Raw genomic sequence first — 57671 nt, 5'->3', positions numbered from 1 at the left:
TTTCCCAGTCTCCTTTGGCTTGGACATCGATATCAATCAGCCCGTGGGAGGCAATTTGATGCAACATGTGATTCAAAAACGGAATGCCTGTTGCTGCTGTGCATTTTCCTGTCCCATCCAGGTTGATTGTAACTTGCACATTAGTTTCACCAGTGGTGCGGTGAACAGTGGCAATCCGAGGGATTTCGGTTAAGCGATCGTAGTTTGAATTAACTTGGCGATTGGTTGTTTGCATGGGGAGTGGAAAGAGTTAAAAGTTAGGAGTTATGAGTTAGGAATTAAAAACTATGAGTTATGAGTTTTTTTAACTCTTAACTCCTCACTTCTAACTCCTAACTTTCTCACTCCTAACTTTATCGCGTCACATTCCCATAATTTCATATCCTGCATCTACATATAGAATTTGTCCGGTAATCCCACTGGACAAATCACTACATAAGAAAGCCGCAGCGTTGCCCACTTCTAGCTGAGTGACGGTGCGTCGTAGGGGAGCTACTTCTTCTACATGATGAATCATATCCAAAATTCCACCGACTGCTGAAGATGCCAAAGTGCGGATGGGGCCTGCGGAGATGGCATTGACGCGGATATTTTGCGGCCCTAGTTCAGCAGCCAGGTAACGCACACTCATTTCTAACCCCGCCTTGGCAATTCCCATAACGTTGTAGTTGGGGATTGCTCTGACACCACCTAAATACGTCAAGGTGACGATACTACCTCCCTCTGTCATCAAGGGTTTCGCTGCACCACTTAACTGCACTAGTGAGTAGGTACTGATTTCTAAGGCGGTGTTGAAGCCAGAACGAGAGGTTTGGCTAAAATCTCCAGTTAAATCGTCTTTGCTGGCAAAGGCTAGACAATGGATGAGGATATCTAGCTTTCCCCACTTTTCGCGGATTGTCTCAAAGGTAGATTTAATTTGTTCGTCATCTTGGACATTACAGGGAAGAAATAAGCTGGGGTTGAGGGGTTCTACCAACTCCGCGACTTTTTTCTCCATCTTGCCGCGTTCATCCGGCAGGTAGGTAATACCCAGGTTTGCTCCGGCTTTGTGCAGCTGTTGGGCGATGCCCCAAGCGATCGAGCGGTTATTGGCAATACCTGTAACAAGGGCATTTTTTCCGGTCAAATTTAGCATAAAAATTGTTAATGCGATCGATCATTAGGAGCATACTAGAATCTGAGGCACGTTTTGTCTTTGTTTTATACAGGATTTACAAAAATGAATATTGATAAGGGTGTTTTCTGTGAGAAAAATCTTGATTTTTTATAAAGATATTCTCAAGATATCTTTATTTGTTCTTCAAAAAACCTTTTGAATACAGCTATTGGAACTACTTATCAACAATTAGTAGCTGAAAGGATCAACAATTATGTATCATTATAAACAAAGAGTTATGAAGAGATTAGTTGGAGTATAGGAAAGTACAGAAAGGTTGACGGTGCTTTATTCATTTTTCAGGTGTATTCTTAGGTAATCAGTTTTTGTTTTTCCGGCATTGGGTAGGGGAAGGGAGATGATCGTGACACAAGATAAAGCCCTAGCAAATGTATTTCGTCAGATGGCGACCGGGGCGTTTCCGCCAGTTGTGGAAACGTTTGAACGCAATAAAACGATCTTTTTTCCTGGCGATCCTGCCGAACGAGTTTATTTTCTTTTGAAAGGTGCTGTTAAACTTTCCAGGGTGTACGAGGCAGGAGAGGAAATAACGGTAGCGTTGCTGCGGGAAAATAGTGTTTTTGGTGTATTGTCATTGCTGACAGGAAATAAGTCGGATCGGTTTTACCATGCGGTTGCATTTACTCCTGTGGAATTACTGTCGGCACCAATTGAACAAGTGGAGCTAGCACTCAAGGAAAATCCCGAATTATCAATGTTAATGCTGCGAGGTCTGTCTTCGCGCATTTTACAGACAGAGATGATGATTGAAACTCTTGCTCACCGAGATATGGGTTCTAGATTGGTGAGTTTTTTGTTAATTCTTTGTCGAGATTTTGGTGTTCCTTGTGCAGATGGGATCACAATTGATCTGAAGTTATCTCATCAAGCGATCGCAGAAGCAATTGGTTCAACTCGTGTTACTGTTACTAGGCTACTAGGAGATTTGCGTGAGAAAAAGATGATTTCTATCCACAAAAAGAAGATTACTGTGCATAAACCTGTTACCTTAAGTAGGCAATTCACATAAAAACAATTGGAGAAAGGGGAATCGGCGCGTGTTGTATTTTGAAAAATGACACTAATAGCTAGAGGTAAATCTAAAATTGCATAATTTCAGCTATTGCCAATTTCCACTTCTTTCCAGACAATGCTTAAAAGTAGTAGGCTGTATCTGGAAGGATTTCGGTAGCTAAAAATGACCACCGGATACATCCTCATCGCAGCAATTTTGATTCTGGGAGGCGTAATTGCCACCGTGGGCGATCGCATCGGCACACGAGTTGGCAAAGCCCGCCTCTCACTTTTTAAGCTCCGTCCGAAAAATACTGCTGTACTAGTAACAATTTTTACTGGTGGTTTAATTTCAGCATCAACTTTAGGGATTTTATTCGCTGCCGACGAAGGCTTGCGAAAAGGAGTCTTTGAGTTAGAAGATATTCAAACAGACCTCAGACAGAAGCGGGAACAGCTAAAAACCGCAGAAACTCAGAAAAGTCAGGTAGAGGGTGAGCTAAACCAAGCAAAAATTGCCCAAGCAAAAGCACAACAAGACTTGCAGGCAATTAATAAATCATTGCAAGCGGCAAATGCCAAACAGAGGGAAACCCAAGCCCAGCTAAACCGCACAATTAGTCAACAAGCCCAAACCCAAACTCAACTCCAACGCACTCAAGGTCAGCTAGGACAAGTTGTAACTCAGTACCAAAAAGCCATAGCTGAGTTGCAAAGCGTTTCTAATCAGAGAAAGGAGCTACAGGCGGCAGTTGAACTACTGAAGACAGAACGTCAAAGACTATATGCAGAAGCGAAAAAAGCCATTGACGAAGCCAAAACAGCAATTGAAAAACGCGATCGCGAACTTGCTAACCGTCAAGAAGCCATAGAACAACGCGATCAAAAGATTTCCCAGCTGGATCAACTAATTCAAAAGCGTAATGTAGAAATTACAGCGCGAGAGCAAGTAATTGCCACACGGGAATCGCGCCTCAAAGAATTGGAAGCACAGCAGGAGGAACTAGAACAGGAAGTTGCCAGACTGGAAAAATATTATCAGTCCTACCGCGACCTGCGTTTGGGTAAGCTGGCCTTAGTTCGCGGTCAAGTTCTATCTGCTGCTGTGATTCGTGTTACTCAACCTGCTGCTGCTCGTCAGGCAGTGGTACAACTTTTACAAGAAGCCAATCGCAACGCCAACCTCGGATTAAGCGAGCCTGGTGCAAATCCGGCAAATGTAGAGCTACTGCGCGTGACCCAGGATAGGATCGATCAACTAAGCAAGCAGATTGGCGATGGTCAAGAATACGTTATGCGAATTTTCTCGGCTGGTAATTACGTTAGGGGAGAAAAGCAGATAGAATTTTTCGCCGATACAGCCCGGAATCAACTGGTTTTTTCGGGAGGCGCAGTGCTAGCCACGACTACTGCTGATTCAAAAATCATGACATCTTATCAGTTACAGCAGCGCCTAGAAATACTGATTTCTGCTTCCCAATTTCGGGCCCGTAACGCCGGAATTGTCGAAGATGTGCAAGTAGAGGGGACTTTTCTGCGCTTTGTCAGCCAACTAAGACAGTATAATCAACCCTTGGAGATCAAAGCGATCGCAGCAGAGGACACTTATACAGCCGGGCCCTTGAGAGTAAAATTAGTGGCAATAGTCAACGGAAAAATTATTTTTAGTACTTAAAAAATTATTTGCACACTGTTATTAGTAAGATTTAAACATATTGAACAACAGCCAAAATATTTGCTGTAGTTGCATTTTTATCTAACAAATGCTAAGAGAACATTGTTAATTTTTAATTTTTAATTTATTATGAATTTCCGTGAATTTTCACCAACGCAACCAGTCATTTTGGGATTTGATCCAGGTCGAGATAAGTGTGGTTTAGCGGTGATGGGACTGGATCGGCAACTGTATTATCATCAAGTCTTGCTAGCAAAAGAGGCGATCGCTACCATTGAGACACTGCGTCAAAGGTTTCCGATCTCTTTGATGGTCATGGGCGACCAAACTACAGCCAAAGAGTGGAGACAGAAATTATATCAAGAATTGACAGAACCCCTGAGTATTATTTTAGTGGATGAGCGCTATACAACCTTAGAGGCACGCGATCGCTATTGGCAAATGTATCCCCCAAAAGGGCTAATCAAGCTATTGCCACACGGTCTACGACAGCCACCAAGACCCATAGATGACATTGTTGCCATCCTTTTAATCGAAAGATACTTAAACCGCCTCACAGAATCAACACTAAGCAGTCAGGAGTGAGGACTTAGATCGTTAACTCCTGTACAGACGCGATTAATCGCGTCTCTCCTAACTTTTAAAGTTCCGCTCGAATCGTAAAATCATAGTCTCCTCCAGGCTCTAGCTGGTAATCTTGTTGCTCCAAGAATCGACCCAGGGGTTCTTTGATTAAAGCGCGACCTTGGGAAGGCTTGACGGCAAGTTCTCCCCGGCGAAAATGCCACTGGAAATGCCACTCAAACTCACCCGCACTCACTTCGCCCTCAAGGAAGCCATGTTGCCAGGATTGGCGGGTAATTCTGACATGGGCAATGGTTTCTGGCAGACGTTTTGCACTCACAATGCTTTATGTCAAGTGTGGAATAACAGCCGATGATGTAGGCTACTTATTTTATTTACCAAACATATCTTAATTAGACAAACTGACAAAGTGGGTATTTGTATTTGACTAGTACAGCACGGCGGAAATAAGCCACCCCTATGGCAAAGTAACCTACGCCTAGCGATCGCACTTCCACTAATGGCATATTTCAGCAATCGTTCCCATTGGCAATGTGAAGCAGTCTCTATCATCAATACCCAAATTAGCAGCGTCCAACACTCCTTTCATAATTGTGTCACTGAAGGTCTTTGTTGCGAAGCTCACAGTATATCTATGCCGCAAGATAGCTGTTTTTTAGATTTATATGTACTCTAAAAGTTGAGTAAAACAGCTTAAGTATACAATAAATTAAAAACTACAGATAAAAAGGTTTCGTGACTTACGCATAGACGCTTGTACCATCGGGTAGTGCTGCGAGAACAACTATATCAAACAGCAATTGTCTTGTGGAGTCTTCAGAATAAACTAAAAAGCGGCTTTTTATAGGTTAGTAGTACTAAGTGTATTTTCAGAAATCACTTTATATATTTTGGATATTTTGGCATTTTGTTCTGTTTTACTTGCTAAAGAATTTGTCAATAATGATTTAGGTATACCTATTATTGATTACTATTTCTGTCAGACTAAATTCCCTAACTAGAGTAAGATGTGCGCTCACTCTTAAACTCGATATTATATTTATTAAATGTAAATTCCAGTTTACTTAATGAGGTAAGTAATGGCGATTAAATTGAAAGTTCCGAATATTAAAGGTGATGATTGCGCCAAGAAAATCACTAAATCTATTCAGACTATGGAATCTGATGCCAAAGTAGATGTGAACGTTGATACTAAAACTGTAACTGTAGAATCTGCGGCTTCTGAAGAGTCAATTAAACAGATAGTTCAATCTGCTGGTTATACCATAGAGGGCTATTAATTAAATTTCTAAATTTTCTAATAAATTTAGAGCAAATAATTTAGCCAACGCAATTAATTAATTAATGATATCTATGTCCGTTTTAAGGGCGTAAATGTCATTAATTAATAATGACTTTTATTAAATCATCATGGTTATCCTCAAGCAACATATTAAAGCACAAGTATCAAGCAACAAATCCATTATTCTTCTATACCAAATTCAGAAATAATGTCATTTGAGGTTTTATGAAAATTATCTGATATTTCTACCTTTCCTTTCCAAATACCTAAAGGTCTTTGAGATTTTTGAGTAGAAGCAATTTCTTCTTTCAACGATTGTAACTCTGAAAAAGTTAACGAAGATAGTGTGGATGATATTAAACGTACTCGATCGCTAATAGGCATAATTTTAGTAAATGTATAATTAACTACAGTTAACAGCGAAAGACTAAATTTTTATTTCACCACTATTTTAATCTATAGCAATTTTAAATGAGTTGTGAAAATCGAGAGACTAAGATCCCCGACTTCTCAAAGAAGTCGGGGATCTTAAAGAATTACATTCAATTATCCTCAAGTCTAAGTACTAGGGAGGATTTATCATGAATAACTAACTGATAGATAATTGGGGCAGAAAGCTACAGCTAGAATCATGGAAACCAAACAGCTAGGAAAAACTGGTATCTTTGTGAGTGCGATCGGTTTGGGTGGTATGCCCATGTCAATTTATAATCGCCCTCCTGAATCGCAATCAATCGAAGTTATTCATCGGGCTTTGGATTTGGGTATTACATTTATTGACACTGCCGATGCTTACTGCAAAGATGAGTCAGATAAGCACCATAATGAGCGGCTAATTCACAAGGGACTTAGTAGTTATAAAGGCGATATTAGCCAGGTAATTGTAGCAACCAAGGGCGGGTTGATGCGTCCCGATGGCAACTGGACAAGCAACGGCAACCCAGAACATTTGCGCGAAACAATTCGAGTCAGTTTTGAGGCGTTGGGCGGTACTAAACCTATCGATGTTTGGCAATACCATTCTCCCGATACTAATTACACCATTGAAGAATCCCTGACACCAGTTAAAGAAGCAGTGGAGGCTGGTTTGATTCGGTTTGTGGGAGTTTCTAATTTTTCCGTTGAACAAATTAAGCGATCGCGGGATGTGGTAGATATTATCTCGGTGCAGAATCAATACAGCCCTTGGCAACGACAGCCAGAAAATGACGGCGTATTGAAGTATTGCGAACAGCAAGGATTGACTTTTTTACCTTGGAGTCCCTTTGGTGGTAGGCGTCGCCATCAGGACTTGCAAGATATTTCTGCGATCGCTCAGTTAGCTAAAGAAAAAGGCGTGTCGGTGTATAATATCGTCTTGGCGTGGTTGCGTTCCAAGTCACCTGCTATTTTACCAATTCCCGGTGCTAGCAAGGTTTCCAGCATTGAAGATTCGGTACGTGCTATCAATGTGAAACTATCTGATGAAGAAGTGCAAAAAATTGATCGGGCAACTTAAACATTTCACTAGCTAACGTAGATGTGGTAGAAGTTGCCTAAGATTTTCGTGGCTTGTTTGGCTGCATAAACTGTTTGATTGTCTGCACTAAGCGCATAAATAAAAAACATGATCTTAGAAACACACCGCTTGCTAATGCGTGACTTTATAGAGGCAGACTGGCAAGCGGTTTTTACCTATCAATCTGATCCTTTGTATTTGTGTTATAACTACTGGACGCACCGCACAGAGAAGGATGTTTGCGAGTTTATCCAGATGTTTATTAATCAGCAAAAAGAGCAACCACGGACAAAATTTCAGTTAGCTATTATCCTCAAAGAAGAAAATCAGCTTATTGGCAATTGTGGTATCCGTGTAAATGACCCGGAAATGCGGGAAGCAAATATCGGCTATGAACTAAACACTCAGTATTGGGGACAAGGTTATGCAACAGAAGCAGCACAGGCCATTTTAAAGTTTGGCTTTGCAGAACTGGGAATGCATCGTATCTGGTCTTGGTGTGTTGCGGAGAATCTTGCTTCTGTAAGGGTATTAGAAAAAATTGGTATGCGTTGTGAAGGTCATCTGCGGGAGAAAGAGTTAATTAAAGGTAGATGGTACGACAACTTTCTCTACGCTATCCTTGACCACCAGTAGAAAGCATACCTCTACATCCCAAAATTTAGGGCGGGTTAACTGTAGACAAAGTGTAGGCGGACTGTAGACAGACAATAGTGCTTGAATAATTGCACGGTTATCCGGTTATAATCCACCTTCTTACCCACGATGAAGCTCCTTCTTAATGAAGGCAGCAGTTATCTCAACTAATATCTCAACTAATATCTCAACTAATATCTCAACTAATATCTCAACTAATATATTGCAGTTATATCAACTAAGATATTGTAGTTACATCAAGTAAGATGTTTCGTTTATCTAGCTTTCAGGCATTTTCTCTTATGTTTTGGTGATGATAAAAACCAATCATGAAGAAATTGTAAAATGAGTATATCACAAAATAAAAAGAAAATACCTTTTCTTTATATAGATACTCATAACATCTGCTAAATTACCCTTATGTCTTCAACAAAATTATCAACCCCTGCCTTTTTTTAGCAGGGATTAAAGGATTGGCTTAGTGATTGTATTAGATCGACTGGTATCAGCTAATACTGCATAGCGTTAGTTTATTGTTGACCTTGCCTGCGGTTTTGGAACTTTTTTGCAGGCAGGCTTGGAACCTTGATTCGTATTGCTTTCAAGGCTTTCGCTTTTTGAACGATGACCTAAAAAGCTTAATAGCTGGCGATGCTCAGATAGTGACCTTGAATGTTACCCATACTAGTAAATCTCACAAGGAAAACTAATGTTGGAGCTAAAACCCAAAATTACAAAGTGTGGGAATAACACCAGTGAATAACAAGATTAAGGGGTAAAGCAAAAAATGTTACGAGTAAAAGTTACACGTGAGGACTTCGAGGAGTCTGCCTCTGAGGGCTGGGTTGACGGTCAAGTTCAAGGAAGGTCAGGGATATGGGTATATATAGAGTTGGGGAAAGAAGTTGAATATAGCCTACGTCCAAGCGATGACCCGAAAACAGACTACAAATGCTTTAAAGCGTGTGGTGTTTTTTACGGTAAAAGCCAAGAAATGCTAGAAGAAGAGGAATGGCTGTTTACTGATGAGAACGTCACAGTCATTATCTATTGCTGAACTGTAACGTTCTCAACCTCAGCCAACTTCCTTCTAAGCTTTCCCCGGCGCTTGACGTGCTGAACTACTATGTTTTCTTCATTCTCTTGAATGAACTGCTCTAAGTCTTCTAGGGCGACTTGGACACTCTCACCATTTTTTAAAAGTGCAGTAGGCATAGAATTAATCTCTGTTCACTGGCTGTAATAGGATCTTACTCCAGTTTATTGCGGGAATGTTTCTATCTGCTTAACTTTTACTCACGATGAAGCTCCTTAATAAAGTTCCGAAAAATAACTAGAGTGAATATGTAGTTTTCATTTTGAGAATTTTGGCATTATATTGCGAAGGCTGGACGATGATGAATCCAAGGGTTAGCCGCTTCTAATTGTGCTGCTAGGCTGATCAGGGTAGCTTCAGCCGCAGGTTTACCAATTAGCTGCACACTCATGGGTAAACCCTTACTATCAAAACCTACAGGAATTGCGATCGCAGGTTGTCCAGTTGCATTGGCCGGTGGACAAGGAGCAACCCACTCAATAATATTTTGAAATGTCTCTTCTGGACTGAGCGAAGCCCATTCCCCAACGCGGATGGGTGAGTGTAAATAAACTGGCAATATCAGCACATCCACGGTATCGAAAAACGCCACAATCTGCCGTGCCACTATCTGCATTTGAGAAACTGCTTGCAGGTATTCTCCGACAGAACCAGTACGTGCAAATAGCCAGCGATTCATCGGTTGTAAAGCTTCAACAGGAAGTCCCGCCGCCGCAATTCCAGCTTGCCAAACGCTTTGAAATGGTTTAATTAAACCGCTAAAATCTGGGGATTTTTGTTCAACGTGGTGGCCGAGTTGTTCTAATAACTGGACTGTTTGGCGGACACCTTGCTGACAGCTAGCGTCAGCTTCTCCCATAGGAGAAATGCTAGTGTCAAAGGCAATTCGCAAAGCACCGAGTTTTGTTTGAGTGGCAGCGAGAAATGATGGTTCGGGATCTGGCAACCAGTAAGGATCGCCTGTAATATACCCAGAGATGGCATCCAAAAGGGCAGCAGCATCAGCAACAGTCCGGGCGATGGGGCCGTTGGCGGCAATTCCGGCGAGGCGTTCGCCAACGGGTGCTTTACTAACTCTGCCTCTGGATGGTTTGAGTCCCACCAAACCACAACAAGCCGCAGGCCCCCGAATGGAACCACCGCCATCAGAACCTTGAGCGATCGCACACAATCCCGCCGCTACCGCCGCCGCCGCGCCACCACTGGAACCGCCAGGGGTATATTCTAAATTCCACGGATTTCTGGCTGGGGGAAAACCCGCAGGTTCGCTGTATGGAAATGAACCTAATTCGGAAGTGGCTGTTTTACCAAGAATTGTAAATCCAGCTTGCTTAATCCGGGTAACAACACCATCATCATAGTTAGGGACATTGTTCAGTAATGCCGGATTTCCATAAGTACAGGTAACACCGGCTACAACATTGAGGTCTTTAATGGAAATTGGTACGCCAAAAAATGGCGGTAGTTCTGAGGTAGTTGTCAATAATTCGGTTTTGGCTTTGGCATCTGCGATCGCTAATTCTGCCGTCACCGTAAAATAACTTCCTAATTGGGGATTTAATTGCCCAATCCGTTCTAAATATATTTCTACCAACTCTAGTGGTGATATTTCGCGGCGACGAATTAATTGCGCTAAATCGAGTGCTGGGGTAAATGCTAAATCAACTTCATTCATGGGTTAGTGAATGGGTAACTTTGTCTTTCTCTGGGATTGTGAAACTAAAATTGTTACTTTAGCCGGATTTATGGGAATTATACATTTTATAGCTACCTGAAATTTGTGATTTATTTAGGATGCTCAGATGCCACAGACGTGGTTATATTCTTACGCAAGCCATTTTAATTGTTTTGCATAAACTTTCGACAAATCCCTAAAGGGTATTTATGGCTAACCTAGAAATACTTGTTAGTGAATTGCCAACACTGATTCAGAGTCTAAAGCTGACTATTGGCGATTCTAATGAAATCATCGAACAAATGATCCCGATCAATAATGCTCAGGAAAAACTACGGAATATTAAAAAATTAATCGCTCAGGAATTGAGATTTGAGAGCGTCAAAAATTCTGCGATCGTTACACTTCCGCGATTAATTACAGAAGCTACTTTATTTATACCTAATCTAGGATTGGTAGATCCAGCGATCGCAGGAAAATTTGGCAACTCAGAAACTAAAATTTCCTTGACTGATTTACAATTAAAAATTGATGATTGGATTGAATGGGGTTATTTTTTGCAAGCAATAGTGGCTGATATTCTCAGTGATATTCAATTAGTAAATCAACTAAATTCTGATATTACTCATCTCAGTATATCCAATGAATTTACAACACTTAATGAAAGTTTAAAAATTAAATTAGACTTTGGTAAATCTCATATTTTACAACATCAAATTCAGATAATTGACGATTGTAAAAAACAATTACTCCAGCTAAAACAAAAAATAAACTATGTTTTTAATACTATTAAAAGTAGTTGCAATTTATTAAACATTTTATTAGGTGTATCAGCTTTTTATGGTAAATCTGGTTTCGCTTTAGAGTGGTTAGATGATGACCACGAACTAATCATATCAAGTGAGGGAAAATTTCAAGAGTTAACAGATATTCTCAATGATTGTGATTTTTTTCAAGAACAAATTGCTACTTTAATCATTGAGAGTGACACTTTAAGTCAACAGGCAGAACAATCCCTGAAAAAGATTGAACAGGAAAGTAGTCAAGAAGCAATTAGTAGCCAGAAAGTAGAAAGAGTACCAAAGTTTTCAACACCCAAAATAGTATATTCAGCTTTGATTATCGCCTCAAGTTTATTAATCTTAACTTTTGGTGGCTGGAAACTTAGAGAACACAGTCTAAGTTTAACTCAAAAAGGAAGTGCGATCGCCGTAGATGATAGTGGAGCGATCGCTAAGTTAAAATCTGCTCAAAAACTTGCTATGGAAGCTGCTTCTCTAGTTCAAAAGCCACCGCATCCCCTAAAAGTCTGGGAACAAGCAGAGACTAAATGGTATCAGGCAATAATTTTGTTAGATAGCATTCCTAATCAAACATCAGTTTATCAACTGGCAAAGAATAAATTAGCTTACTATCAAATTAACTATAAATCTATCAGTCAAAGAGTGCTAATTGAAAAGAAAGCCTTAGCAAACTTAGAATCAGCCCACAAGCTAGCAACAGAAGCTAATTTATTTATCCAAAGTTCGCCTCATTCACTACTAATTAGGCAGCAAGCACAAGATAAATTACAGCAAGCAATTAACTTATTAGAAGCTATTCCAGAGAGTACATCTGTCTCTATACAAGCTAAAGAGATGCTTCCTATTTATAAAAATAACTATGCAGATAATAATAAAATATAGCAGTCCAAAACCATTTGTGAAAAATTAAATAAGATTGCTATATAGCGGTTATCTATAGCAATCCTAAATAAGTCGTGAAAATCTCTAATTCCTCTCTCTGCGTTCTCTGCGCCTCTGCGGTTAATTTATTTTCCAAATGATTTAAGACTACTATAATATTCTACGGATAACTTATTGCATCATTGCTTTCTTTGCTATAGCAATCTATATATTGAGAATTAATCCACCCCTCCCTTCCGACAATTCTGTTGTTTGAACTATTAGTAACACGCACGTTAACCCAAGGTGTTGGGCGACCTTGAAGTGATACAACGTCAGGCTTAAGTAATGTGATATTGTTGCCATTGTCTAAACCTGCTGTTGGCTTTCCGCCAGCTGTGGCACGCAAAGCTAATTGCCCTGATTGCAATCCAGTTACTTCGCAGAGTGCGGGTTTAACCTGAGCTACATTGCTACTACATTTTAGGCTGCTACTACGCATCCAACCTTCTAAGCCTTTTTGTTTAGGACTATTTGCATCAATAACGCTAATGTAAATCCAGTTTTCAATACCTTTCGCTAGTACTTTTAACTTTGCGTCTTCGTATATATTAATTGCACCTCCATCTTCAAATTCTCCTTGCGGTTTTCTTAGATATAACAGAAGTGCTTCATCATATCCTAGTTTCTTGGCTTGACAAGTTACTTGTTTCTTAGCACTTTTGGGAGTTGCAGCGCTTGCTATTGGTAACAAATTCAGAGTACAAACCCATAGATAAAATATAGCAAAAGAAATGTGAGGTATAGGTTCAAAAAAACTTGTCATTTTTGAATAAATACGAATGTTTTTCCTACCTTATCCGTAATAAATTTCATCGTCTAGGATAATTTTACTTACCTTTACAAACCTATACGTTAAAAAATAAAGAGGTAAATCGTCATCTTTGGACGCTTCACCTCTCAACAACAGATAATTACAACTAACAATTACAACTTAGAACGGTCAGTCAAAATCTCATAACCAGTTTCCGTTACCAAAACTGTATGCTCAAATTGAGCCGACAAAGAATTATCCATAGTGACTGCTGTCCAACGGTCAGATAATGTCCGCGTGTGTCTAGAACCCGCATTTAAAATTGGCTCAATTGCCAGCGTCATTCCCGCCCGGAGTTTAACATTTGGCATCTCACGAGTACGATAGTTGAATACTGAAGGTTCTTCATGCAGGTTACGACCGACACCGTGTCCAGTGAATTCTTCGACTATACTAAAACCGTTAGATTTCACATGATCTTCAATTGCTCCAGCTAAGTCAAGAAGATATACACCAGCCTTAACTTGTTCAATGCCTTTATATAAAGCTTCTTCTGCTATGCGAATTAATTTAGCAGCTTCTTGCGTCACTTCTCCAACAGCAATTGAAATGCAAGAATCACCATGAAAACCTTGGTAATAAGCGCCCGTATCTACTTTTAATACATCCCCAACGCGAATCACTTTCTTGGGGCTAGGAATGCCATGTACTGCTTCATTATTAATGCTGGAGCAAATAGAACCTGGAAAACCGTGATATCCTTTAAAACTTGGTGTTGCACCCATTTCGCGGATACGTTTTTCTGCATAAGTATCCAAATCAGCCGTGGTCATTCCTGGCTTTACTAACTCGGCAATTTCTTTTAAGACAGTTGCGACAATTGCCGATGATTGCCGCATAATTTCAATTTCACGCAGCGATTTAATTTCAATTCCTCGGCGCTGTTTTTTCGCTGGTGCTGGTTGAGTAGCTTGAGAAAGTAAGTTACTGAAAATGTTCATGGGAAATTAATAATTACTGGTGGCTTTGACGCTGAAGTATGAATGCTTTCTCTAGATTAATTGAGAAATAATATCTATAATTTAACACTATGGGAGTTAGTACAGTTTGGTCTAAAATTGTGATGAATTGAGGGTTGAAATTTAAACGCATAGGTACGCAGAGAATTTAATTTTTGATGGCAATCTCTCCAGTCATACCTGCTTCTGTATGTCCCGGTATTGTACAACGTAAGCCATAAGTACCAGATTTCAGGGGGACAAATACCCATTCGGCTTCACCACCGGGTTTGAGTTCCAGTTCGTGAATGGCTCCTTTGATTTCTACTTTCTCTACTTGGACTTTTTGTGTCCAGATGCCATCGGTAAAATCTTTAGCGGTAAAATAGTGCTTCAGTTGGCTGGGATTATTAAGCTGTAGTTGATAGCGTTTACCAACCTCAAATTCCAAATGATTTGGCTCAAACTTGAGTTCGTTAGCTGAATTACCCAAGCTAATTGTAATTTCTATAGCTGGTTGCTTGAGCAAATCACCAGACAAATTCGCCGCCATTGCTGGAGTAGCAGCGATGAAATTTAGAGCTAGGAGTAACGTTAATATCACGTAGTTACGCCGTAATATTTGTAGCCAAGCAGGTATTGGGAAAGTAAGGGATTTAATTACAATTTCGTAAAAACAGTTATAAATTTTCATCACTAATTCTCAAAAGGCAATGCTGATGAGCAGGAATAATTGATAGGTTGCGGGAAAAACCACTTTACCTATTCTTTATATTATCCATGCCAGTGGCTTATCTCTACCTAATACTTTTCTGCTATATAAATACTAGACAAGTCTAGACATTTACTTCTTACTTCAATGGGAGCATGGGAGCGGTTATCCCTCGGTAAGCTTTCACGCTTTAGCCAAACGTGATAAATTAATCGCGGCATTTAAATCTCTATCCATCGAGTGACCGCAATTTTTACAATTGTAGGTTCTTTCTTTAAGTGGCATATCTTGAACATGACCACAATTTGAACAGGTTTTGCTTGACGGGAACCAACGACTAGCAATGATTATTTCACAACCAAACTTTTTAGCTTTATATTCCAACTGCCTTTTGAACTCATGAAAACTGCAATCAGCAATTACTTGTGCTAATTTATGATTGGACAACAGCCCAGAAACGTTTAAATCTTCTACTACTATTTTTGCGTGGTTTTTGCATAAGAAAGTAGTGATTTGATTGATCGTATCCTTCCTGAGATTAGCTACCCTAGCATAGGCATATTGAGTTATTTTCTGACAAATACCAGTTTCTTTAATCCATGTAAACTCAGGTTTGACGTGGTTGTTAAAGAACTTTTTAAGGATGTATTTGTTAGGCTTTAATCCATCTTTATAAAGATTATTCCAAGTCGCTAAACCCCAGTTATAAGTAAACCTCGCAATACCTGCGTGTTTACTCATCATTGTTTCTTGTTTTCTACTTAGTTTTAACTTTGTCTTAATGGATAAAAGCATTGTTCGACCTCAACACTCTGGTAACACAGATGGGCCAGCAGTAACAACTACGATTTTATCTGGGTGGAGTAACTCACGAGCCGCTTGATTAACTTGGCTAAGGGTGACTTGCTGGATTTTATCAGTGAACGAGTGCAATTCTCTTTTATCTAGTCCGTACACCTGATTCATCAGAATTCTATCTGTTAATTCCTCTGGGTTTGCTAGGGAAACGTTGTAGTTGCTGATGAGAGTGCGTTTTGCTGTTTCTACTTCTAGTGCAGTTACACCTTGTTGATGGATTTGCTGTAGAATTTGGCGGGTGCTAGCGATCGCTTTACTGCTATCTTCAGGACTAGTTTGCATTTCTATCAAAAATGTACCCGCATTCTTCCCAGCTTGGAAGGAGCTATAAATTCCATAGCTCAAACCTTGGCGATCGCGCACTTCTGCACCTAGTCTACTAGATAAGGTATCTCCTCCCAATATCTGGTTCAATACTAAGGCTGCATGAAACCGAGGATCGTAACGGTTAATGCCTGTATAACCCATATATGTTACAGCTTGGGTTTTATCTGGTAAAACTGGGTTGATACTGACTATTTTCTGTGGTAGAGACACCGGAGGATATTTTAATGTGGGTGCTTGGCCGCTAACTTCCCAGTCTCCAAACTTATTTTTAATCAGCGATCGCACTTTGTCTAGATCAAAATCTCCCACCAGCGCTAGCACTGTCGTATCTGGACGATAATGTTTAGCTTTGAAATCAATCGCATCCTGGCGCTGAATCTGCTGTATACTCTCCTCTGTAGGAAAAGTATGTAAGGGATGTTTTTTCGGGTAAATTGACTGAACAAATACCCTTCTGGCTACTTCTGATGGCTCATCTAATTCCTGTTGCAAATCAGTTAAAGTTTGTTGGCGATGCAGTTCCAATTCTTTGACTGGAAAGTTACTATTTTTAACCACATCTGCCAATATCTCTAGGAGTATCGGCAAATCATCTGCTAAACTATCACCTTCGATATGCACACCTTCGCGGTAGGTTTGAAAGTCTAGACTTGCTCCTCGTTCTCCTAAGACTTTAGCAATAGTTAAAACATCCTTGCTCTTAGTGCCATTTAGCAAATTATCTGCCACAAAAGCAGCTAATCCAGCTTGATTATCTGGATCGAATTCCGTCCCAGCTTGAATATAACCGCTCAAGGTGACAGTGGGAGTACTCCTGTCGGTTAACAGTAATATCCGCAGTCCGTTGGTAAATTTAAATTCATCTGGTAAGAGTTGGGCAATTGCATCTATAGCCAAATCTACAGACGGTAAGTATTTCACCACCTCAGAAAAAAGCACAGGTGCGCCAGGAGAAAAATTTTCTGTAGTTTGGGCTGAGTCTGGTTTATCAGCAACTTCTGTTATCCGCTTCTCGGTTGGTTCAAAAAAGCCGACTGTCCGCGCTTCTTTTGTCAGATATTTTTTAATTACAGCTACAATATCTGTCGGCTTCACCAGACGAACAGCTGCTAAATAGCGGTCTGTGTAGCGATAATCACCAACAGTTGTCTCATCAGTGCCCAATCGCATCGCTTGAGAGGTGATATCACGGTTACTCAAAATTACATCTGCTGCTAACTGAGTTTTGGCTTGTTCAACTTCCTCAGAAGTTACACCTTTTTCTGCTACATTAGCGATCGCGCTACTCAACATTGAGTCAATTTTTTTCAAATCTTGTTTAGCTCCAGCCGTTACCAACACCTCATACCAGCCAGATTCTCGCAAACTAGTAACGGATGCTGTAACTTCACTAGCTAAACCTGATTCCACCAATGCCTGATAAAGTCTAGAATTCCGTCCCTCTGTCAAGATGTAATCCATCACATCCAGCGCCGGGACATCCGGTTGATTTGCATCCGGTAGCGGATACACAACTTGTAACAGCCGCCCTGCTCCCGGTTCTCGCAATACTATGGGAGTGCTGAGTGCTGGGTGTTGAGTGCTGAGTGATGGAGATGAGGGAGAAACTCCAGCCTCCTGCCCCCTGCCCTCTGCCTCCTGCCTCGGTAATTTGCCAAACACCTCTTTAATTGTTTCGAGAGTGTTTGCAGCTTGAAAATCTCCAACAATCACTAAGACGGCATTATCGGGAGTATAAAAATTGCGGTAATATTTTTCTACCTGCTCAACTTCAAACTTCTCGACATCAGCTTTAGTACCACCTACAGGCAACCCGTAAGCATGATTGGGAAACACCGCTTGCATGACGGCGCGGTTGAGGCGATATTCTGGACTATTTTCGTAACCCTGCAACTCCGAAATTACTACCCGCTTCTCACTCGCTAATTGCTCTGGCTCAATCTGGCAATTTTGCATTCTGTCTGCTTCCAGCATCAAGAGCGCTTTCAGCTTGTTTCGTTCCACAGTACCGTAATATGCAGTTTGGTCATAGCTGGTAAAAGCATTAGAATCACTACCTAAAGCACTAAACAAACGTCCAAATTGAATTGGACGATTTAAAGTGCCTTTAAACATCATGTGTTCCAACTGGTGGGCAATGCCATTTACACCCGCTTCTTCGTTACGTGAGCCAACCTTGTACCACACCTGCACCGTCACCACTGGCGCAGTATGTACTTCCTTTGTCAGGACAGTTAGACCATTCTCCAGCACTGTCTTACGGACATTTTCTGTCAGTGTTGAGGACATTATTGTTTTTGTTAGCAAGGTTGACTGATATTTTTCTTTGTTAGATATAACTGAATGTTGGCTATGAGCAGGTCGATCGCTTAACAAAAAAACTGCTACTAGCCATAAACTTAAAAGTAATAACGGCAAGGGATATTTATAAAATTTGGAATAAAATTTGGAAAATGCATACATGTATTTAGCAAATATACCTGTAAATTAAGTTACATAATTATTTTCGTGAGTGACTACACTTCAATCTGGTAAAAAAATCTGTGACTTCGGTAACAATATAGAAAAACAATATATTAGCAATAAAGGTCATAAAAAAGCTAAATTATGGGAGTTTTGCTAAAACCCGAATGAATTCTAGAGGTAAACCATCAGTATCGGCGATAAAAGCCACTTCGTAAATGCGATCGCCTATTTGCTGTTGTGTCGGTTCTAAAAGCACCTTCAACGGTTGTAATTCTTCGGTTTGACTCTCAGCAGCTAGTAATGCACGTTCTTGTAAATTTGTCAACCAACTAGGTAAATCTGGTGTAATTTCAGTTAAATCGAACGAGAGATGATAATATCCCACATAATGTTCATCAGCAAAGGCATCTGGGGCTGGTTTTGGTTCGGGAATTTGGATAAGTTCAATTCTGCCGCCCAATCCTTCCATCCAGCAAGCTAGGGTGTAGCCTGTGGTAAAACGTTCTGAAATTGTAAACCCTAAAAGTTCGTAGAAAGCGATCGCTCGATGAATATTCGCAGTCCGAATAGAAACGTGGTGCATATTAGTCCTTAGTCCTTAGTCCTTAGTCATTTGTCCTTGGTTATTCACTAATGACAAATGACTAATGACAAATGACCATTACTCAAACAACCTGAAATAAGGGTAGCGTACAGGGACACCAGGCTCTTTTTCCAAGTCGAAATTAATCACTTCCCAACAGTCATCTTCTGAAGTATCGGGGCTAAACTCCACGGGTAAGCCATATAAACGCGCAGCCGTAGCTTCTGGTTGTCCAGCACGCCAAGGTGTGCTGCGTTCTAAATAGCCACTCATCAACTCCTGATAGCGTCGGGCAATAACCACTCGTGTTGCTCGAAAGCCTTGGGTATAGAGCTTATCTAATGCTTCGTGAATTTCAAAGCGAATACCATCAGGATGAGTGTGTTGTCTATACCATTCATTATTCCACCTCCGCCAATGACGGCCCGATTGCAAATGGATTAACTCTCCATTTTTAGGATTAGCCTCAAACGCGCCATGACGAGGACACAAATAGGTATCTGTTAGTGTCAGCGCCGGAATAGTCTGGCGACAATGGGGACACTGTATTTCCGGCCCAAACATCGGGTACTGCAAACCTGGATTCATCATGAAGTGCGTACAAACATAATTTTGTCATCACCAGCACTACTGGGTTGGATTATACACTTCGGCTCAACCACTTTGAGTTACTTGCTCACTGCTGCATAGACACGGTGTTGCGGCAGGAACATTGTTCGCTAGTGTTTTCCTCAGCGTAGAGGCTTGACACTGTGATATCCTGGTTGTGCAACCAGCCTCGAAGGTTGGTGTTTCTCCAGTGTTCCTGGGTACAATATTCATATTCTATCGTGTCTACCGCTTCTTACTGGACATCTCCTGATTTTTCTCAAGCTGCCTTCATTGCGAGCAATGCTGTTGTTATGGGTTCGGTAAATATAGCAACAGGAGCGAGCATTTGGTATGGAGCAGTGGTTAGGGGAGATGTAGAACTGATTGAAATTGGCGAATGCACAAATATTCAGGATGGTGCAATTTTACATGGTGATGCTGGTTTTCCAACAATCTTAGAAGATCATGTTACCGTAGGGCATCGCGCTGTCATACATTCTGCTTACATTGAGCGGGGAAGTTTGATTGGCATTGGCGCAGTGATTTTAGATGGGGTACGAGTGGGCGCTGGTAGTATTATTGGTGCTGGCGCAGTCGTAACTAAAAATGTACCGCCTTTATCCCTAGTTGTCGGTATTCCTGGTAAAGTATTACGCCAAGTAACAGATATTGAAGCCGCAGAACTGATTGAACACGCTAAACGTTACCAAAAGTTAGCTTTAGTTCATGCTGGTAAAGGTACTGATATTGGTTTTAGCAAGTCTTAGGGAGTTGGGAGTGGGGAGTAAGGGAGCAAGGAAGAAATAATTAATGCTCAATTCCCAATGCCCAATGCCCCATAATTTAAACATTCTTTACATTTCGATTTGGAAAAATTGCCCACTTCAGCTAAAAATAAAAATGAGAGCAGTTGACAAAACTTTAATTTCTACTTAAGAGAGGGGTTCTTAGATATGGATATCGATTTCCGTATAGCGATCGTTTTAGCACCAGTTGCCATTGCTGCTAGCTGGGCAGTGTTTAATATTGGCGCTGCGGCCTTAAGACAAATTCAAGGCTTTTTGGATAGAGAAGCTTAAATTAGGCTCAATATCATCATTTTTTACCCGACTGTTTCTCTTCACAGAGGCAGTCGTTTTTATTCATATCAATTAATGAGACATGGAGCGTTAGGAGTGCTGAGTTAAGAGTTATACTAATTCGCTATAAAGATGCACTTAGTATTTATTAAACGAACCGCCAAGTACGCCAAGTACGCCAAGAAAGAAGTAGTAATTATTAAGTGCAAGCTTACAGAGAATTGGTATTAGGAGTTAGGAGTTTTATTTATCTCCTTGTCTCCCTTGTCTCCCTTGTCTCCCTTGTCTCCCTTGTCTCCCTTGTCTCCCTCATCCCACACACCCTTCCTTGAATATCGATTCTGTAATACAACCCCTGCAACGCTTTGGTGTCCATCTGGGACTCGATCGCATTGTCAATCTATTGGCAAATCTTGGCAATCCCCATTACCAAGTCCCGATAATTCATGTTGCTGGCACTAATGGCAAAGGTTCAGTCTGTGCCTATCTTTCCTCGGTACTCACTGAGGCTGGTTATCGGACAGGACGTTACACTTCCCCCCATTTAGTTGATTGGACAGAACGTATTTGCCTGAATGAACAGCCAATTTCCTCTGAGGAATTGAGCCAATTATTCCAAAAAGTCCAAACAGCTATTCATCCTGATGACGAGCCGCCAACTCAGTTTGAAGTAATTACGGCGGCTGCTTGGTTATATTTTGCCCAGCAACAAGTTGATATAGCTGTGGTAGAAGTCGGACTAGGAGGGCGCTTAGATGCAACCAATGTCTGTTTGGAACCGCTAGTTACGCTCATTACTTCTATTAGCCGCGAACACTGGCAGCAACTAGGCCCTACTGTTGCTGATATTGCTAGAGAAAAAGCAGGTATTCTCAAACCTGGATGTGCCGTTGTGGTTGGGACATTGCCACCAGAGGCAGAGAAAGTAGTGCGATCGCGTGCTTTAGAATTACAATGCCCACTTTTTACACCCCAACCCTCCCGTCAAATCGCTACAGGATGGGCAGAGTATATATATGAAGCAGAGGGGCAGAGGGGCAGAGGGGCAGAGGGGGAAATTAAAGAATCAGCCCATCACTCTATTAAATATCCATTGCCGTTAGCGGGACAGATTCAGTTAACTAATTCAGCTTTGGCTTTAGCAGCTTTAGAAATTCTCCAACAACAGGGTTGGCAGATTTCAGAAGAAGCCATAATTCACGGCATAGCAAAAACTAAATGGCCGGGGCGGATGCAATGGACTACTTGGAAAAACCATAAATTATTACTTGATGGCGCTCATAATACCGCCGCCGCCCAAGTTCTCCGCCAGTATGTTGATAGCTTAGACGCAGTTAACCACAAGCCTGTCAATTGGGTGATGGGAATGTTTGCCGATAAGGATCATACTGATATTTTTACCGCATTACTGCGACCAGGCGATCGCCTTTATTTAGTGCCGATACCAGTAGAACCCTGGCCAGGTAGAACTTCCGCCGATTTACAGGAATTATCAAACCTAGCTTACAACCTCTGCCCCGAATTAAGCGATCGCCAAATCCATCCAGATTTATTCACAGCACTAGAAGCCGCAACCTCAACCACCACCACAGAAGATTTAATCGTTTTGTGCGGTTCCCTTTATTTAGTAGGCGACTTTTTAGCAAACACCAAATATAATTCGTAAATCATAATTACGAATTACGAATTACGAATTTATCTATCTATTGTTCCACTCCTGCGCCGCATCCTCAACAGCTTTATCTACAGTCTTCTCTCCTAACATTGCTGCTTGCAAGTTCTCGTAAACAGCCTTTTGCAGTTTATTGAAATCCTTCAAGGTAGGGGTTAATATTTCTGCCTTTGGGAGTTCTTTAGCACTCATAACTCGCGCTTTTTCTATTGTTGAAGCATTAGCTGGAACATCTTTAAAGTAACTATCAGACAATGCTTTGATTGTAGAAGGTAGGACATTTGCAGCTTTAGCAAAGGCTAACTGATTTTCGTCATTGGTGACAAATAAAGCAAACTTCACAGCGCCATCTGGTTGTTTGCTATCGCGGGGAATAACTATATTCATCACCGCGACATTCTTCTTACCTGTGTCACCAGTGAGTTGAGGTGCTATTCCCGAAGCTTGAGCAATTTTTGGGGCATTATTTGCGATCGTTTTCAGGAACTCTGGCCCAGAAGCTAAAAAGGCAGTCTCTCCAGATTGGTATAAATCGATCGCGTGGCGATGTCCTTGGGTTAAAACCTCTTTCGGAAGCAACCCTTTTTTATACAAGTCTACCCAATACTGAAACGCGGCTTTACCTTGTGCTGAATTAAACGCCGCTTTACCCTCAGTATCTATTAAGGTGACTCCCATTTGGACGAAAGATTCCAGCACTTCACCGGAATCTTGCGGTACGAAAGTTACAAAAAAGGCATATTTACCCGTCTTATCTTTAATTTGTTGTGCGGCTTGTGCCAATTCTGCGTAGGTTGCAGGGACTTTATTGATACCTGCCTGTTTTAATAAATCAGTGTTATAAATGGTTAACCGTGTGGTGAGATACCAGGGAATCCCAAAACTCTTACCATTTAGTATGCTTGCTTTCCAGATATTCGGCAGATAGGAGGAACGTACATCATTCGGGACTTTCGCATCTAAATCTAACCAGGCATTTCGTCCGGCAAGTTGAGAAGCAAAACCCGGATTCAAGTTAACTACATCAGGTGGCGTTTTTGCGGAGACAGCTGTTAATATTTTGTTCTCCATTGCCGCCCAAGGTACATCGACCCAGTTAATCTTTATACCTGGATTTTGCGATTCAAAGTTCGCAATTAGGCTTTTGAAGTAGTCGGTAAATTGAGGTTGGAGTTGCATTGTCCAAAACTCAACAGTTCCCACTCCTGAAGCCGCTTGTTTTGTACTTGTATTAACATTACCTGTGCTGCAACTTACAATCCAACTGGTTAATAAGCCAAGCAGTACCAAAGCAACAAGTTGTTTAAATTTTCGCAATTGAATCATTTTCCCAGTATTTTTACGCTTGATCAGTGTGAAAAGCTTAGACACAATTGTTGAGATTATAGGCTAAATAAATTACCCGTAAAGACGTAATATATAACGCCTTTACTGCAACAAATTTAAATTTTCAATTTAGCAGTCCAGCGGGCAAAACTGTGGTAAAAAGCTTCAATAGTCTGTTTGGCAAATCGAAAAAAGGGGTAGGCATTGAACTTGCTCCCGAACGGGTGAATGTAGTTCAGCTACGCAAGCAGGGTCAAGGCTTGAAATTAGAAATCTATACATCGGTAGCAGTTCCAGAAGGGATAGTTACCGATGGTCAAATCAGCGACCCTCCAGCAATGGCGCAATTAATCCAGCAAGCGCTAGCTGAGAGCAAAATCAAAACTTCTCGCGTTGCTACTGGTGTCCCCGGACGAGATTCTATCGTTCGGATTATACCAGTGCCAGCAGAGTTAGATGATAAAGAACTGCGAGAAATGGTGCTGAACCATGAAGCAGGTTTATATTTACCCTATCCTCGTGAAGAGGCTGATGTAGATTATCAGAAACTTGGGTATTTTGTAGATGAAGATGGTATTGAAAAAGTACACGTACTCCTAGTTGCCACCCGTAAGGAGATAACGGATACCTATATAAGTACATTCGAGCAAGCAGGATTACAAATTGATGTTTTAGAAATTAACAGTTTTGCTCTGATTCGGACTATTCGTGAACAACTGCGACAATTTGGGCCGCAAGAAGCAGCAGTACTAGTTGATATCGAGTTCGACAGTACAGAAATCGCCATCATCGTTAACGGAGTACCGCAATTTTCGCGCACAGTCCCAATTGGGACTTATCAAATGCAAACTGCCTTAGCAAGGGCAATGAGCTTACCTACATCACGAGATATGGAAATGTTACACGGAATGGTTATTCCCGCAACTCCCATAGACGGCGGTAAAACTGGCGTTACCGAAATCGATCCTGGCATGGCTGCCATATTGAGAGTCTTAGGAGAACTAACGGATGAACTGCGCCGTTCCATCGATTTTTACTTGAATCAAAGTGAAAATTTGGAGGTAGCGCAGATTTTATTAGCTGGGCCAGGAGGTGGACTCCAACAGCTAGATGAATTCTTTACCCAACGATTGAGTTTGCCAACTTCCCAAATAGATCCAATCGGGTCTTTATCTTTGGAAGTGGACACTGATAAATATCCACAAGTACAACGCTCTGGTTTGGCGATCGTACTCGGTCTAGGAATGCGGGAGGTGTAATAAAATGTACAGCCTAGATGTTAACTTTCTTAAAGACCGCCCAGCATACCAGAAAAAGCCAGAGAGAAAAGGAGGAATAGGCCTAAAATTTCCTACGGGAGATTTGACACTAGTGTATGTGGGAGTTGCAGTAGGTATTGGTCTTCCTGCTTTATTGGGGGTTGCTTGGTGGTTGTTGCAAGGGAAGATTGTTGAATTAGATGGTCAAATAGCACAACTAGACCAAGAAAGCAAGAGATTAGATACAGAAATAGGAAATCTCAACAAAATTAAAGGCGAGACGAACGCAGTTAAAGGCGAAACCCAAGCTTTAGTAACTGTATTTGACCAGATTCGTCCTTGGTCAGCAATGTTGCAAGATTTGCGCGATCGCATCCCAACGACAGTGCAAATCGAGAGCATCAGGCAAATCCCACCCGTTGCAGTAGCGGCAGGTCAGCCACCAAATAATCCCGCAGGGGGATTAGAAATTAACGGATTGGCTCGTTCTTTTAATGATGTCAATGATTTCTTATTGAGTTTACAACAGTCTCAGTTTTTGAAGTCCACAGAAACCAGAATTCTGACAGCAGCGTTAGTAGATGCTCCCTTAACGCCAGGTGTGGGTCAATCTTCTAATGATGTAATAATTAAACCACCCCAAGTAGTTAAATACACTATTCAATCGAGTATGAACGACGTTCCAGCGTCGGAATTAATCAGGGAGTTGGAAAAAAAAGGCACAGTGGGGTTAGTGACTCGAATTCGTAATATGCAACAAACAGGAGTCATTTCAAAATGACGCTGAGTGATGATTTAAATTTTGCCGAACAAGGTGGGGAATTCGATCAGGCAGCGCCAGCCTCACCGGTGTTATTTGGTATTGCCTTCACACCAAAAATTATTGGGATTTTAGTGGGGGTGATTGGTTTAGCGGGAGCAGGTTATATATTGTTAAATCTGCTGATGCCAGCTTGGGAAAGTTATCAGCAGCAGCAAGCCAAAAATTCCGAACTGCAAGCGCAAATTGAACAAAAAAAAGCCAATATCAAACAGATTGACAAAGTAAAAGAGGAACTAGCACAGGCAAAGCAGCAAAAAGTTCAGGTTTTAAGTTTATTTGCTAACGAAAAAACCTTAGATACATTGCTGTTGGATTTAAACCGCTTAATTGAGTCTGGCAATACTTCAACTTCTATGAATGGAGTCAGAGCCAAACTGAAGAGATATGTGCCGATTTCTCAAAAACCAGAACCGATTACCGATGGAAGTCTAGGACTACAGGTTAACGGCAAGCTGCAACGCAGTACTGTCAGTGCCGACATTACAGCAACTTATGAACAAACACAATCTATAATTCGTAACATTGAGCGGTTACAGCCTTTGTTAATAGTTAAAGATTATCAAGCAACCTTGGCTCCAGCAGAGTCAAGATCCCCATTAGATAAAACGCCGATGCAGGTTGGCCCAGCAGCGATTAATACATCATTCCAGTTACAGGTATTGATGCCACTTAGTCCAGAACAAATAGCAGCAGCAGCAGCTTTAGCAGCTCCGAAAAAGTAGTCAAATTAGGGCTAGGAAAAATAGAATTCGCAGCGACACAAACGTGGGTAGTCTGCTGCCGCAAACTAAGAAAAAATTGAAAGTTTGAAACCCACGGAGGTGGGTAAAGTCTCGTGTAGAGCCAGTGCGTTGAGTGGGCAATGCCCGACTTGTATTACTGCGGGAAAGCAAGCTACGCGCACGTCTCGCCCTGGGAGAAACAACAGGCATGAGGTTTCTAAACACTCAAAATTAATTGTTGGTAAACAAGGTTTTATAAGGTGAGGAATGAACTGTGAAACAGCTTCACGGTAATAGTTTTATTTTAGGTACTGCCGCTTTTGTATTTTTGGCAGCTCAACCAGTCTTGGCCCAAATGAGTCAAGTTACTGATGTCAAACTAAATCCAGTTAATGGTGGAATTAACGTTGCTTTGAAAACTTCTTCTGGGTCACGCCCCCAAGTTTTCACTACAAAAAGAGGCAAGGCTTTAGTCGCTGATATTATCAACACTCAATTACGATTACCACAAGGCAATGGTTTTCGTCAAGATAACCCAGCCCCAGGAATTGCCTCTGTTGAGGTTAGTCAGCTTGATGCTAATAGTATTCGGGTCACGGTAACTGGCAGCAACAATACACCAGGCAGTCAACCCGTGATGCGATCGCCAAATGGAATTACACTCAGCTTTAGCCCATCGTCAGGCACTATAGTGTCAGTACCAACGGCAACAGCCCAAACTTTCACAGCACCGCCTGTTACGACTCCAGCCCAACCTGGTCAAAAACCAAGCGTTCTCGTTCCCAACCCGCAAGTCACCATTGACGGACAACCTGCACAAGCTGCTGGCCCAGGTCAACCTCTAAGTCAGGCTCCACCGTTCTTACCTAGAGCAGTCGCCCCACCAGTGGGAGATATTGCCATCTCCAATACCGATGCTTCTCCTAGTACACTAGACTTGGGAACTCAGGAACGTGTTCCTCGTCTAGTTCTGCGAGATGCGCCAGTGCGTGAGGTTTTGTCACTGCTTGCCCGCGCGGCTAATTTGAACCTGGCTTATATCGGAGGTGAACAAGGTGCTGCTAATGCACCAGCAGTTTCTCAAACAATCTCGTTAGATATAGAAAACGAGCCAGTGCAAGATGTGTTTAACTACGTCTTACGCCTGAGTGGTTTGGAAGCTAACCGCAGTAATCGCACGGTTTTTGTTGGGCCTAAACTACCTAATTCGACTCGTGACATGATTATGCGTAGCCTGCGACTCAATCAGGTAACAGTGGGAGTCGCCCTGAATTTTTTGGTTGGCTTAGGCGCAGAAAGTGCCGTCAGCCGAGAACGACAAGTTACCAGTGTTAATGCTGTGCCTGTTGGGGCTGGAGCTGCGCCTATCACCCAAACTCAGACGACTACAGAAACCAGAGTTGAAACTCAACGGGTTACTTTTACAGACTCTAACCCATTACTTAGAGGTTTACAGGCATTAGGGGATGAGCGTACTAATTCTCTAACTTTGATTGGCCCTCCCAGGCTAGTTGAAATGGCAATGGCTCAATTAACTCAGCTTGATATCCGCCGTCGTCAAGTAGTAGTCAATGTCAAGATTATTGATGTTAACCTGTTGAACACCCAAGACCAGAACACTAGCTTTTCTTTTGGGGTTGGCAACAATTACTTTACAAATGATGGCGGTGCAGCATCTCTGAATTTTGGCGGTTCGAGACCAGCTACAAGAGCTGAAGCATCAACTAGTGTGACTAGTACACCTGTCATTCCGAATCCCATTACGGGAACGCCTTTCGTTAACCCCAACACAAACGTAGCTATTCCAGGAACTACCCCAGGTACAACTGTAGTAGACGCGAATGGCAATCTCTTTAGAGTTCAAAATTCAGGAGCTGGCGTATTTTATCAACCTGTTGCGCCTACTGGCAACCCCCTACAACCAGGTTTTTCTAGTATCACCCCAGCAACCGATAACATCATTACAAGGAACGCCGATGGCACATCCAGTATTGTACCAGGTACTCTTGGTTCAGCTGTTGCATCTTTGCCAAGTTTATTACAGTTCCCTAAACGTCTTCTCGCTAGCTTGCAGGCTCAAGTCCAAAATGGCAATGCCAAGATTTTGACAGACCCGACCTTAATTGTGCAAGAAGGTCAAACCGCTAATGTCAACCTGACTCAGGAAGTGGTAGGTAATATTAAAAGGGAAATCGTTCGCGATGCGAATATTGCTACAGAAACGATTTCAGCGGAAAAAGACCGAGTAGGTTTAACCTTAGCTGTCAAAATTGAGCGGATTGACGATAACGGTTTTGTCTCTCTATCGGTGGCTCCTGTTGTCAAAGCACCCCAAGCTCCAGCTACCATCAATGTTGGAGGAGGTGGTAGCCAACAAATATTCTTGGTATCTGAGCGCTCTCTTAATTCTGGCTCGATTCGCCTGCGAGATGGTCAAACACTAATTCTTTCAGGCATCATTCAAGATGCAGACCGGACAACTGTCTCTAAGATTCCTATTTTGGGTGATCTTCCGCTGATTGGTTCGCTGTTTAGAAATACAAACAGACAGAATCAGCGCAATGAGGTGATTGTATTGCTTACACCTCAAATCATGGACGACTCTGAGAAGTCCTCCTACGGGTATAACTACACTCCCAGCCCAGAAGTGCGACAAATCCTTGAGCGTCGAGGCTTGAAGGTTCCTGGTAGGTAATAAAGATAATGAGTAGGTGAATCACCTCTACTAAAGGCTTAGATCCCCGACAACTTTTACGGATACAGCTGGCGAATAGGGGGTCTTACCCCCTAATACGGCTTAGAGCAGTAGGTCAGAAGATACAAAAAGTAGAGTAACTTGTGGTATCTGTGTATGACACTGCATGCAAAAAATCAATGGGAAATACCAGAACAAACAGCACAAATAGCATGTGCGTCATTCCCAAAAGGGAATATGTACATGAAAATGTACGATGAATAAAGAGTGTTATATGTTATATGCAGATAGAGAGTTTACCGTCCTATTCCCAGCCAGATGAGGACAATCAGCAATGTCTCCAGGGAAACTGGCATTAATTACAGTCATGCAATTTGCCTTTATGGTTAACAGATAGACAAGCGGCAGATGCAGTAAGGAGTCGAATAGATTGGAAATATGCACTTGGTTTAGAGCTAACAGATTCAGGATTTGACTGTAGTGTATTGAGCGAATTTCGCAGTAGATTATACGAGTAGAATTCAGCGAATAAGTTGTTAGGTTTAATGCTGTTCATCATCAACTAGCTCTCAAAGACCTGTTACCCCTGAAGCATTATGTAGATGCTGCTAACGTCGTCATCAACAACAAAAGAATCCACAGCAAAATAAAACTACAAGTCTATCAATTTGTTTTATGTTTTTATGTAATAACAGCTTTTTAAGAGGGGCTAGGGGGGATCAAGAGGTGCTGAAAATCACAGCTAACGACTTTTCAAACAACCTCTTAGCTCGACTTTATCCAAAATTAATACCAATTCAATTAATGATTGCAACACATCCTTGGGTAAAGACGCGATGAATCGCGTCTCTACAAATGTCGCATTCTTTTTTCAAATTGGTATCTGATGCCAGCAAAAATTGATTTAACTCTTATTTGAAGTTTTTATTCTCTCCAGAAGCACGAAGCAATTCAGCTACAAAAGCAACGATCGCAGATACAGAAATTAACATTACACTCAAAGCATTAATATCTGGCTTGACTCCAGTTCTAATGCGGCTAAAAATTTCCATTGGTAGGGTGTTAGAACCGCTACCAGCAGTAAAACTGGCAATGAGAAAGTCATCTAAGCTGAGGACAAAAGCTAAGAGACAACCAGCGACAATCCCAGGCATTAATTGAGGTAACAATACTTTGATGAATGCTTGCGTTGGTGTCGCGCCTAAATCTAGTGCTGCTTCTTCTAAGTGGGGATCTAAATTAGTCAGTCGGGAAGCAACTACAAGTCCGACGTAAGCCAGACAAAATACTATATGTGCTGCAACTATCGTCCACAAACTCAAAGGTATGGCAAAGGCTGCTAGACAGACTAGGGTAGCCACTGCGATCGCAATATCAGGAATAATCAATGGTAGGTAAGCAATACCGCGATACAATTTTTTACCAGGAAATTCGTAACGCGCCAACCCAACCGCCATCAAGGTTCCCAACACTGCGGAAACTGCCACGGCACAACCAGCAACGATCATACTGTTTTGCAAAGCTGATAAAATGCGATCGTCACTGAACAACTTGCGATACCAATCGAGAGTGAATCCTTGCCAAGTTGCACTGTAGGGCGACTGATTGAAGCTATAAAAGCCAAGTACCAGTATGGGCAGGTACATGAACACAAACATCAGCACTGAGAAAACCGCTTGCCATGAGACACGCGGTTTTTTGAGAGATGGAGAGATATTCACGTTTATATGTGATTTTTATTTATTATAGGAATACAAAATATCATATTTTGTGTAATAAGTCAATATTTCGAGTCATCAAAAATCTGCGCGCTGCTGGCGTTTTTTACTCACGTCGAACTCACGTTAATTCAGCCACATTCTTCAAACAGAGAATCGTCCCAATAATCTCCTCCGGGCAACCAAAGTCTTGCTTCGGCACTTCCTGGAGCTACGCTTTTATTCCCTACATAAGATTCGAGATAAAATTCCTGCCTTTCTGTTTCAGACAAACCAATATTGAGAAGTAATTCAGCAAAGCGCGTTGCTCCCGATGGTGTTCCGAAGCCACGTATAACAGAACGAGTCTTCCAGTCTTCCTCAGTTATACAACAGTCGTCTTCATCTGTTAACAATAGTTCTGGCAGATCCCAATCAGAGACTTGCAAGTTATGAAGAGGATGAAGACGTTGTTGAACTTCAGGCCAATATTTAAAAGCAAAAGGTTTTGCATAAAATCCCCCTGTAAGTGTGTCAATGTCAAGATTTTGGGACTCCACAATAATCTTCTTTATATCGCTCTCTTTGTGAGTGAGTAGGAGTTCAACCTTACCTACATTTGAAGAAAATATACATCCTAGAATCAAAAGACTCAACTGGCGATAGGTTTCTTTATGGGCAAAAAACAAAAGTTGATCAATCTGGTGCCAAGAGCCATACTGATGCACGCCTTTTTTGACTACTAATCTACCAGTAGAGATAAGTTGCTGTGGACAAGGTAAAGAGTTCTCCGTGACAATGAACGGAGAACTATCTGACGTGGTAGGCAAGCTAAAAGCTAGCTTGCCAAAAAATTTCTGTAGTTTGTCCATTCACCATACTTGCTAACGTATCGAACAAAATTCTGTTCGATAAAAATTGCTATTATGATTTAAAATTACCCTATTTTACGAAAATCGACCCTTTGGGCGGCTACAGGCTATCCTTTAGAGTAGGGAAAGCCGCCCAAAGAGTGTCTACGCACTTTATTCTTTAATTAACATTTTAAAATCAGATGAGTGACAGGCAGTAATAGAGCTTTTTCGCCCATTATCACCATCAAAACGTAGGTTGTGACGATTATAGAAAGTTCCTATTTATCAAAAAATCTCTATTTAAAATTACACAAAATCAAACAAAAATTAATAAGCTAGAGTGTATTTACCTCTTTAGAAGTGGGTAATTTCCGTACTAGGATAGATATAAAATATAGAAGTAACAGCATAAGATTTAAAGGAAATTGTTAATAAGTTTAGTATCTGAAGTTACTCTCTGATGCCAAAGTGAATCAATTACCAGCACTAAAACAACAGAAATAAAAAACTTCTAATTCAAGTTTTATTTTTTAGGAGGTTCGTGATGAGAATTGCTCAAATAGCTCCATTGTGGGAGAGAGTTCCGCCCCCAGCTTATGGTGGTATAGAGTTAGTAGTAGGGTTACTGACTGATGAATTAGTCCGACGCGGACATGAAGTAACTTTATTTGCATCGGGAGATTCGATTAGTCTGGCAAAACTAACGTCAGTTCATCCCCGCGCTCTCAGACTCGATCCGACTATCAAAGATTACGGCATTTACGAGATGCTGAATATCGCTTCGGTGTATGAACGCGCAGAAGAGTTTGATATTATTCACTCTCATATCGGACATGGGGCGCTGGCTTATGCAAATCTGGTAAAAACGCCTACGGTTCATACGTTACACGGTATTTTTACCCCTGACAACGAAAAAATGTTTAGTTTTGGAAAAAAACAACCCTACGTCAATATTTCCAATTCACAACGAGAACCAAGATTAGGGTTGAACTCTATAGCGACGGTTTACAACGGGATTGATGTCAGCAGTTATGAGTTTCACTCCCAACCAGAAGATCCTCCTTATTTAGCATTTTTAGGTCGGATGTCTCCAGAAAAGGGAGCGCACTTAGCTATAGAAATTGCCAAAAAAGCCGGTTGGCATTTAAAAATGGCAGGTAAGATAGATGTCGTTGATGTGGAATATTTTGAGAAAGAAATTAAACCACACATTGACGGAGAACAAATTGAGTATCTGGGTGAAGCCAACCATGCTCAAAAAAATGCCCTGATGGGTGGTGCAGTCGCAACTCTATTCCCCATCACTTGGCGGGAACCCTTTGGCTTGGTGATGATTGAGTCAATGGCTTCGGGTACGCCAGTGATTGCGATGAAATTGGGAGCTACTGAAGAGGTAATTTCTCACGGCAAGACTGGTTTCCTCTGCAATAATATTCAAGAGTGCATCAGTGCGATCGATCGCGTCACAGAGTTAGACCGCTATGCTTGTCGTCAGTATGTCGAAAGCCTTTTTAGCGTTGAACACATGACTGATGGCTATGAGGCGGTTTATAAACAAATAATCGCAGAACGATTTTCTCAGAATGGGCATTTCCGCAGTTTGGTTGATTTAGCTAGCTAGCGATCGCAATTTGTGTAATCTTAGAGTCAGGGCAATAGAATGAGCGCCTACACAAACAAGAGCTAAGAAAAAATGCTGGGCGCTTTACCAAACGATCCGAAAGCCCCATTTTCCCAGCATCTTAGCACTCACTCCTGGAACTCGTTCTAAGTCTTGTAAAGATGTAAATTTTTGCTGTTGACGGCTAATAATTATCCGTTGTGCTAACTTCTGACCCACACCAGGGAGACTTGCTAATTCTTCTAAACTTGCGGTGTTGATATTTACTTTTTGAATTGCTTGTAACTCAGGTGATGAAGAAGTTTTTATTTGGGGACAGCGTGTTTGTTCTAATTTAATTTTTTCTTGAATTGCTGGTGGTAAGCCCGGTTTAACTTTGGCATAAAGACGAGCAAATTCTCGCACATAATGGGCAGCAACTATAGGATTTTCAATCACTATAAGCGTCTCATCATTACCATTATTGGCAGCATCTGACCAATTATGAGAACCTGTAATTACTGTTTGGCTATCAATAACACCAAATTTGTGATGCAATAAATCGCCTTTGGGTAACACAGGTACACCAACGGTGGTAATGGGATTTGACCAAGGATGGTTGTCAACTTCATATTTACATTTGTTACTAAGAGAAACCCCCATCATATCTAATGCTTCGCTGTAGGGTCTATAAGCGAATTGTGGTTCAATTAAAGCCCGAATTTGCACACTTTGTTGCTGGCGTTTTTCTAAAATATTAGCAAGGCGCTGTTCGGAAAGGACAAATAACGCCATGTCAATAGATTTAGTTGCTGAATCTAAAGTTTTACCAATTAAACCATTACTACTGTTACTCCAAGGTTGAGTTGGAGAAGTAGGGGAAAATTCCACAGTAATTTGGGTGTTACCTAAAGTTATTTGTTTAGGTAAACGCATCGGTTTTTTTAAGCCAAATCGACTATCTGGTTGACCTCCTGGCCCATCTCCCCACATAATATTAAATTCTTCTGTAAATAAAGATGATAATTCTGGGCTGTCAATCTGCAATAAATTATTGGCATTGCCTAAACTATTAGGATTTGTAAAATCTCCAGAAGTGTCACTTAATGTAAAATTAGCTGAAGTGATAATTACCAGGCGATTGTCCACAATCACAAATTTGTGATGCATCAAGCTGCTACCGGCTGAACCATCAGCTCGATCGTCTAGCCAGGGAATTTTGGCATTTTGCAAAATAATCAAAGCATCTCTTTGATTTATTTCGGTTGGACTAAGTTGATTATCTTGGTTAATATCGATAAATTGGCGAAATTCGTGATAGCGTTCCTGTTCTCTTTTATCTAACTTACCTACTTCAGTAGATGTTAAGTTACTCCAAGGACGGCTATAGGTATTTTCTAAAATTATCCTGACTTTTACCCCAGCTTTTTGTCTATCAGCTAAAGCTTGGGCGACTTTGGGTAAACGTAATTCTTGCACCGCCACATCTATTGTAGATTTAGCTTGGGTAATCGTATCGACAATCTGTTTTTCTAAATCATCCCCAAGGCGAGTTTGCTGACGGTAAGCTTCTTGGTATTCTGAAGACTCAGAATGGTTAAAGTAAACTTGAATTAACGGATCTTGTGGTAAGGGTGCTGGACGCTGATTAGAAGACTGGACTCGTTGGCAACCAGCCAGGGAAAATGTCAGTAAAAAGATATATAAAAAATATCTTTGTCTAGAGATAAGTTGCACTGTAATCTGTTAAAAGTGGATTGGGAGTGGATATATTTATCATTCCCAAAATTTTGTATTCTGAATTAAGTAGAGAAATAAGTTTCCAAGTAAAAAGAAAAATCCCCTATTTAGATGTAGAATTACAGATATTTTTTTCAGGATTTGTCTACTCAAAGTGTATGTGATGGGAAGATCGGCAGTCTATCACCAACGTGTGTTCTCACTATTATCGGTTATATGCAAATTTATCTAGATTACAGCGCCACTACTCCGACTCGAAAGGAAGCGATCGCAGTTATGCAAACAATCCTCACTCAACAGTGGGGTAATCCCTCCAGTTTACACGAGTGGGGACAACGAGCGGCAACGGTTATAGAAGAAGCTAGAGTCCAAGTTGCTGGCTTAATTAACGCCGCCACTGCTGAATCGATCGTTTTTACCTCCGGTGGCACTGAAGCAGATAATTTGGCGATTATGGGTGTGGCTCGGTTGTATGCTGTACCTCAACATCTAATTATTTCCAGCGTTGAGCATTCCGCAATTTCGGAAACAGTGAAGTTACTAGAAATGTGGGGTTGGGAAGTTACGCGCTTGTCTGTAGATGTGAAAGGTAAAGTTAACCCCGTGGATTTAAAGGCGGCGTTGCGACATAACACAGCCTTAGTTTCTATAATTTATGGTCAAAGTGAAGTAGGGACAGTGCAAGCGATCGCAGAACTGGGTAAAATTGTGCGATCGCATGGTGCATTATTCCATACAGATGCAGTGCAAGTTGCCGGACGTTTACCCATAGATGTGCAACAACTCCCTGTAGATTTACTTAGCCTTTCTAGTCATAAAATCTATGGGCCGCAAGGTGCAGGGGCGCTGTATGTGCGTCCTGGTGTAGAATTATTGCCCTTAATTAGTGGCGGTGGACAAGAAATGGGACTGCGTTCTGGTACGCAAGCAGTACCGATAATTGCTGGGTTTGGTGTAGCAGCAGAATTAGCAGCGCAAGAATTGGCTACAGAAACACCACGTTTAATTGAATTACGCGATCGCGCCTTTGCCCAACTAGCTGAAATTCCTGGTTTAATTGCTACAGGGGATATTTGCGATCGTTTACCTCACCATGTAAGTTTGTGCCTAGAAAATGCTGATGGCGAAAAACTTAGCGGTAAAACCTTGGTACGACAGCTAAACCTTGCAGGTATCGGCATCAGTGCTGGTGCTGCCTGTCACAGTGGTAAACTTAGCCCTAGCCCGATATTGTTAGCAATGGGTTATTCTGAAAAAGCCGCTTTGGGCGGAATTCGGATAACTTTGGGGCGTGATACAACCGAAGCTGATATAGATTGGACGGTAATGGTATTGAAGCAAGTTTTGCAAAGGCTGACACCGGATTTATCTTTAGTTAAGCATTGAATCCATTGATAGCAATTCATTAGATGCTAAATTTTTAATTTGATCGGAAATTTCTGAGTTTTCATTCATAAGGGAGACAATTATTTTGAGTGCTTCTTTTTGCCCAGGAGTATTACCAAGCTCTTTTGTATAGTGTTCAACAAGTCCGAAGTAATGTTTCCAGTAGTAGGGTAGTGTGTTTTGGGTTTGAGGATCAGATCGTAAATTATTTAACCATTCTTCAAGGAGCAATCTGCCCCATTGGATAGGAATATCTTCTCGATTCTTGAAATCCAACAAGTCTTCAGTTTCATAGTTAGAAGAATTAAGCGATACGATCAATTCATTAGCAAACTTTACTTTATCGAGTGGTGAAAGAGTATTTGCTATATTCCATATTCCACAACGACGGAGAGCAGAAAGCACAGGATTTACTTGGTAGCCATCCCGTGTCTTTAATACTTTTCTTGTTTCCTTTAAAATACTTTCACCAAATATTTCCGTATATTTGTTACCTAATAACTGTGCATAATGGGAGCTTTGTCTAATTACTTTCTTAATAGGAATTAAGTGTGGAGCATCAGCCAGGAGAGATTGAGCTAGGGGGACGATATCGGCAGAGGCTAAAAATTTGATCGCAGATTCTGAATATCTCTTTCCTTTCAATAACTGGGTTGTAAAGGCTGATTCAATTGCATACTGTGATTTCTGAGAGAGTTTATTAATGAATTCTGGGTAACTCAAAATAGCGTCTAAAGTTGTATTATTTAAAGATTTTGTGGCAATGTAGTCATCCCAGTGACCCGATAATTCAGTTGAACATTGTAATTCAGCTTGAACGCCCCATAAATTTATTACAAAGCAAAGAATATTGAGTTCGTGTTCTTTGCTACTGGGACTATTTAAAGCTTGGAAAAGTCCTTTAATGAGCCGTGGTATTTGTTTTTGGTTGATTCGGCTCACCTTCTCAATCACGAGATTTTTCACTAATATTAATTCGTCTGCAAGAGGTTCAGTGGGAAAAAAATTTGGGCTTTTTATCGTTTCGAGCAATTGAGAAACATAAAACGCTCCTAGTTGAGCAGGTTGAGATAACACAATGTCATAAAGCGTTCGGATGAAATAGCGAACTTCTTCAGGGGTTGGATCAAACAAGGTTCCTACATCATCAAATGAAGGATGGGCATAGCGATTTCTAGTTTTCATAAGTACCCGTAAACTATCTGCTTCATAGCGACTAATCATGGCAATCGCCTTAGCAGAATCAATCAATTCATTCTCCCAATTTTTATGATCTTCAATTTTAGGTTTTAGATTGTTCCACTTTTCGATCGCAGTGGGTTCGCGCTGATCCACCAAAATCTCAAATTTCTTAACGAGATCAAACATTGCAGCAATCCACACCGCAAGAATGGCACTACGGTAGTTCCCAACTTGATAGCTTTTAATGGATTCTTCTAGATACTTCTTAATCTGCGGGTTTTTAATACTTACTAAAATCTCATCGAAGTCAAGCATGATCTCTGGTTCAATTGCTACTGAGCAAATTCTATTAGATACTGATACATATTGCCAAATTACAATAAATGTAGTTAACCAGACATATTCGCCTTTCCCACGTCGATGCCTTAACCACCGTCACATTCCCTAGCAGGACTGCTAGGATTTCGATAGATTCGGTTTAACAATGCTAATTAAGCAAGTTTCAGAGTTGCATTCATCAAATTTCGTGCTACTGAGATCAGAAATACTAGCTTTTTTTTAGGACAAGACCATGAACACTGCTAAACTCACCATTGATGGCACTCACCAAATCGTTATTTTACCCGAAGACTTTCAACTTACTGGCACTGAAGTTTATATTAAAAAAATTGGTAACGCCATTGTCCTGATTGCCAAAGATAACCCTTGGGAATCCCTCATTGATAGTCTAGACAATTTTTCTGATGACTTCATGACTACCAGAGATCAGCCAGTTATTGACACGAGAGAGAGCTTTTAAATGCGATACCTGCTTGATACGAACATCTGCATTTACCTGATAAAGCAAAAACCCCAAAAAGTACTGGATAAATTTAAAACCCTTAGCATTTCTGATGTTGGTATCTCCTCTATCACCATTGCCGAACTCGAATATGGAGTTGCCAAAAGCCAACAGCAAGAGAAAAACCGTATCGCCCTGATGCAATTTCTGCTACCTCTAGAAATTGTTGAATTTAATCAAGCAGCTGCAACAATTTACGGCAGTATCAAAAGTGATTTAGAAACCAGAGGACTGATTATTGGTGCAATATATGCTCATTGCTGCTCATGCGCTGAGTTTAGGAGTTACCCTCGTCACCAATAATGTACGAGAGTTTTCTCGCATTCCTATGCTCCCATTAGAAAACTGGGTTGAGTAGCTTGTTAATAGGCGAGGTGTGATGACATTGCGTTGCGAAGGTTTTCCCGGTTGTAATCATTTTGGGGCGTGATACTACGGAAGCTGATATAGATTGGACAGTGATGGTGTTGAAGCAAGTTTTGCAAAGGCTGACACCGGATTTATCTTTGAGTTAAGCGTTAAAACAACTGTGACAAATGGCATACCTGTGAGAATACTAGCCGTATAAACTAGCTAAACACAAGTGTGCAATGAGAGAAATTTTATTCAGAAGGGATCTGAATCCCCAACTGAGGTAAAACATAAGAGCCTCCTGCCTCCTTCAACGCTGCTTGAAATTTGGGTAAGGCACGAGAAATCATTTCTTCGCTGGCAGTAAGGGAAATCCGAAAGTAACCGGGTATTTCTTGGGGTGTACCTGGTAAAACAAATACATCGTGACTTGCCAGTAGTTCCGCAAAAGCACAGTCATCTTCCCAAGGAGATCGCACCAATAAAAAGAATGTTCCATCGGGGGTATGCAGTTGATAACCCATGCCTCGCAGCGACGAACCCATCCAATCTCGCTTTTTTTGTAAATGCTCGATATTTATGTTTATTTTTTCTAAGTCGGCTAGGGCATACTGCATTAGTACGCTAGGAAAACACCAACCAAAAGCACTTCCTTGTAATATGGCGATTACTCGCCTTATTTCTTCCCGCTTGGGCATAGTGGAGGGTAGAGCGATATATCCGATACGTTGACCTGGAGCCATTAAGGTTTTACTGTAACCATATACCAAGAAAGAAAATGGGTAAAACTGGGTCGGGCTGGGACAAGATTGGTTATCAAAAACAACGCGGCTGAAGGTTTCATCAGAAATTATGTAAATCGGCTTGCCGTAGAGTTTAGAAGCCTCAGCTAGTATAGTTGCCAAACGTTCTAGGGTGCTAGCTGAAAAAATCTTACCTGTAGGGTTGTGAGGTGAATTGACAATTATTGCCCGAGTTCGTTCGGTAATTGCTTCAGCGATCGCCTCCAAATTCATATCGAAGGTGTTGGTATCTACAGGCACACCCACTGGAACCGCACCTGTAAAATGCACCATACGCCTATAACCTAACCAGGGTGGAGTCAAAATAATTACCTCATCTCCCTCCCCAGCTAGTATTTGCAAACAAATCGCCAAACCGACTACAGTACCATTAGTCATAAAAATATCTTCAGGCAATATAGAAATTCCGCGTTTATCCTGAAGAGATGCGGATACAGTAACCCGTGATTCGGGAATATTTCCCTTGTAGCCATACCAACTGGAGTTTTGCGGTACACTCCAACGTTGCAGCGCTTCTACAAACCCTGGAGGTGGCATTTCATGAGCATCACCCAAGGAAAAATCAAGACTTTCCGGCTCAGTTCGGCGACTCATATAAGTCGCTGAAGCGTAAAATTTACTTATAGGCGTTTGGTAATCTAATTTCTTCAATAACTGTGGTGAGATAAAGTGAATTTTGCCTTCATCTGTCGTATTCGCCATAATCCCAGCCTTTGATTGCAATCTGATGCAGGCAGTATATAGCAGTTATCAGTTAGGTGCAATTCTGAGTAAGGGTGATATTTATGCAGTTTGCGTAGGCATAGCCCGTCGTAGACATCGCATCCTGTAATATTATCAATAAAAATCGGCATTATGAGTATTATCGTCTTCGGCAGCATCAATATAGACTTGGTAGCAACAACACCCCGATTGCCAGTTGCAGGAGAAACGTTGCTAGGAGAAGACTTTTTTAAAGTTTCGGGAGGGAAAGGAGCCAATCAAGCCGTAGCATTAGCAAAATTGGGCATTCCGACGCAGATAGTGGGGCGTGTAGGCGCAGACGATTTTGGTAAGGAACTTGTTAACAATTTGCAAACATCTGGTGTGCAGACTGATAACGTTTTTGTGGATGAAACTGTTAGTTCTGGAGTTGCGATGATCACCGTGAGTCATAGTGGTGAAAATCAAATCGTGGTTATTCCTGGTGCAAATGGGCGCGTCAATCAAGAAGATGTAGAGCGATTATCCCACTTGTTACCAGAAGCTACAGCACTACTTTTACAACTAGAAATTCCGATTACTGCCGTGGTTGCTGCTGCTCAAGTGGCACGACATGCAAACATCAAAGTGATTTTTGACCCCGCACCCGCACAATCTAATTTACCAGATGAATTGTATCCATTGGTAGAGATTATCACACCGAATGAAGTTGAAGCAGCGCAGTTGGTGGGTTTTCCTGTGAATGGCGAGGAACAAGCAGCCAAAGCAGCTGCGGTTTTATTACAAAGGGGTGTGAAATGTGCGATCGTTAAACTAGGTTCTAAAGGTGTTTTTTGTGCCACTGCTGAAGAAAAGTTTTTTTTACCCGCGTTTTCAGTTCATACAGTTGACACAGTAGCCGCAGGCGATGCTTTTAATGGTGGTTTAGCGGCGGCACTTTTTGAAGGAATTTCCTTACATCAAGCAGTTGTTTGGGGTGCAGCAGCAGGTGCTTTGACAGCGACAAAACCAGGCGCACAAACTTCGCTACCGGATAGGTTTACATTTGATGCATTTCTTAAGGAAAGGGGAATGAATTAATTCGTAATTCGTAATTCGTAATTCTAAAGTGAGGAATTAAGTATGGCAATATATCTAGACTCTGCGATCGCATCGGAAGCTGAAGTTGTTAAACTTTGGGGATGGGTAAAAGGTATTACAACAAATCCCACGCTGTTGTCTCAAAGCGATACCCCACCAGAAACCACGCTCAAAAAATTGCTTGCCTTGACAAATGGCCCGTTATACTATCAACTTATGGCATCTGATAAAGCTGGGATGCTAGCTGAAGGTAGGAAAGCTTTCGAGATTATTGGTTCACAAACAATTTTGAAGATTCCCGCAACACCGCTAGGGTTTGAAGTGGTGGCGAGTCTATCACCAGATATTACCTGTTCGGTGACAGCGATTTATAGTGCAGCACAGGCAGCAGTAGCACGAGAAGCAGGAGCTAAAATTGCCATAGCTTATGTAAATCGAGCTACCCGATTGTTAGGTGACGGTATTGCTTTGGTGCGGGATATGGCTAGCGTACTCAAAGGTAGTGATACAGAAATCTTAGCAGCTAGTATCAAATCTCCTGAAGAAGCAGCCGCATCGTTGCAAGCCGGGGCGGATCATTTGACTTTACCACTAGCAATGTTGCAAGCGATCGCAACTCATGAATTCTCACAAAAAACTGTTGAAGAATTCGCTAAAGGAGGCATGGGTTTAAGTAATTCGTAATTCGTAATTCGTAATGACGCTCACGGACTCGCTACCGCTACGCTAACGTAATTCGTATGCGATCAATAAGTGAATTTGGCTAAACTATAAATGCAGCAAAGAATGAGACAGAAATTATTCCCCAATACGAGTTTTAGGTAAATAATTTTTCATCATGACTAGGAATTCAGCAATGTTACTCAGGCTTTTTCAGCTTTTAGCAGTTGTTCTAATGGGTGTACAGTTGGGGGTTTCATACGCACACTATATGCAAATGCCAGGAAAATTGTTATTACCTCTTGATTGCTATATCTTGGTACAAAACCAAGTAATCAGCTATAAAGTAAAATTAGCCTTCATTGAGATTCCATCTCTTATCTCTACGACACTGGCAACGATTTTAATTCGCCGTCACCTAAAGTCCTTTTTGCTTACTTTAGTTGGGTTAGTTTGCATGATTCTGATGTGGCTTGTGTGGGCATTATTTATTCAACCACTCAATCAGCAAATTGATGTTTGGACTCCGCTTACTGCTCCAAATAATTGGGCTGACTTTCGTTATCAGTGGCACTTCTATCATTTGGTTCGTCTTGGAATTGCGTTACTTGGAATGGTAGCACTCACCTCATCACTGTTAGTTGGTACAAGAGTGAAATCAGTAGTAGAGCAGAAAGTTACCTTGACCTAATAAAAATCAATTTTCATTTTGAGAGATATTCCGCCAACTCGGTTGAGTATCTCACTATCGGGGACGACTTCAAAACCAAATCGTTTATATAAACCAAAGGCTGGATTTGTTGTTCTGATACTAAGCGATATTGATGGATAAGCTATTTTAGCTGCTGCTAACAAATGTGTGAGTAACTGCGTTCCTACGCCTTGATTTCTATATTCAGGAAGAATTGCGATTGCTAATTCAGGAGTGCGATTATCAACATAGCCATATCCTTTATTTTCATCTGTCAATAAACGCAGCCATGCGGCTCCTATTGGCTGATTAATACTTTCCAAAATAGCGACGAAGCCACTATCATCCTTACATCCCCAATTTTTCACATATTTTGCCAAATCAGGATTATTCTTCGCATCTTCCACTGTCAAATTACCTTCTTCAAGCAGATGGGCTGCTTCATAAAGCATTTTCCAAAGAAAAGGCTCATCTTCTTGGGTGAGCGGACGAATAAAATAATCCATCAGGTAAAGTTAAGGTAATTTACTCAGTGGTGTCGCTAAACCGTCAATGCTGACGAGATTTTTCTGCTGTTGATATTCTCGAACTCCCTCTTCGCCTTTTTTACTAGCCCAATTTACTAAAGTTTGGCGCTGACCTCGATATTCATAGAGTGGTACGCCAAAACCACAGGAAGTCTGGATTTTTTCAATGTCAGCGACGATAATTTGACGAGTTCCAGGTATCGGCAAAAACAGAGAGTATAGCGAGTCCCAGTCTGGAGAAGTCGGTACAATCGTGCTTCCTTGACCGTAAAGACGCAAGATACACGCGGGTTCTTGAAAGGCACAAAACATGAAGGTTATCCGCCCGTTTTCTTGCAAATGGGCTGATGTTTCGTTACCACTACCTGTGAGGTCTAAATAACCTACTCGGTTGGGAGATAGGATACGAAAGCAGTCCTGACCTTTAGGAGACAGGTTAACATGACCCGTAGGACTCAAAGGTGCAGAACCAACAAAGAAAAGCTGTTGGGCAGCAATAAAGTCTTGCAGTTCTTCAGTAATACAGTCAAAAAATTTAGACATAGACTGTCTGATTTATATTTGCAAATTTATCATGTTCTCAGCCTATGTCTTAGCTAAAAATCTAGCAAGACCTAATTGCCGAGGTCTGGCTTATGGGAAGAAACTTAAGAGTGGAGAAAAGTCTTATTGTCTCATGTATCTACTAGCCATTTGGATGGCATCAGCGATATCGACATCACCATCGCCATCAGCATCTAAGAAGGAATTTAGTACAGGATTTCCGCCAGCTTGAGGATTTTGAGCATTGGCTCCTGATTGCAAAAAGTTTAGCAACAAAGGTACTGCCAAAGGCAGCAATTGTTGAACGATACCAGCATCTAACCCAGTGCGCTGGGAAGCAACTTCAGCGACTTGCTGTTGTATCTGAGGAGAAAACAACGAATTGACGGCTTCGGGGTTCGGAGAAGTACCAGCATATTGACTGACTAAATTTTGTGTGGCTTCATTACCATCTGTGGCTTGTTTGTCTTTTGACACTCCACCGCCCTAAAAGGGCGAGGATTCTTGGTTCAACGAGTCCACTTAGAGTAGGTTCCTTGCGTTACCTATCCCAGAGGTGGTTCTCTCCCCAAGCGTTAACTTTTGGTCTGCCCGACCATAGTTGGATTGCTCCAAAATTTATTTGTTTGAAATACTGAGCGTCTAGTACCTCTAAATCTTTTACCTACTTCCAGGTGATACTAGAACTACGAAGTAGAACCAGCAAGATTCAGTTGTCAAGGTACAGCGTCTGCGGTTTAGGCAGCAATCGGGTTTTTAGACAGGTTAATTACCCTTCCTGTTGCCATTATTTTACCACTTAAAGCCGTCCCATAAGGACGGGGTTTTAGACCCAAAAATTTCGATAAATAAATCGCTGTATGTAGAAGAATTCGCATAAATGCCCAACTTATTGCCTTACGCTAATGCTGCTACCTTCTCTAACAATCCCTGAAACAGCCTCAAGCCATCACTACCCCCTAACATTGCGTCTGATGCCCTTTCTGGGTGCGGCATCATCCCCAATACGTTGCCCCGGCGATCGCAAATCCCAGCAATGTTATTTAGTGAACCGTTGGGATTCTCTGCTTCATAGCGAAATACGACTTGGCCGTTATCTTCAATTTCTGCGAGAGTGGCTGCATCAGCGTAGAATCGTCCCTCTCCATGGGCAATGGGCAAAGTGATAACTTCACTACTGTTATAAGCTTGCGTCCATAGATTAGTACGCTCAACTTTTAAAGGAACGCGATCGCAAATAAAATGCAAATCCCGATTTCTGGTTAACACCCCCGGCAAAAGTCCAGCTTCAGTTAATACCTGAAATCCGTTACAAATACCGAGGACAAACTTACCCTTTTGGGCGTGTTCCACAACCTGCTGCATCACGGGTGAAAAACGTGCGATCGCGCCACAGCGCAGATAATCCCCGTAACTAAAGCCACCAGGAATAATCACGACATCCAAATCAGCAATATCTGTTTCTTGATGCCAAACCATGCGAGTTGGTTGCCCCAGTAAATCTCTGGTTACATAAGCAACATCGCGATCGCAATTAGAACCGGGAAAAACAACAACACCGAATTTCATGATTAGTTAGGGGAGTGGGGAGTGGGGAGGCAGGGGAGCAGGGAGCATGGGAAGATGAGGGAGTGAGGGGACAAGGAGATAAACAAAACTCCTAACTCTTGGAAAGACTTGGATTTTTCGCGTCTCTACTCCTAACTCCTAACTCCTAACTCAGCACTCCTAACGCCCAATCCTAAAATACCCCAGTTTGAGTTTCGACCTCAATTAATTCAAAGCGGTAATTTTCAATTACGGGATTTGATAGCATTTGGTCACAAATGGTATCAAGGTCTTGACGGGCTTTCTTCTCTTCAGTTGAGGTGATGGTGAGTTCAATGTACTTGCCAATCCGCACCTGGTCAACGTTATCGTATCCCAGTTGCTTAAGACCGGATTGTACAGCCACACCAGCAGGGTCTAAGACTGAAGGACGAAGGGTCACGAAAATTTTGGCTAGATACTTGGTTTGCACGGTTTTTGCTGAATGCTGCGATCGCTATACTATAACTTTATGCTCTAACTGAGTGAAAATAAGATTACGAAGCGGTTAAAGTTAATCAATCGATTAGCCCATCTAACAACTTCAAGTACAGTGGCATATTTAAATAATTGTCTATGAGAGCCATACGCACCCGCAGTCAAGAGCGTATTTTCAACCTCCTGAAAACCATCAAAAAAGGTATTTCTGCCCAGGATATTTACGTAGAACTACGTAACACCAATCAGAGCATGGGTTTAGCAACAGTTTACCGTTCCCTAGATGCCTTAAAACTTGAAGGTATGGTACAAGTGCGGAATTTGGCTAACGGTGAAGCTCTCTATAGCCTAGCGCAGCAAGACAAACACCACCTTACTTGTTTGCAATGCGGTGTCTCAATTCCGATTAATCAATGCCCAGTTCATGACTTAGAAAACCAGTTAGAATCCAGCCATAAGTTTAAAGTTTTTTACCACACCCTAGAGTTTTTTGGGTTGTGCAGTCAATGCCAGGTAAATCAAGCTACTGAAATTGGTCAATAGTCATACCAATCTTATGTTTTCTGCACGCGGACTGGTTAAGCCTAACTACAGGAGTAATGAAGTGTTGAGAATTAGCGTTGAATAAGCAGCTATAAATTTAAAATCTCTCTTAGAACGAGTAGCTAGGGGAGAAGAAGTAATTTTGCTAGAGCAAGATAAGGCCGTAGCTCGTTTAGTTCCTCCGCTACAAAAGAAAGAACGATTAGCAACTATGAAACAATTTCGTGACTCTCTTACGATTAAGGGTGAGTCATTGAGTGCAACTGTCATAAATGCACGTACAGAGAAACGTCATTGATTTCTTTAGATACAAGTGTTATCGCTCCTTTGTAGTGGAGAGAAGCTTTGAGCGATGCAGTTGAACAATTACTACTCAATGAAACTGAAGTAGGTTTGATTCAAACAAAACTCAACCAACTAAATACATCTGCTACTGTTAATTGCCAATTTTCCAAAACACTCAAAACGGGTAAAATATCTTGATTTTCTTTTAATTCTGGTAATTTATTGGGTTCAAAAATCATGATTGACTCATCAGCCGAATCGAGCAACCAACCTAGCTTTGCTCCATTTTGAATAGAAAAAGTAATTTTGCTGATAACTCGGTTAGGCGATTGTTCTGGTGAGAGAATTTCAATTATCCAATCTGGGGGAATTTCAAATTTATTTGTAATTTTTCTATTAGGAAGTAATGGAATTCTTTGCCATTCAAAAACTGCAATATCTGGTACTATCGAACGACCTTCAAATGTACAGCGTAATTCAGGAAAGGCATAAGCTAATTTTTGTAGTTTTGCAACTTTATTTATGGCAGAAGCTAATTCAATTTGTAAAGTACTGTGTTCTCCTTGTGGCATAGGTTTTTGGTATATTTGCCCGTTAAGATACTCGCTTGCTGGCTTTGTCTCTGGTAGTTTTAAGAACTCTTCTACACTTATTGCTGTGGTTGGCTGAATAGATAAGGTCATAATTTACAACTTATCAAAGCTTGATTATTTAATCACTAGTCATTGTAATTTTATCAAATAGTTAACATCGCGTTAACTCACCATCAGATATGGTCTAAAATCTATTCCGCATTTTCCACTGCACCTAGTGCTTTGAGAGTGGCTATATCGGCTGAGGTTAAACCTTTAATACCTGTGATGTTCATGCGTTCGTAGGGTCTTTCTTTTTTGAAAGTTGTTAAACATTCACCTGTCTTTACACTCCAAATCTTGATTACCCCATCTTCGCTACAGCTAGCGAGAATTTCAGCATCTGGGGCAAAAGATAAAGATAATGGAGTTATGTTATATCCATGCAAACTATACAACAATTTATGTGTATCAATATCCCAAATTCTAACTGTCAGATCATCACTGCCGCTAGCAAGCAATTTCCCATCTAAACTAAAAGTAATTGCTTTTACCTGACCAGTATGCCCTTCTAATATTTTTAGGCATTTACCAGTGTCGGCATCCCAGAGTCTAACATTATAGTCATCACTACCACTAGCAAATATTCGTCTATTGGGACTAAAGACAATTGATCCTCTAAGCCAATTGTTTTCTACTTTAAATGCTTTTATACATTCCCCTGTTTTGACATCCCAAAGTCTCACAGTGTCATCATGGCAACAACTGATGATTTGTTGACTATCAGGACTAAAAGCAACAGTTCTTACTCGCTTAGTATGTCCTTGCAATACTTTTAAACATTGGCTTGTTTCAATATCCCAAAGCCTTATAGTCGTGTCGTCACTTCCACTAGCTAAGGTTTTACCATCAGGGCTAAAAGTGACTGAACGTACCCAATGATTGTGTCCTATAAGAGTTCGTATACAATTTCCAGCCTTGATATTCCAAACTCTTATAATGTTATCATCACCACTGCTTGCAAGTACCTTTCCGTCAGGTCTGAAGGATAACGAATGTATCCAACTTGTATGCCCTCGAAACTCTTTTATACAAATTTCTGTGCTGACATCCCACAGTTTTACAGCATAGTTTTCACCGCCACTGGCTATAACTTTGGCATTGGGACTGAAAGTAATTGACCTAACCCAATCAGAATATCCTTGAAAGGTGCTAATACATTCCCCTGTCTGAGTATTCCAAAGTTTTACTGCACGATCTTGACCACCAGTTGCTAGTATTTCATCGTCTGGATGAAATACTGCCGATTGTACCCAGTTATTGTGTCCTTGCAAAGTTTTTAGGCATTGTCCTGTTTTGGCATCCCAAAGTTTTACTGTCTGGTCAGAACTACTACTTATAAGCATTAATCCACTATGACTGTAAACAATTGAGTTAACTTGACCAGTATGTCCTTGTAAAGTTTTGAAGCATTGTCCTGTACTAATATTCCATAGCTTAATTGAGTAATCTTGACTACTGCTAGCTAGATGATTCCCATCTGGACTGAAAGCAACACATTTTACCCAATTAGTATGTCCGGTTAGATTTTTCAAATATTGCCTTTTCTTAAAATCCCAAAGTTGTATAGTATAATCTTGGCTACTGTAAGCAATAATTTTCCCATCAGGACTAAAGGCAACTGAACGTACATATCCAGATAGATTTGATAAAGTCTCCAGACATTCAGCAGTATTTATTTTCCATAATTTAACTGTAAAATCTTCACTGCCACTTACAAGTATTTGTCCATCAGGGCTAAAGGCAATTGAACGTACTATACTATTGTGACCTTGTAAAGTTGTTAGGCATTCACCTGTGTAAATATCCCAAATTTTAATGGTATTGTCGCTGCTTCCACTTGCAAGGGTACGACCATCAGGGCTAAAAATTACAGAACGTATTATACGGTTATGCCCTTTGCTTTTCCATAGTTTTTCTCTATCTGCAACTCGCCATAGATGAATCTCACCAGCAGAGTCACCCATAGCTAAAAGTTGCCCATTTAAGTTGAATGCTACGGAAAAAATTTGATTTAATAGTTCTTGAAAGACAGAATCTGACAAATTTGCTTGAATAAAATTTACATCCCTTAATTTTGCATTACTAAAATCAGCGCTTTTAATAACTGCATGGCTTAAATTTTTTGCATCTAAAGCTCCTGGATCAATCTTAACAGCTAGCGTTGCTGCATTCCCTCCAACATAACCCACTTCATCTTCTGTCTTTCCCCGTGTTGCTTCAATGAGATTAATTAGGGGCTGGCTATAAAATATCTGAGAAAAAGATTCTGACAAACTTATAAAATCTGAGCCTATATTTAATTTGGGTAGAGGTCTATTACTCAACATCGGCAAAAGTAAATCTATCACTGCTTTCGTGAGTGGCGCTCTACCAAAAGTCTCTTTTAACTTCTCAAAAGACTCACTTTTAAATTGTCTTAGTGGTGCGATGGGTAATGCTTTAGCAGGGCTATTCGCATCATCCAATTTACGTAAAAAATAACCAGACCAAGTATAATCAGCAGACATTACATTATTATTCAAGCCTGACTCGGTTTTAAATAATTCCGTAAAATCATCTCCTAATGTTCCTAACTCGGCGGCAAATTTATACGCTACAAAAAACTCTAACAAAGATCGATGCGCTGGAGTATAATCACCATCAGCGTTGCGGATGAGCATTGTTTGCCCCATCATGTCGTAATGCCAGTGGTCTAAATCCTTCTCTTCTTGCACCACCGAACCAAACAACCGCCGAATTCTGTCTGGGAAAAGCCGATAATTGAGGCTCATTTCGTCTGTAGACAGCATTTCCCAAGATAGTTCGCACAAAAAGTATAGCTTTTCTGCTAACGAAGTAAACGTGCGATCGCTCTTAATATCCCGTTCCATTTTCCGCCGCACCGCGTACAAGTAAACCCGCGACATATCCACAGGTTTACCCGCCTCAATATCTGGTAAAGCTTCCAAAATTAACTCTGTCATCACCGGACGACGGGCTAAATCCAATAATTGCGGATTTCCCATCACTTGTTCAACCGTTGCAGCTTCCGTTTGGTACGACAACACCAGTCGAATTTGCTCGTCGTTAAATTTCTCCAGTTCTAGCACTTCAAACTGTGGTGTTTCCCCCGTCAGTTGTTTAGTAGATGCTTGCAACTCCGCATTGAGCAGCGCGCGTCCTTCCTTAGCTTCGGGAAAATGTTCGGTGCGACAAGTTAAAATAACCTTAGCACCAGGAACCACAACTTTAGCCAGTTCCCAAAAGTTATTAATCATCTGCTGACGGTCAACTTTTGCTGCCATTTCGTCAAAACCATCGAAAATTAGCAGCAATTTACCCATACCGTTTAACTGGTCAAATACTTCGCTAGTTAAACGGATATTATGTTGTGTAAAAAAGAACCCTGCCAAAACGTTCTCGACATTTATTGCTTTGGCAAAATCTCGCAGCGTAATTACCAAAGGCAAACGAGGACGCTCAACACCGCGCTTTTGGGCATCTCGGTAACGTTGCAATGCCACCCAAGCATAATGGAAAGCAAACCAAGTTTTCCCCGTACCAAATTCTCCTAGTATAGAAATATGCTCTTTGGCGGGATCGTCCAACCACATATCAATATAACCATCAATCCAACCATCGCGATCGCTATAATGACTGATGCCGATGCGCTGTTTAGTATCGGGGTCAATTTCTTCTTTTGTGCAAGCTAAGGGAACGTATTTTATATCTATTTGCCGTCGAATGATTTCCGCTTCTAGCCAATCAAGATAATCGCTAAAATCAGCATCTTGGTCAATGAGTTCGTCAAAAGTATAACAACCTAAGTGGCGATTTTCCTCCTTTTCTACCTCATTCCGCGCCGCCCGTGCAATGCGTCTGGCTGTTACCAACCAACCTTCATCAGTTCTCTGCTGCTCCACAGAAGAACGCAAAACAGCTACATCCTTGAGTCCAACTTCGCCCTCAATTCCCCTAATTAAGATGCGGTCATATCGGTTACGTCGGGTTGGGACATTAATAATCCACTCAAAATATGAATCACCCCAAACTTCATACTTTTCAAAGCGGTAGCCCAAGGTTTCAAACCAGCCGCGCATTTGTTGAGCTAAAGCTATGGCTCGACATTGATTTTCGCTAGATGTTCCGGCCTCAAGCAGTGCGGGGGAATTCTGTGCCAACCGCGCCATTTCTATCCGAATACCTTCCAACGTCGGCAACCTGTCAAGTACTTCTTGGATATTTGTAATGCGTTTTTGCAAAGAGCCAATTTGTTGGCTCATTAGTGTATCTGCTGGGTTGCGTGTGCGTTTAGCAACTTCTGCAAACACAATATAAAAGGCGGCAATTTCCCGTCTAATGTCAATTCCCAAACTTCTAATGTCATCACCCAAAGAATAGGCATCAAGCCAAGTATCAACCTCAGAAAGCAAAATTGAGGGGTTATTATGGTCAAATGCTTTACGGAAAGCCTGTTTGATTGCTTCTTGGCGAAAAAGTTCTAAAACAGGTTGGGGTTTCCCAACACCGTACTCTACCAGTGTGTATGCATAAACCCCACTAAAATCTGCTGGTGGATGCTCTGGATCGAGCTTAAACTGCTGAAGTAATTTAATTACAGTCTCATTGCGCCGAATTTTTTCCTTAATTAAAGGATTAGCGATCGCAATAATAGCGTTGATGACCTGTTCTGGGTTAATTATCATTAGTCATTTGTCATTAGTCATTAGTTATTGGAAAGAGACAAGGAAGAAACTTGTCTCCTTGTCTCCACTTTCCACCTCTACTCCTAACTAGGACGGTTATTTTCTAATCCTGGGATTTGCTTGGAAAACAACTCGTTAGAGTCAATCTGACCATTTGAGATAACGGAACGCATACCCTCGAAAGCAGCAGGAATAGTACGCGGATCTATAAATAATACCTTGCTGCTATCGCTTTTACCAATTGTTGCGCCCATATCCAAATAGCCCAAAGCAAACAGAACTTCAACTGCTTTATTGGCATTGGGATTTGTTTGGAGCTTTTGGGCTATAATTTCTGCTGATTCTGCGATCGCCTGAGCTTTCAAAACTTGCTGCTGACGTTCCGCTTGAGCTTTTAAAACGATCGCCTTTTGTTCAGCTTCCGCTTGCAAAATTACCGATTTTTGACGAGCTTCCGCATCCAAGATTTGCGCCTCAGCCTTACCTCTGGCACTATTAATAGCAGCTTCGCGATCGCCTTCCGAAGTTAAAATTGATGCTCGTTTGCGTCGCTCTGCCGACATTTGCAATTCCATCGATTCGCGCACTGCTTGAGACGGAATAATATCTCGCAGTTCTACCCGTGTCACTTTCACACCCCAGGGATCGGTAGCAACATCCAAATCTTGTAATAAAAGTTCACTGATGTGAGAACGAGCAGTAAAAGTTTGATCCAACTCCAATTGTCCCATTTCGGCACGAATTTGAGTCAGCACCATATTTACCATTGCCGACTGGAGATTTTCTACCTTATACCAGGCTTTTTCCATATCCACAATCCGCCAATAAAACACAGCATCCACCTCAATGCCAACATTGTCACGGGTAATGCACTGTTGAGGAGGAATATCTAAGACTTTTTCTTTGATAGTTTCTCGGTAGACAACCCTATCTAAAAAAGGAACAACAAAGTTTAGTCCTGGTTCCAGTTTTTTGTTATAACTACCCAATCTTTCCACCAAAGCTTGATTCCCCTGATTGACGACTTTCACAGAACCCGCTACAGCAGAACCACCAAGGGCTAAAAATACTAGTAAAAAGAACTGTTCCATTGTGAATCTCCTAATTTTTCATAAACGGACTGGGGAGATGAGGGAGCAATCAATTCAAAATTCAAAATTAAAGAACTTCTGCCTTCTGCCTCCTGCCTCTTCTCCATGCCCCATGCCCAATGCCCAATGCCCAATAACTAAGAATTCAAAAGATTTTCCGGTACGACAATCAAAGTAGTACCTTCCCTCCTAACCACATAAACTCTTTCATGAGCTGGTATAGTAAATTTGTCATCATCACATCTTGCTTGCCAAGAATTTCCCTCATACCGCACCCGCCCTGTTTTTCCAGGCAGAATTTCAGTTAAGGTTTCAGCTATGACTGCATCCCGAATTTTTGATTTGCGTTGTCTTGGTTGCAAAAACCGACGAGAAAGTAGGGTTAGGGCTGTGGAAAGCAACAGCCAAACCACAATTTGCAACCATACACTTCCCATACCCACTCCAGACAGCAGCGCCACCACAAAAGCGCTAATTCCCATCATGAAGGCGACAAACGCCGATGGTAAGAACAGTTCCGTTAAACACAAAACTGCTCCTGCCAGAAGCCAGATTAAGGTAAAACTTGGCATAGCGTCATCCTAGTTTCTACATTGGCGTAAATGCATTTCTACGATTAAATACAGCCAGACGTAAGTTATTTACAGAAAACCAAACTTGGTATTTCTACCAATAATTTTGATTAATTTCAGTAACAAGGTGTAGCTAGCAGTACACAAGTCCAGTTTATTCTAGCCTTCAATTCATTGCCAGCTAGCTAAAATTAATCTAAGTTTATCGATATCGTAAATTCAAGGGTTTAAGAACCTGCAATCTATATGTAGCACTAGTTTCAGTCGGGGTTTAAATCCCCTTATGTAATGTCTTTAATTTTGAATTTTGAATTTTGAATTGTTAACTCCTCAGCCCCCCTTGGTGTTCGCAATGAAAACCTCGATGCTCCCAAGCTTGCATATCTACATCAGTAAGTTTTGTGACATTTGAGCATTGCGGTTGAATAATTTGACTTAAAATCGCCCAAAATAAGCTGCGCGTCACATCTAATCCAGTTTTAGTCCAAGATTCCCGATTACCAGGAATACCCAATTCTTGAACAATTTCTGGCTCTACCCAAATACCATGAGCGCCGAAAAGAATCTGTGCCATCCATTTAGCTCTGGGTAAATGACTGGGCGAGGTAATCAACATGACTTTATGCACTCCCCAACGGCGCAGAATTGGAATACTATAATAAAAATTTTCAAAGGTAGAATTCGCACAGTTTTCTAACCAAACGTTTTGTAACTCTGCTAATTCCGCCTGAAAAATTAACCGTATACAGGGATCTGGGGAACCATGAGAGATTAAAATTGGGGTTTGCGGGTATTGTTTTGCCTGTTGAGCAACATAAGTTTCTCGACGAATACTGCCACCTAGCACCAAGAAGGCATCTATTGGCTGCGAAGAAGCAAAAACTAAGGTTATAGTAGTGAAAATCAGCCAAACACCCAGGAAAATATACAATCCACCACTGAGTTTTTGTAACAATTGCCACAGATTATTAGATTTTTTTTTAATAGAAATTAATGATTTGATGGTAAATTTGCGTTTCATGACTTAAGTAAGAAAAGCTAATTTTATTACTGTCTAACAGTACTGCAATTCAGTGAGCAAAGTGCTATCTTATAAAAGTAATCTAGAATGCAAAGATGACGCTAATCAAAGTGTCACACGCTTAGTATAGCCTTCCGGAGAAGACTAACAAACTGAGAAATGATTGTTAATAACTAATGCGGCATTTTTGGCATCATTTAAGGATAAAAATGATGAAGGAACATAGTTGATTCTGGGGTATAAAAACTTAAAAATTTCTGGAAAGCCTGATTGCTAAACTGTCAACAACACAATTATTCCAGCTAAGTATACATGAACCAATCTGCGAAAAGTTACTCACCGCTCCAAGTAGCCTTGATTGGTGGAGCGATCGCCACAACTGCTACGATGTCTGTATTCGGCCCAGCTTGGACTCGTGGTGTCCGTGCCGCTCTAGCTCTACAAGACAGCCCAAAAGTGATAGTTGACCAAGTTTGGCAACTGGTAAATCATGAATATGTTGATGGTAAATTTAATCAACAAGATTGGCAAGCAACCAGGCAAAGCCTGTTGAGCAAAGACTACTCTTCTCGTGAAGAAGCATACACTGCCATCCGCGAAGCTTTACAAAAGTTGGGAGACCCTTACACTCGGTTCATGGACCCCCAACAGTTTGAAGCTCTGACTAGCCAAACATCTGGGGAAGTCTCTGGTATCGGCGTTCGGATGGAAGTGAACGAAAAAACTCAGCGCCTGACTGTTGTCGAAGCCATAGAAAATTCTCCAGCGCTGAAAGCTGGGATCAAAGCAGGTGATGAAATTTTGGCTATTGATGGCAAATCTACTCTCAAAATGAAAGTGGATGATGCTTCTAAGCTAATCCGTGGCAAAGCGGGTACTCCCATCAAGCTACGACTGGGACGCACAGGCCAAAATGCCTTTGATTTGAAACTGACAAGGGCAAGCATTGAAGTCCCAACAGTACGCTATACCCTCAGACAAGAAGGGAATCGCCGCGTTGGTTATATCCGTTTGCGAGAATTTAGCGCCCACGCCGCAGACCAAATGCAACGAGCCATCCGCGATTTGAATACTAAGAAAGTTGATTCTTATGTCTTGGATTTGCGGGGAAATCCTGGCGGTTTGTTACAGGCCAGCATTGAAATTGCTCGGATGTGGTACGATAACGGCGGAATTGTCAAGACAATAGACCGTGTAGGCAGCAGTGAGGAAACTAAAGCCAATCGCACTGCTCTAACAAATCGTCCTTTGGCGGTCTTAGTAGATGGTAATTCAGCTAGTGCTAGTGAAATCCTGACAGGGGCGCTCAAGGATAATAAGCGGGCGGTAGTTGTAGGTGGTCAAACCTTTGGCAAAGCCTTAGTCCAGTCAGTTCATGAACTCGCAGATGGTTCCGGCTTGGCTGTCACCATTGCCCATTACTACACCCCGGCGGGAACAGATATTAACCATAAAGGGATTACACCAGATATCAAGTTAGACTTGACAGAGGCACAAGAGCGTCAATTGGCTTCTAATCCAGACTTGATCGGAACTAAGAGCGATCCCCAATATGCTCGAGCGATCGCAATTCTATCAAATAACAACTTTGCCCAGCCGCCAGCAAATCAACCGACTCGACCCATGAGCCGCGCCGATAACCTAAAATTTTAGATTGACGCGAATGATTTGTTACTAAGTGTTTATATAGTAGTGTTCCCAAATCCAGATTTTTGGAGTTATGAAAACAGAATTCAGGAGTCAGGACTCAGAACTCAGAATAAACATGGTTTAAGCACAAAGCTAAACTTAAGGTTTAATGGTCAATAAGAAAGTAGTGAGTCCCAATCCCTCACTTTTGAATTCTGACTCCTGAATTCTGACTCCTTTTTATTCTTCCAGGATTTTGGTTTGGGAATACTAACTACTAATCCCATCTCCAAAATCTCAGATTTATGAATCATCAGCCAGTTGATGCAACCACCGCCACCAGCTTTTTACCAATGGTGTCGGTGGTTGTTCCTATTTATAACGGTGAGGCGGATTTACCAGAGTTAATCAATTGTCTGCTGTCTCAAACTTACCCAAAAGACAGGGTAGAGTACTTGTTGGTAGACAATAATAGTAGCGATCGCACTCTCACCATCCTGAAAACATCTGCCGAAAATTGCCCAATTATAATTCACCCCTTGAGTGAAACCCAAATTCAAAGCTCTTACGCTGCTCGTAATACTGGGATTCGCGCCGCTACGGGTGAAATTATTGTTTTTACCGATGCAGATTGTCGCCCACAACCACAATGGTTAGATGCACTAATCCAGCCTTTTGTCAACGAAGAAGTCATAATTGTTGCTGGTGAAATTTTGGCACTACCAGGCACAACTCTCCTAGAACAACACGCAGAGCGTCAAGAAACTTTATCGCAAAAGCATACCCTTAACCATTCCTTTCGTCCCTATGCTCAAACAGCTAATTTGGCGATTCGACCCATAGCCTTAGAAAAAGTGGGTTTATTTCGTCCCTATCTAACTACTGGTGGCGATGCCGATATTTGTTGGCGGATTTTGGCAGAAAACATCGGACGTTTAGAATTTGCCCCAAATGCGATCGTTCAGCACCGCCACCGCGCTACACTTCAAGAACTGCACAGTCAATGGCGGCGTTATGGACGCTCAAATCGCTATCTGCACGAACTGCACGGTGTAGATTTAATGCGAGAGATGACACCCAAAGAATACGGCTATCGTTTGGCACGTTGGTTACTGAAAGAAATACCAAGAGATATTAAAAAGGCCTTGGCACAGCCCGCCGCAGGTATTGCTAGTCAAGCCACCCTTGTAGATTTATTAAATACTCCCATTGGTTTGTTCACAGCTAGGGCACGGACTGCTGGACAAAGAGAGGCCAAGCTACCAGAGAATGCCAAGATAATTGCTCGACTATAAGTAAGAAAAACGGCGTTGCTGATG

Annotated in this window: 54 protein-coding genes and 2 pseudogenes (1 of these 56 cut by a window edge); 26 read left to right on the top strand and 30 right to left on the bottom strand. The window is 41.4% G+C overall.

Annotated elements, in window-relative coordinates:
* A protein-coding gene (hisB, locus tag HWQ37_RS12295; RefSeq protein ID WP_292747562.1) for an imidazoleglycerol-phosphate dehydratase HisB crosses the window boundary here: on the bottom strand, positions 1-235 show its beginning. It extends 407 nt beyond the left edge of the window; the window shows 235 of its 642 coding nt (coding positions 1-235); its start codon is at positions 233-235; its stop codon lies off the left edge, out of view.
* A gap of 126 nt (positions 236-361) precedes the next feature.
* A complete protein-coding gene (gene fabI / locus HWQ37_RS12290; protein ID WP_292747559.1) occupies positions 362-1138 on the bottom strand; it encodes an enoyl-ACP reductase FabI in 777 nt (258 codons plus the stop codon).
* 379 nt (positions 1139-1517) lie between these two features.
* Between fabI and ntcA the strand changes: the two genes are divergently transcribed.
* The 3 genes from ntcA (at position 1518) to HWQ37_RS12275 (ending at position 4433) form a co-directional block, all read left to right on the top strand.
* Positions 1518-2189 (top strand): global nitrogen regulator NtcA, encoded by a 672-nt coding sequence (gene ntcA / locus HWQ37_RS12285; RefSeq protein WP_094347373.1) that lies wholly within the window; start codon positions 1518-1520, stop codon positions 2187-2189.
* 168 nt (positions 2190-2357) lie between these two features.
* Positions 2358-3848 (top strand): DUF3084 domain-containing protein, encoded by a 1491-nt coding sequence (locus HWQ37_RS12280; RefSeq protein ID WP_292747557.1) that lies wholly within the window; start codon positions 2358-2360, stop codon positions 3846-3848.
* 129 nt (positions 3849-3977) lie between these two features.
* A complete protein-coding gene (locus HWQ37_RS12275; protein ID WP_292747553.1) occupies positions 3978-4433 on the top strand; it encodes a RuvC family protein in 456 nt (151 codons plus the stop codon).
* A gap of 55 nt (positions 4434-4488) precedes the next feature.
* Here the strand turns inward: HWQ37_RS12275 and HWQ37_RS12270 are convergent, their stop codons facing one another.
* Positions 4489-4752, bottom strand: coding sequence for a DUF3146 family protein (locus HWQ37_RS12270; RefSeq protein WP_292747550.1), 264 nt, complete (start codon positions 4750-4752; stop codon positions 4489-4491).
* Between the two features lie 760 nt (positions 4753-5512).
* Between HWQ37_RS12270 and HWQ37_RS12265 the strand changes: the two genes are divergently transcribed.
* Positions 5513-5713 carry a heavy-metal-associated domain-containing protein gene (locus HWQ37_RS12265; protein WP_292747548.1) on the top strand — a complete coding sequence of 67 codons (201 nt, stop codon included), beginning with the start codon at positions 5513-5515 and terminating at the stop codon, positions 5711-5713.
* Positions 5714-5895: 182 nt separating this feature from the next.
* On the opposite strand, the gene HWQ37_RS12260 is transcribed toward HWQ37_RS12265, so the two are convergent.
* Positions 5896-6099, bottom strand: coding sequence for a hypothetical protein (locus HWQ37_RS12260; protein WP_292747546.1), 204 nt, complete (start codon positions 6097-6099; stop codon positions 5896-5898).
* 247 nt (positions 6100-6346) lie between these two features.
* On the opposite strand from HWQ37_RS12260, the gene HWQ37_RS12255 reads away from it, so the two are divergent.
* From HWQ37_RS12255 to HWQ37_RS12245, 3 genes are all read left to right on the top strand, one after another.
* Positions 6347-7213 (top strand): aldo/keto reductase, encoded by an 867-nt coding sequence (locus HWQ37_RS12255; protein ID WP_292747544.1) that lies wholly within the window; start codon positions 6347-6349, stop codon positions 7211-7213.
* Between the two features lie 108 nt (positions 7214-7321).
* Positions 7322-7849 carry a GNAT family N-acetyltransferase gene (locus HWQ37_RS12250; RefSeq protein ID WP_292747541.1) on the top strand — a complete coding sequence of 176 codons (528 nt, stop codon included), beginning with the start codon at positions 7322-7324 and terminating at the stop codon, positions 7847-7849.
* A gap of 787 nt (positions 7850-8636) precedes the next feature.
* Positions 8637-8906: a hypothetical protein gene (locus HWQ37_RS12245; protein WP_292747538.1), complete on the top strand. Its 270-nt coding sequence runs from the start codon at positions 8637-8639 to the stop codon at positions 8904-8906.
* Here the strand turns inward: HWQ37_RS12245 and HWQ37_RS12240 are convergent.
* A complete protein-coding gene (locus HWQ37_RS12240) occupies positions 8897-9064 on the bottom strand; it encodes a hypothetical protein (RefSeq protein WP_292747535.1) in 168 nt (55 codons plus the stop codon). The two genes, HWQ37_RS12245 and HWQ37_RS12240, sit on opposite strands and share 10 nt — an antisense overlap.
* A 158-nt stretch (positions 9065-9222) precedes the next feature.
* On the bottom strand, positions 9223-10620 hold the full coding sequence (locus tag HWQ37_RS12235; RefSeq protein WP_292747533.1) for an amidase: 1398 nt from the start codon (positions 10618-10620) through the stop codon (positions 9223-9225).
* Between the two features lie 209 nt (positions 10621-10829).
* Here HWQ37_RS12235 and HWQ37_RS12230 point away from each other — a divergent pair, with 209 nt between their 5' ends.
* Positions 10830-12305: a hypothetical protein gene (locus HWQ37_RS12230; RefSeq protein ID WP_292747531.1), complete on the top strand. Its 1476-nt coding sequence runs from the start codon at positions 10830-10832 to the stop codon at positions 12303-12305.
* Between the two features lie 160 nt (positions 12306-12465).
* On the opposite strand, the gene HWQ37_RS12225 is transcribed toward HWQ37_RS12230, so the two are convergent.
* From HWQ37_RS12225 to HWQ37_RS12195, 7 genes are all read right to left on the bottom strand, one after another.
* Complete coding sequence (locus HWQ37_RS12225; protein WP_292747528.1) at positions 12466-13110, bottom strand: hypothetical protein; 645 nt, start codon at positions 13108-13110, stop codon at positions 12466-12468.
* 161 nt (positions 13111-13271) lie between these two features.
* A complete protein-coding gene (gene map, locus HWQ37_RS12220) occupies positions 13272-14099 on the bottom strand; it encodes a type I methionyl aminopeptidase (protein ID WP_292747525.1) in 828 nt (275 codons plus the stop codon).
* Between the two features lie 166 nt (positions 14100-14265).
* A complete protein-coding gene (locus HWQ37_RS12215; protein ID WP_292747522.1) occupies positions 14266-14790 on the bottom strand; it encodes a plastocyanin/azurin family copper-binding protein in 525 nt (174 codons plus the stop codon).
* Between the two features lie 201 nt (positions 14791-14991).
* Positions 14992-15603 carry an RNA-guided endonuclease TnpB family protein gene (locus HWQ37_RS12210; RefSeq protein ID WP_292747519.1) on the bottom strand — a complete coding sequence of 204 codons (612 nt, stop codon included), beginning with the start codon at positions 15601-15603 and terminating at the stop codon, positions 14992-14994.
* Positions 15604-15612: 9 nt separating this feature from the next.
* On the bottom strand, positions 15613-18456 hold the full coding sequence (locus tag HWQ37_RS12205) for a M16 family metallopeptidase (protein ID WP_292747516.1): 2844 nt from the start codon (positions 18454-18456) through the stop codon (positions 15613-15615).
* Between the two features lie 142 nt (positions 18457-18598).
* Positions 18599-19042: a VOC family protein gene (locus HWQ37_RS12200; RefSeq protein ID WP_292747514.1), complete on the bottom strand. Its 444-nt coding sequence runs from the start codon at positions 19040-19042 to the stop codon at positions 18599-18601.
* Between the two features lie 78 nt (positions 19043-19120).
* The gene (locus HWQ37_RS12195; protein WP_465249693.1) at positions 19121-19630 is read right to left on the bottom strand and encodes a TIGR02652 family protein; all 510 of its coding nucleotides are present in this window, start codon (positions 19628-19630) and stop codon (positions 19121-19123) included.
* Between the two features lie 242 nt (positions 19631-19872).
* Between HWQ37_RS12195 and HWQ37_RS12190 the strand changes: the two genes are divergently transcribed.
* From HWQ37_RS12190 to HWQ37_RS12180, 3 genes are all read left to right on the top strand, one after another.
* Positions 19873-20400, top strand: coding sequence for a gamma carbonic anhydrase family protein (locus tag HWQ37_RS12190; protein WP_292747508.1), 528 nt, complete (start codon positions 19873-19875; stop codon positions 20398-20400).
* A gap of 186 nt (positions 20401-20586) precedes the next feature.
* A complete protein-coding gene (locus tag HWQ37_RS12185; RefSeq protein ID WP_292747505.1) occupies positions 20587-20712 on the top strand; it encodes a photosystem II protein Y in 126 nt (41 codons plus the stop codon).
* A gap of 328 nt (positions 20713-21040) precedes the next feature.
* A complete protein-coding gene (locus HWQ37_RS12180; protein ID WP_292747503.1) occupies positions 21041-22378 on the top strand; it encodes a bifunctional folylpolyglutamate synthase/dihydrofolate synthase in 1338 nt (445 codons plus the stop codon).
* Positions 22379-22411: 33 nt separating this feature from the next.
* Here the strand turns inward: HWQ37_RS12180 and HWQ37_RS12175 are convergent, their stop codons facing one another.
* Complete coding sequence (locus HWQ37_RS12175; RefSeq protein ID WP_292747571.1) at positions 22412-23710, bottom strand: ABC transporter substrate-binding protein; 1299 nt, start codon at positions 23708-23710, stop codon at positions 22412-22414.
* A 152-nt stretch (positions 23711-23862) separates the two neighbouring features.
* On the opposite strand from HWQ37_RS12175, the gene pilM reads away from it, so the two are divergent.
* The 5 genes and pseudogenes from pilM to HWQ37_RS12150 form a co-directional block, all read left to right on the top strand.
* On the top strand, positions 23863-24969 hold the full coding sequence (gene pilM, locus HWQ37_RS12170) for a type IV pilus assembly protein PilM (RefSeq protein ID WP_292747501.1): 1107 nt from the start codon (positions 23863-23865) through the stop codon (positions 24967-24969).
* Positions 24970-24973: 4 nt separating this feature from the next.
* Complete coding sequence (locus HWQ37_RS12165; protein ID WP_292747499.1) at positions 24974-25750, top strand: PilN domain-containing protein; 777 nt, start codon at positions 24974-24976, stop codon at positions 25748-25750.
* On the top strand, positions 25747-26514 hold the full coding sequence (locus HWQ37_RS12160; protein WP_292747497.1) for a pilus assembly protein PilO: 768 nt from the start codon (positions 25747-25749) through the stop codon (positions 26512-26514). The genes HWQ37_RS12165 and HWQ37_RS12160 overlap by 4 nt, the downstream gene beginning before the upstream one ends.
* A 274-nt stretch (positions 26515-26788) precedes the next feature.
* Entirely contained in the window at positions 26789-29209 is a 2421-nt protein-coding gene (locus tag HWQ37_RS12155; protein ID WP_292747493.1) for an AMIN domain-containing protein, read from the top strand.
* A 156-nt stretch (positions 29210-29365) separates the two neighbouring features.
* Positions 29366-29718, top strand: a pseudogene (locus HWQ37_RS12150) (transposase); the annotation flags it as partial.
* Between the two features lie 402 nt (positions 29719-30120).
* Here HWQ37_RS12150 and HWQ37_RS12145 read toward each other — a convergent pair.
* On the bottom strand, positions 30121-30930 hold the full coding sequence (locus HWQ37_RS12145) for an ABC transporter permease (protein WP_363318108.1): 810 nt from the start codon (positions 30928-30930) through the stop codon (positions 30121-30123).
* A 128-nt stretch (positions 30931-31058) separates the two neighbouring features.
* Positions 31059-31778 (bottom strand): hypothetical protein, encoded by a 720-nt coding sequence (locus HWQ37_RS12140; protein WP_292747491.1) that lies wholly within the window; start codon positions 31776-31778, stop codon positions 31059-31061.
* A gap of 526 nt (positions 31779-32304) precedes the next feature.
* Between HWQ37_RS12140 and HWQ37_RS12135 the strand changes: the two genes are divergently transcribed.
* Positions 32305-33381: a glycosyltransferase family 4 protein gene (locus HWQ37_RS12135; RefSeq protein ID WP_292747487.1), complete on the top strand. Its 1077-nt coding sequence runs from the start codon at positions 32305-32307 to the stop codon at positions 33379-33381.
* Between the two features lie 84 nt (positions 33382-33465).
* On the opposite strand, the gene HWQ37_RS12130 is transcribed toward HWQ37_RS12135, so the two are convergent.
* Complete coding sequence (locus HWQ37_RS12130; protein ID WP_292747484.1) at positions 33466-35097, bottom strand: phospholipase D-like domain-containing protein; 1632 nt, start codon at positions 35095-35097, stop codon at positions 33466-33468.
* A gap of 219 nt (positions 35098-35316) precedes the next feature.
* On the opposite strand from HWQ37_RS12130, the gene HWQ37_RS12125 reads away from it, so the two are divergent.
* A complete protein-coding gene (locus HWQ37_RS12125; protein WP_292747481.1) occupies positions 35317-36486 on the top strand; it encodes a cysteine desulfurase family protein in 1170 nt (389 codons plus the stop codon).
* Here the strand turns inward: HWQ37_RS12125 and HWQ37_RS12120 are convergent.
* The gene (locus HWQ37_RS12120; protein ID WP_292747478.1) at positions 36472-37983 is read right to left on the bottom strand and encodes a hypothetical protein; all 1512 of its coding nucleotides are present in this window, start codon (positions 37981-37983) and stop codon (positions 36472-36474) included. The two genes, HWQ37_RS12125 and HWQ37_RS12120, sit on opposite strands and share 15 nt — an antisense overlap.
* Positions 37984-38239: 256 nt before the next feature.
* Between HWQ37_RS12120 and HWQ37_RS12115 the strand changes: the two genes are divergently transcribed.
* On the top strand, positions 38240-38467 hold the full coding sequence (locus HWQ37_RS12115; protein ID WP_292747475.1) for an antitoxin: 228 nt from the start codon (positions 38240-38242) through the stop codon (positions 38465-38467).
* Complete coding sequence (locus HWQ37_RS12110; RefSeq protein ID WP_292747472.1) at positions 38468-38812, top strand: type II toxin-antitoxin system VapC family toxin; 345 nt, start codon at positions 38468-38470, stop codon at positions 38810-38812.
* A 299-nt stretch (positions 38813-39111) separates the two neighbouring features.
* Here HWQ37_RS12110 and HWQ37_RS12105 read toward each other — a convergent pair whose 3' ends face one another.
* Positions 39112-40365, bottom strand: a complete 1254-nt coding sequence (locus HWQ37_RS12105; RefSeq protein WP_292747470.1) for an aminotransferase class I/II-fold pyridoxal phosphate-dependent enzyme — start codon at positions 40363-40365, stop codon at positions 39112-39114.
* 153 nt (positions 40366-40518) lie between these two features.
* On the opposite strand from HWQ37_RS12105, the gene rbsK reads away from it, so the two are divergent.
* The 3 genes from rbsK to HWQ37_RS12090 all read left to right on the top strand — a co-directional run bounded on the left by rbsK (position 40519) and on the right by HWQ37_RS12090 (position 42796).
* Complete coding sequence (gene rbsK, locus HWQ37_RS12100) at positions 40519-41445, top strand: ribokinase (RefSeq protein WP_292747467.1); 927 nt, start codon at positions 40519-40521, stop codon at positions 41443-41445.
* Between the two features lie 42 nt (positions 41446-41487).
* Positions 41488-42129 carry a transaldolase family protein gene (locus HWQ37_RS12095; protein ID WP_292747464.1) on the top strand — a complete coding sequence of 214 codons (642 nt, stop codon included), beginning with the start codon at positions 41488-41490 and terminating at the stop codon, positions 42127-42129.
* 154 nt (positions 42130-42283) lie between these two features.
* Positions 42284-42796, top strand: a complete 513-nt coding sequence (locus HWQ37_RS12090; RefSeq protein WP_292747462.1) for an anthrone oxygenase family protein — start codon at positions 42284-42286, stop codon at positions 42794-42796.
* Here HWQ37_RS12090 and HWQ37_RS12085 read toward each other — a convergent pair.
* From HWQ37_RS12085 to purS, 6 genes and pseudogenes are all read right to left on the bottom strand, one after another.
* Complete coding sequence (locus tag HWQ37_RS12085; protein WP_292747459.1) at positions 42793-43302, bottom strand: GNAT family N-acetyltransferase; 510 nt, start codon at positions 43300-43302, stop codon at positions 42793-42795. The two genes, HWQ37_RS12090 and HWQ37_RS12085, sit on opposite strands and share 4 nt — an antisense overlap.
* A gap of 9 nt (positions 43303-43311) precedes the next feature.
* Entirely contained in the window at positions 43312-43866 is a 555-nt protein-coding gene (locus HWQ37_RS12080) for a pyridoxamine 5'-phosphate oxidase family protein (RefSeq protein ID WP_292747456.1), read from the bottom strand.
* A 123-nt stretch (positions 43867-43989) separates the two neighbouring features.
* Positions 43990-44337 (bottom strand): annotated as a pseudogene (locus tag HWQ37_RS12075) (DUF937 domain-containing protein); the annotation flags it as partial.
* Positions 44338-44603: 266 nt separating this feature from the next.
* Positions 44604-44744, bottom strand: a complete 141-nt coding sequence (locus HWQ37_RS12070; RefSeq protein ID WP_292747453.1) for a hypothetical protein — start codon at positions 44742-44744, stop codon at positions 44604-44606.
* 19 nt (positions 44745-44763) lie between these two features.
* Positions 44764-45435: a phosphoribosylformylglycinamidine synthase subunit PurQ gene (purQ, locus tag HWQ37_RS12065; protein WP_292747450.1), complete on the bottom strand. Its 672-nt coding sequence runs from the start codon at positions 45433-45435 to the stop codon at positions 44764-44766.
* 172 nt (positions 45436-45607) lie between these two features.
* Positions 45608-45886, bottom strand: coding sequence for a phosphoribosylformylglycinamidine synthase subunit PurS (purS, locus tag HWQ37_RS12060; RefSeq protein WP_292747447.1), 279 nt, complete (start codon positions 45884-45886; stop codon positions 45608-45610).
* 143 nt (positions 45887-46029) lie between these two features.
* On the opposite strand from purS, the gene HWQ37_RS12055 reads away from it, so the two are divergent.
* Entirely contained in the window at positions 46030-46434 is a 405-nt protein-coding gene (locus tag HWQ37_RS12055) for a Fur family transcriptional regulator (RefSeq protein WP_292747444.1), read from the top strand.
* 398 nt (positions 46435-46832) lie between these two features.
* Here the strand turns inward: HWQ37_RS12055 and HWQ37_RS12050 are convergent, their stop codons facing one another.
* From HWQ37_RS12050 to HWQ37_RS12030, 5 genes are all read right to left on the bottom strand, one after another.
* Entirely contained in the window at positions 46833-47402 is a 570-nt protein-coding gene (locus tag HWQ37_RS12050) for a Uma2 family endonuclease (protein ID WP_292747442.1), read from the bottom strand.
* 101 nt (positions 47403-47503) lie between these two features.
* Positions 47504-52039: a WD40 domain-containing protein gene (locus HWQ37_RS12045; RefSeq protein ID WP_292747439.1), complete on the bottom strand. Its 4536-nt coding sequence runs from the start codon at positions 52037-52039 to the stop codon at positions 47504-47506.
* Positions 52040-52122: 83 nt separating this feature from the next.
* Entirely contained in the window at positions 52123-53130 is a 1008-nt protein-coding gene (locus tag HWQ37_RS12040) for an SPFH domain-containing protein (protein WP_292747436.1), read from the bottom strand.
* A gap of 137 nt (positions 53131-53267) precedes the next feature.
* On the bottom strand, positions 53268-53702 hold the full coding sequence (locus HWQ37_RS12035; protein WP_292747434.1) for an NfeD family protein: 435 nt from the start codon (positions 53700-53702) through the stop codon (positions 53268-53270).
* Positions 53703-54024: 322 nt separating this feature from the next.
* Entirely contained in the window at positions 54025-54723 is a 699-nt protein-coding gene (locus HWQ37_RS12030; protein ID WP_292747431.1) for a YdcF family protein, read from the bottom strand.
* Positions 54724-55035: 312 nt separating this feature from the next.
* Here HWQ37_RS12030 and ctpB point away from each other — a divergent pair, with 312 nt between their 5' ends.
* A complete protein-coding gene (gene ctpB / locus HWQ37_RS12025) occupies positions 55036-56376 on the top strand; it encodes a carboxyl-terminal processing protease CtpB (RefSeq protein ID WP_292747429.1) in 1341 nt (446 codons plus the stop codon).
* Between the two features lie 281 nt (positions 56377-56657).
* Complete coding sequence (locus HWQ37_RS12020) at positions 56658-57647, top strand: glycosyltransferase family 2 protein (RefSeq protein ID WP_292747426.1); 990 nt, start codon at positions 56658-56660, stop codon at positions 57645-57647.
* The last annotated feature ends 24 nt before the right edge of the window (positions 57648-57671 follow it).

Origin of the sequence: Nostoc sp. NMS4, from assembly GCF_017115095.1 — a bacterium.
GTDB lineage: Bacteria > Cyanobacteriota > Cyanobacteriia > Cyanobacteriales > Nostocaceae > Nostoc.
This window is presented reverse-complemented; position numbering and strand designations above follow the sequence as displayed.

Excerpts from the sequence above, each read along its gene's own strand:
- fabI (WP_292747559.1), bottom strand. The coding sequence starts at position 1,138 with ATGCTAAATTTGACCGGAAAAAATGCCCTTGTTACAGGTATTGCCAAT.
- ntcA (WP_094347373.1), top strand. The coding sequence starts at position 1,518 with ATGATCGTGACACAAGATAAAGCCCTAGCAAATGTATTTCGTCAGATG.
- HWQ37_RS12280 (WP_292747557.1), top strand. The coding sequence starts at position 2,358 with ATGACCACCGGATACATCCTCATCGCAGCAATTTTGATTCTGGGAGGC.
- HWQ37_RS12275 (WP_292747553.1), top strand. The coding sequence starts at position 3,978 with ATGAATTTCCGTGAATTTTCACCAACGCAACCAGTCATTTTGGGATTT.
- HWQ37_RS12265 (WP_292747548.1), top strand. The coding sequence starts at position 5,513 with ATGGCGATTAAATTGAAAGTTCCGAATATTAAAGGTGATGATTGCGCC.
- HWQ37_RS12260 (WP_292747546.1), bottom strand. The coding sequence starts at position 6,099 with ATGCCTATTAGCGATCGAGTACGTTTAATATCATCCACACTATCTTCG.
- HWQ37_RS12255 (WP_292747544.1), top strand. The coding sequence starts at position 6,347 with ATGGAAACCAAACAGCTAGGAAAAACTGGTATCTTTGTGAGTGCGATC.
- HWQ37_RS12250 (WP_292747541.1), top strand. The coding sequence starts at position 7,322 with ATGATCTTAGAAACACACCGCTTGCTAATGCGTGACTTTATAGAGGCA.
- HWQ37_RS12245 (WP_292747538.1), top strand. The coding sequence starts at position 8,637 with ATGTTACGAGTAAAAGTTACACGTGAGGACTTCGAGGAGTCTGCCTCT.
- HWQ37_RS12240 (WP_292747535.1), bottom strand. The coding sequence starts at position 9,064 with ATGCCTACTGCACTTTTAAAAAATGGTGAGAGTGTCCAAGTCGCCCTA.
- HWQ37_RS12235 (WP_292747533.1), bottom strand. The coding sequence starts at position 10,620 with ATGAATGAAGTTGATTTAGCATTTACCCCAGCACTCGATTTAGCGCAA.
- HWQ37_RS12230 (WP_292747531.1), top strand. The coding sequence starts at position 10,830 with ATGGCTAACCTAGAAATACTTGTTAGTGAATTGCCAACACTGATTCAG.
- HWQ37_RS12225 (WP_292747528.1), bottom strand. The coding sequence starts at position 13,110 with ATGACAAGTTTTTTTGAACCTATACCTCACATTTCTTTTGCTATATTT.
- map (WP_292747525.1), bottom strand. The coding sequence starts at position 14,099 with ATGAACATTTTCAGTAACTTACTTTCTCAAGCTACTCAACCAGCACCA.
- HWQ37_RS12215 (WP_292747522.1), bottom strand. The coding sequence starts at position 14,790 with ATGAAAATTTATAACTGTTTTTACGAAATTGTAATTAAATCCCTTACT.
- HWQ37_RS12210 (WP_292747519.1), bottom strand. The coding sequence starts at position 15,603 with ATGCTTTTATCCATTAAGACAAAGTTAAAACTAAGTAGAAAACAAGAA.
- HWQ37_RS12205 (WP_292747516.1), bottom strand. The coding sequence starts at position 18,456 with ATGTATGCATTTTCCAAATTTTATTCCAAATTTTATAAATATCCCTTG.
- HWQ37_RS12200 (WP_292747514.1), bottom strand. The coding sequence starts at position 19,042 with ATGCACCACGTTTCTATTCGGACTGCGAATATTCATCGAGCGATCGCT.
- HWQ37_RS12195 (WP_465249693.1), bottom strand. The coding sequence starts at position 19,630 with ATGAATCCAGGTTTGCAGTACCCGATGTTTGGGCCGGAAATACAGTGT.
- HWQ37_RS12185 (WP_292747505.1), top strand. The coding sequence starts at position 20,587 with ATGGATATCGATTTCCGTATAGCGATCGTTTTAGCACCAGTTGCCATT.
- HWQ37_RS12175 (WP_292747571.1), bottom strand. The coding sequence starts at position 23,710 with ATGATTCAATTGCGAAAATTTAAACAACTTGTTGCTTTGGTACTGCTT.
- HWQ37_RS12165 (WP_292747499.1), top strand. The coding sequence starts at position 24,974 with ATGTACAGCCTAGATGTTAACTTTCTTAAAGACCGCCCAGCATACCAG.
- HWQ37_RS12160 (WP_292747497.1), top strand. The coding sequence starts at position 25,747 with ATGACGCTGAGTGATGATTTAAATTTTGCCGAACAAGGTGGGGAATTC.
- HWQ37_RS12140 (WP_292747491.1), bottom strand. The coding sequence starts at position 31,778 with ATGGACAAACTACAGAAATTTTTTGGCAAGCTAGCTTTTAGCTTGCCT.
- HWQ37_RS12135 (WP_292747487.1), top strand. The coding sequence starts at position 32,305 with ATGAGAATTGCTCAAATAGCTCCATTGTGGGAGAGAGTTCCGCCCCCA.
- HWQ37_RS12125 (WP_292747481.1), top strand. The coding sequence starts at position 35,317 with ATGCAAATTTATCTAGATTACAGCGCCACTACTCCGACTCGAAAGGAA.
- HWQ37_RS12120 (WP_292747478.1), bottom strand. The coding sequence starts at position 37,983 with ATGCTTGACTTCGATGAGATTTTAGTAAGTATTAAAAACCCGCAGATT.
- HWQ37_RS12115 (WP_292747475.1), top strand. The coding sequence starts at position 38,240 with ATGAACACTGCTAAACTCACCATTGATGGCACTCACCAAATCGTTATT.
- HWQ37_RS12110 (WP_292747472.1), top strand. The coding sequence starts at position 38,468 with ATGCGATACCTGCTTGATACGAACATCTGCATTTACCTGATAAAGCAA.
- HWQ37_RS12105 (WP_292747470.1), bottom strand. The coding sequence starts at position 40,365 with ATGGCGAATACGACAGATGAAGGCAAAATTCACTTTATCTCACCACAG.
- rbsK (WP_292747467.1), top strand. The coding sequence starts at position 40,519 with ATGAGTATTATCGTCTTCGGCAGCATCAATATAGACTTGGTAGCAACA.
- HWQ37_RS12095 (WP_292747464.1), top strand. The coding sequence starts at position 41,488 with ATGGCAATATATCTAGACTCTGCGATCGCATCGGAAGCTGAAGTTGTT.
- HWQ37_RS12090 (WP_292747462.1), top strand. The coding sequence starts at position 42,284 with ATGACTAGGAATTCAGCAATGTTACTCAGGCTTTTTCAGCTTTTAGCA.
- HWQ37_RS12085 (WP_292747459.1), bottom strand. The coding sequence starts at position 43,302 with ATGGATTATTTTATTCGTCCGCTCACCCAAGAAGATGAGCCTTTTCTT.
- HWQ37_RS12080 (WP_292747456.1), bottom strand. The coding sequence starts at position 43,866 with ATGTCTAAATTTTTTGACTGTATTACTGAAGAACTGCAAGACTTTATT.
- HWQ37_RS12070 (WP_292747453.1), bottom strand. The coding sequence starts at position 44,744 with ATGCGAATTCTTCTACATACAGCGATTTATTTATCGAAATTTTTGGGT.
- purQ (WP_292747450.1), bottom strand. The coding sequence starts at position 45,435 with ATGAAATTCGGTGTTGTTGTTTTTCCCGGTTCTAATTGCGATCGCGAT.
- HWQ37_RS12055 (WP_292747444.1), top strand. The coding sequence starts at position 46,030 with ATGAGAGCCATACGCACCCGCAGTCAAGAGCGTATTTTCAACCTCCTG.
- HWQ37_RS12050 (WP_292747442.1), bottom strand. The coding sequence starts at position 47,402 with ATGACCTTATCTATTCAGCCAACCACAGCAATAAGTGTAGAAGAGTTC.
- HWQ37_RS12045 (WP_292747439.1), bottom strand. The coding sequence starts at position 52,039 with ATGATAATTAACCCAGAACAGGTCATCAACGCTATTATTGCGATCGCT.
- HWQ37_RS12040 (WP_292747436.1), bottom strand. The coding sequence starts at position 53,130 with ATGGAACAGTTCTTTTTACTAGTATTTTTAGCCCTTGGTGGTTCTGCT.
- HWQ37_RS12035 (WP_292747434.1), bottom strand. The coding sequence starts at position 53,702 with ATGCCAAGTTTTACCTTAATCTGGCTTCTGGCAGGAGCAGTTTTGTGT.
- HWQ37_RS12030 (WP_292747431.1), bottom strand. The coding sequence starts at position 54,723 with ATGAAACGCAAATTTACCATCAAATCATTAATTTCTATTAAAAAAAAA.
- ctpB (WP_292747429.1), top strand. The coding sequence starts at position 55,036 with ATGAACCAATCTGCGAAAAGTTACTCACCGCTCCAAGTAGCCTTGATT.
- HWQ37_RS12020 (WP_292747426.1), top strand. The coding sequence starts at position 56,658 with ATGAATCATCAGCCAGTTGATGCAACCACCGCCACCAGCTTTTTACCA.